At 37.4% G+C, this 57671-nt stretch carries 59 protein-coding genes, 2 pseudogenes and 1 riboswitch (1 of these 62 running past the window's edge); of the genes and pseudogenes, 19 read left to right on the top strand and 42 right to left on the bottom strand.

From position 1 onward, the window contains the following. On the top strand, positions 1-542 hold the end of the coding sequence (locus E5Z56_RS08095; RefSeq protein ID WP_138157355.1) for a hypothetical protein. 574 nt of this gene lie to the left of the window's left edge; the window shows 542 of its 1116 coding nt (coding positions 575-1116); its start codon lies off the left edge, out of view; the stop codon is at positions 540-542. Between the two features lie 55 nt (positions 543-597). Beyond that, positions 598-1353 carry an exodeoxyribonuclease III gene (locus E5Z56_RS08090; protein ID WP_138157354.1) on the top strand — a complete coding sequence of 252 codons (756 nt, stop codon included), beginning with the start codon at positions 598-600 and terminating at the stop codon, positions 1351-1353. A 109-nt stretch (positions 1354-1462) separates the two neighbouring features. On the opposite strand, the gene E5Z56_RS08085 is transcribed toward E5Z56_RS08090, so the two are convergent. The 13 genes from E5Z56_RS08085 to E5Z56_RS08025 form a co-directional block, all read right to left on the bottom strand. Continuing rightward, a complete protein-coding gene (locus tag E5Z56_RS08085) occupies positions 1463-2212 on the bottom strand; it encodes a phosphotransferase (protein WP_138157353.1) in 750 nt (249 codons plus the stop codon). A 403-nt stretch (positions 2213-2615) separates the two neighbouring features. Then, complete coding sequence (locus E5Z56_RS08080) at positions 2616-3728, bottom strand: 5-methyltetrahydropteroyltriglutamate--homocysteine S-methyltransferase (RefSeq protein WP_138157352.1); 1113 nt, start codon at positions 3726-3728, stop codon at positions 2616-2618. 121 nt (positions 3729-3849) lie between these two features. Continuing rightward, positions 3850-4755 carry a LysR family transcriptional regulator gene (locus E5Z56_RS08075; RefSeq protein WP_138157351.1) on the bottom strand — a complete coding sequence of 302 codons (906 nt, stop codon included), beginning with the start codon at positions 4753-4755 and terminating at the stop codon, positions 3850-3852. A 15-nt stretch (positions 4756-4770) separates the two neighbouring features. Further along, positions 4771-6735, bottom strand: a complete 1965-nt coding sequence (locus tag E5Z56_RS08070; protein ID WP_138157350.1) for a fructose-1,6-bisphosphatase — start codon at positions 6733-6735, stop codon at positions 4771-4773. 549 nt (positions 6736-7284) lie between these two features. Further along, complete coding sequence (gene cytX, locus E5Z56_RS08065; protein ID WP_138157349.1) at positions 7285-8463, bottom strand: putative hydroxymethylpyrimidine transporter CytX; 1179 nt, start codon at positions 8461-8463, stop codon at positions 7285-7287. 1 nt (position 8464) lies between these two features. Next, positions 8465-9274 (bottom strand): bifunctional hydroxymethylpyrimidine kinase/phosphomethylpyrimidine kinase, encoded by an 810-nt coding sequence (thiD, locus tag E5Z56_RS08060; RefSeq protein WP_138157348.1) that lies wholly within the window; start codon positions 9272-9274, stop codon positions 8465-8467. Between the two features lie 28 nt (positions 9275-9302). Then, positions 9303-9965 carry an HAD family hydrolase gene (locus E5Z56_RS08055; RefSeq protein WP_138157347.1) on the bottom strand — a complete coding sequence of 221 codons (663 nt, stop codon included), beginning with the start codon at positions 9963-9965 and terminating at the stop codon, positions 9303-9305. After that, positions 9958-10602 carry a thiamine phosphate synthase gene (gene thiE / locus E5Z56_RS08050; protein WP_138157346.1) on the bottom strand — a complete coding sequence of 215 codons (645 nt, stop codon included), beginning with the start codon at positions 10600-10602 and terminating at the stop codon, positions 9958-9960. Before thiE ends, E5Z56_RS08055 begins: the two co-directional genes overlap by 8 nt. Further along, the gene (gene thiM / locus E5Z56_RS08045) at positions 10589-11410 is read right to left on the bottom strand and encodes a hydroxyethylthiazole kinase (RefSeq protein ID WP_138157345.1); all 822 of its coding nucleotides are present in this window, start codon (positions 11408-11410) and stop codon (positions 10589-10591) included. Before thiM ends, thiE begins: the two co-directional genes overlap by 14 nt. Positions 11411-11481: 71 nt before the next feature. Beyond that, a riboswitch (TPP riboswitch) is annotated at positions 11482-11590 on the bottom strand. Positions 11591-11680: 90 nt separating this feature from the next. After that, entirely contained in the window at positions 11681-13042 is a 1362-nt protein-coding gene (locus E5Z56_RS11785) for an Ig-like domain-containing protein (protein WP_207668580.1), read from the bottom strand. A 133-nt stretch (positions 13043-13175) separates the two neighbouring features. Next, entirely contained in the window at positions 13176-15938 is a 2763-nt protein-coding gene (locus E5Z56_RS08035; protein WP_138157344.1) for an AAA family ATPase, read from the bottom strand. After that, positions 15938-17071 carry an exonuclease SbcCD subunit D gene (locus E5Z56_RS08030; RefSeq protein WP_138157343.1) on the bottom strand — a complete coding sequence of 378 codons (1134 nt, stop codon included), beginning with the start codon at positions 17069-17071 and terminating at the stop codon, positions 15938-15940. The genes E5Z56_RS08035 and E5Z56_RS08030 overlap by 1 nt, the downstream gene beginning before the upstream one ends. A 103-nt stretch (positions 17072-17174) precedes the next feature. Continuing rightward, positions 17175-17390 (bottom strand): hypothetical protein, encoded by a 216-nt coding sequence (locus E5Z56_RS08025; protein WP_138157342.1) that lies wholly within the window; start codon positions 17388-17390, stop codon positions 17175-17177. A 196-nt stretch (positions 17391-17586) separates the two neighbouring features. Here E5Z56_RS08025 and E5Z56_RS08020 point away from each other — a divergent pair, with 196 nt between their 5' ends. The 4 genes from E5Z56_RS08020 (at position 17587) to E5Z56_RS08005 (ending at position 23468) form a co-directional block, all read left to right on the top strand. Continuing rightward, entirely contained in the window at positions 17587-18834 is a 1248-nt protein-coding gene (locus E5Z56_RS08020) for a chloride channel protein (protein ID WP_138157341.1), read from the top strand. Between the two features lie 152 nt (positions 18835-18986). Then, entirely contained in the window at positions 18987-22376 is a 3390-nt protein-coding gene (locus E5Z56_RS08015) for a leucine-rich repeat protein (protein WP_138157340.1), read from the top strand. A 118-nt stretch (positions 22377-22494) separates the two neighbouring features. Then, positions 22495-22920, top strand: a complete 426-nt coding sequence (locus E5Z56_RS08010; protein ID WP_138157339.1) for a potassium channel family protein — start codon at positions 22495-22497, stop codon at positions 22918-22920. 23 nt (positions 22921-22943) lie between these two features. Further along, positions 22944-23468 (top strand): flavodoxin family protein, encoded by a 525-nt coding sequence (locus tag E5Z56_RS08005; RefSeq protein ID WP_138157338.1) that lies wholly within the window; start codon positions 22944-22946, stop codon positions 23466-23468. 128 nt (positions 23469-23596) lie between these two features. Here the strand turns inward: E5Z56_RS08005 and E5Z56_RS08000 are convergent, their stop codons facing one another. The 4 genes from E5Z56_RS08000 to E5Z56_RS07985 form a co-directional block, all read right to left on the bottom strand. Then, a complete protein-coding gene (locus tag E5Z56_RS08000) occupies positions 23597-24061 on the bottom strand; it encodes a low molecular weight protein-tyrosine-phosphatase (protein ID WP_175405428.1) in 465 nt (154 codons plus the stop codon). 176 nt (positions 24062-24237) lie between these two features. Beyond that, complete coding sequence (locus E5Z56_RS07995) at positions 24238-24777, bottom strand: hypothetical protein (RefSeq protein ID WP_138157336.1); 540 nt, start codon at positions 24775-24777, stop codon at positions 24238-24240. A 141-nt stretch (positions 24778-24918) separates the two neighbouring features. Further along, complete coding sequence (locus tag E5Z56_RS07990; RefSeq protein ID WP_138157335.1) at positions 24919-25764, bottom strand: hypothetical protein; 846 nt, start codon at positions 25762-25764, stop codon at positions 24919-24921. A 333-nt stretch (positions 25765-26097) separates the two neighbouring features. Then, positions 26098-27021 (bottom strand): EVE domain-containing protein, encoded by a 924-nt coding sequence (locus tag E5Z56_RS07985; RefSeq protein ID WP_138157334.1) that lies wholly within the window; start codon positions 27019-27021, stop codon positions 26098-26100. A gap of 241 nt (positions 27022-27262) precedes the next feature. Between E5Z56_RS07985 and E5Z56_RS07980 the strand changes: the two genes are divergently transcribed. Beyond that, positions 27263-27562, top strand: a complete 300-nt coding sequence (locus E5Z56_RS07980) for a cyclic-phosphate processing receiver domain-containing protein (protein WP_138157333.1) — start codon at positions 27263-27265, stop codon at positions 27560-27562. Between the two features lie 75 nt (positions 27563-27637). On the opposite strand, the gene E5Z56_RS07975 is transcribed toward E5Z56_RS07980, so the two are convergent. The 7 genes from E5Z56_RS07975 to E5Z56_RS07945 form a co-directional block, all read right to left on the bottom strand. Continuing rightward, entirely contained in the window at positions 27638-28153 is a 516-nt protein-coding gene (locus E5Z56_RS07975; protein WP_138157332.1) for a hypothetical protein, read from the bottom strand. A 128-nt stretch (positions 28154-28281) separates the two neighbouring features. Continuing rightward, complete coding sequence (locus E5Z56_RS07970) at positions 28282-28947, bottom strand: PIN domain-containing protein (protein WP_138157331.1); 666 nt, start codon at positions 28945-28947, stop codon at positions 28282-28284. Between the two features lie 187 nt (positions 28948-29134). Then, positions 29135-30928, bottom strand: a complete 1794-nt coding sequence (locus E5Z56_RS07965) for an oleate hydratase (RefSeq protein ID WP_138157330.1) — start codon at positions 30926-30928, stop codon at positions 29135-29137. Positions 30929-31059: 131 nt separating this feature from the next. Next, a complete protein-coding gene (locus E5Z56_RS07960) occupies positions 31060-31620 on the bottom strand; it encodes a TetR/AcrR family transcriptional regulator (RefSeq protein WP_138157329.1) in 561 nt (186 codons plus the stop codon). A 260-nt stretch (positions 31621-31880) separates the two neighbouring features. After that, positions 31881-32270, bottom strand: coding sequence for an integrase core domain-containing protein (locus E5Z56_RS07955; protein WP_138157328.1), 390 nt, complete (start codon positions 32268-32270; stop codon positions 31881-31883). A 14-nt stretch (positions 32271-32284) separates the two neighbouring features. After that, complete coding sequence (locus tag E5Z56_RS07950) at positions 32285-32707, bottom strand: hypothetical protein (RefSeq protein ID WP_138157327.1); 423 nt, start codon at positions 32705-32707, stop codon at positions 32285-32287. A 595-nt stretch (positions 32708-33302) separates the two neighbouring features. Then, positions 33303-33566 carry a hypothetical protein gene (locus tag E5Z56_RS07945; protein WP_138157326.1) on the bottom strand — a complete coding sequence of 88 codons (264 nt, stop codon included), beginning with the start codon at positions 33564-33566 and terminating at the stop codon, positions 33303-33305. 283 nt (positions 33567-33849) lie between these two features. Between E5Z56_RS07945 and E5Z56_RS07940 the strand changes: the two genes are divergently transcribed. Together E5Z56_RS07940 and E5Z56_RS07935 are read left to right on the top strand one after the other, a co-directional pair. Further along, the gene (locus tag E5Z56_RS07940) at positions 33850-34029 is read left to right on the top strand and encodes a hypothetical protein (RefSeq protein ID WP_138157325.1); all 180 of its coding nucleotides are present in this window, start codon (positions 33850-33852) and stop codon (positions 34027-34029) included. A 3-nt stretch (positions 34030-34032) separates the two neighbouring features. After that, entirely contained in the window at positions 34033-34389 is a 357-nt protein-coding gene (locus E5Z56_RS07935) for a TnpV protein (RefSeq protein WP_138157324.1), read from the top strand. A 281-nt stretch (positions 34390-34670) separates the two neighbouring features. Here the strand turns inward: E5Z56_RS07935 and E5Z56_RS07930 are convergent, their stop codons facing one another. The 17 genes and pseudogenes from E5Z56_RS07930 to E5Z56_RS07845 all read right to left on the bottom strand — a co-directional run bounded on the left by E5Z56_RS07930 (position 34671) and on the right by E5Z56_RS07845 (position 48619). Further along, a complete protein-coding gene (locus tag E5Z56_RS07930) occupies positions 34671-35456 on the bottom strand; it encodes an ABC transporter permease subunit (protein ID WP_002587446.1) in 786 nt (261 codons plus the stop codon). A gap of 12 nt (positions 35457-35468) precedes the next feature. Further along, positions 35469-36263 (bottom strand): ABC transporter permease subunit, encoded by a 795-nt coding sequence (locus E5Z56_RS07925; protein ID WP_138157323.1) that lies wholly within the window; start codon positions 36261-36263, stop codon positions 35469-35471. 13 nt (positions 36264-36276) lie between these two features. Continuing rightward, positions 36277-37164, bottom strand: a complete 888-nt coding sequence (locus E5Z56_RS07920; RefSeq protein WP_026649870.1) for an ABC transporter ATP-binding protein — start codon at positions 37162-37164, stop codon at positions 36277-36279. Beyond that, positions 37161-37778 (bottom strand): TetR/AcrR family transcriptional regulator, encoded by a 618-nt coding sequence (locus E5Z56_RS07915; protein ID WP_138157322.1) that lies wholly within the window; start codon positions 37776-37778, stop codon positions 37161-37163. The genes E5Z56_RS07920 and E5Z56_RS07915 overlap by 4 nt, the downstream gene beginning before the upstream one ends. A 104-nt stretch (positions 37779-37882) precedes the next feature. Continuing rightward, positions 37883-38266 carry a hypothetical protein gene (locus tag E5Z56_RS07910; protein ID WP_232842418.1) on the bottom strand — a complete coding sequence of 128 codons (384 nt, stop codon included), beginning with the start codon at positions 38264-38266 and terminating at the stop codon, positions 37883-37885. Between the two features lie 127 nt (positions 38267-38393). Beyond that, the gene (locus tag E5Z56_RS07905) at positions 38394-38804 is read right to left on the bottom strand and encodes a DegV family protein (protein ID WP_232842502.1); all 411 of its coding nucleotides are present in this window, start codon (positions 38802-38804) and stop codon (positions 38394-38396) included. 211 nt (positions 38805-39015) lie between these two features. Continuing rightward, complete coding sequence (locus E5Z56_RS07900) at positions 39016-39222, bottom strand: helix-turn-helix domain-containing protein (protein ID WP_138157974.1); 207 nt, start codon at positions 39220-39222, stop codon at positions 39016-39018. A 23-nt stretch (positions 39223-39245) separates the two neighbouring features. Next, complete coding sequence (locus tag E5Z56_RS12215) at positions 39246-39548, bottom strand: NBR1-Ig-like domain-containing protein (RefSeq protein WP_138157321.1); 303 nt, start codon at positions 39546-39548, stop codon at positions 39246-39248. Positions 39549-39556: 8 nt separating this feature from the next. Then, positions 39557-39754 (bottom strand): annotated as a pseudogene (locus E5Z56_RS12330) (class I SAM-dependent methyltransferase); the annotation flags it as partial. 173 nt (positions 39755-39927) lie between these two features. Then, complete coding sequence (tet(W), locus tag E5Z56_RS07885) at positions 39928-41847, bottom strand: tetracycline resistance ribosomal protection protein Tet(W) (RefSeq protein WP_002586627.1); 1920 nt, start codon at positions 41845-41847, stop codon at positions 39928-39930. Positions 41848-42499: 652 nt separating this feature from the next. Beyond that, a pseudogene (locus E5Z56_RS07875) lies at positions 42500-42628 on the bottom strand (Maff2 family mobile element protein); the annotation flags it as partial. Between the two features lie 202 nt (positions 42629-42830). Further along, entirely contained in the window at positions 42831-43685 is an 855-nt protein-coding gene (locus tag E5Z56_RS07870; protein ID WP_138157320.1) for a CPBP family intramembrane glutamic endopeptidase, read from the bottom strand. Between the two features lie 28 nt (positions 43686-43713). Further along, positions 43714-43902, bottom strand: a complete 189-nt coding sequence (locus tag E5Z56_RS07865) for a cytochrome C (protein WP_138157319.1) — start codon at positions 43900-43902, stop codon at positions 43714-43716. 57 nt (positions 43903-43959) lie between these two features. Continuing rightward, positions 43960-44655, bottom strand: a complete 696-nt coding sequence (locus E5Z56_RS07860; protein ID WP_232842417.1) for an N-6 DNA methylase — start codon at positions 44653-44655, stop codon at positions 43960-43962. Positions 44656-44670: 15 nt separating this feature from the next. Then, positions 44671-46452, bottom strand: a complete 1782-nt coding sequence (locus E5Z56_RS07855; RefSeq protein ID WP_138157318.1) for a GmrSD restriction endonuclease domain-containing protein — start codon at positions 46450-46452, stop codon at positions 44671-44673. Between the two features lie 155 nt (positions 46453-46607). Next, entirely contained in the window at positions 46608-47486 is an 879-nt protein-coding gene (locus E5Z56_RS07850; RefSeq protein WP_138157317.1) for a hypothetical protein, read from the bottom strand. Continuing rightward, on the bottom strand, positions 47483-48619 hold the full coding sequence (locus tag E5Z56_RS07845; RefSeq protein ID WP_138157316.1) for a DUF6076 domain-containing protein: 1137 nt from the start codon (positions 48617-48619) through the stop codon (positions 47483-47485). Before E5Z56_RS07845 ends, E5Z56_RS07850 begins: the two co-directional genes overlap by 4 nt. Positions 48620-48891: 272 nt before the next feature. Between E5Z56_RS07845 and E5Z56_RS07840 the strand changes: the two genes are divergently transcribed. From E5Z56_RS07840 to E5Z56_RS07800, 10 genes are all read left to right on the top strand, one after another. Continuing rightward, positions 48892-49128 (top strand): cysteine-rich VLP protein, encoded by a 237-nt coding sequence (locus tag E5Z56_RS07840; RefSeq protein ID WP_138157315.1) that lies wholly within the window; start codon positions 48892-48894, stop codon positions 49126-49128. Positions 49129-49132: 4 nt separating this feature from the next. Continuing rightward, positions 49133-50059, top strand: coding sequence for a ParM/StbA family protein (locus E5Z56_RS07835; protein ID WP_138157314.1), 927 nt, complete (start codon positions 49133-49135; stop codon positions 50057-50059). Next, the gene (locus E5Z56_RS07830; RefSeq protein WP_138157313.1) at positions 50056-50388 is read left to right on the top strand and encodes a hypothetical protein; all 333 of its coding nucleotides are present in this window, start codon (positions 50056-50058) and stop codon (positions 50386-50388) included. Before E5Z56_RS07835 ends, E5Z56_RS07830 begins: the two co-directional genes overlap by 4 nt. A 316-nt stretch (positions 50389-50704) precedes the next feature. After that, positions 50705-51061, top strand: a complete 357-nt coding sequence (locus E5Z56_RS07825; protein WP_175405427.1) for a plasmid mobilization protein — start codon at positions 50705-50707, stop codon at positions 51059-51061. Next, entirely contained in the window at positions 51022-52422 is a 1401-nt protein-coding gene (locus E5Z56_RS07820; protein ID WP_138157311.1) for a relaxase/mobilization nuclease domain-containing protein, read from the top strand. Before E5Z56_RS07825 ends, E5Z56_RS07820 begins: the two co-directional genes overlap by 40 nt. After that, positions 52419-53261: a ParB/RepB/Spo0J family partition protein gene (locus tag E5Z56_RS07815; protein WP_138157310.1), complete on the top strand. Its 843-nt coding sequence runs from the start codon at positions 52419-52421 to the stop codon at positions 53259-53261. The genes E5Z56_RS07820 and E5Z56_RS07815 overlap by 4 nt, the downstream gene beginning before the upstream one ends. After that, positions 53261-53518: a hypothetical protein gene (locus E5Z56_RS11700; protein WP_175405426.1), complete on the top strand. Its 258-nt coding sequence runs from the start codon at positions 53261-53263 to the stop codon at positions 53516-53518. The genes E5Z56_RS07815 and E5Z56_RS11700 overlap by 1 nt, the downstream gene beginning before the upstream one ends. Then, complete coding sequence (locus tag E5Z56_RS07810; RefSeq protein WP_175405425.1) at positions 53493-55199, top strand: recombinase family protein; 1707 nt, start codon at positions 53493-53495, stop codon at positions 55197-55199. The genes E5Z56_RS11700 and E5Z56_RS07810 overlap by 26 nt, the downstream gene beginning before the upstream one ends. A gap of 293 nt (positions 55200-55492) precedes the next feature. After that, positions 55493-55672 (top strand): hypothetical protein, encoded by a 180-nt coding sequence (locus E5Z56_RS07805; protein ID WP_138157308.1) that lies wholly within the window; start codon positions 55493-55495, stop codon positions 55670-55672. Positions 55673-55675: 3 nt separating this feature from the next. Further along, positions 55676-56032, top strand: a complete 357-nt coding sequence (locus E5Z56_RS07800; RefSeq protein WP_138157307.1) for a TnpV protein — start codon at positions 55676-55678, stop codon at positions 56030-56032. Between the two features lie 209 nt (positions 56033-56241). Here the strand turns inward: E5Z56_RS07800 and E5Z56_RS07795 are convergent, their stop codons facing one another. Continuing rightward, on the bottom strand, positions 56242-57465 hold the full coding sequence (locus E5Z56_RS07795) for a PhlB family protein (protein ID WP_138157306.1): 1224 nt from the start codon (positions 57463-57465) through the stop codon (positions 56242-56244). Positions 57466-57671 lie beyond the last annotated feature (206 nt).

Raw genomic sequence — 57671 nt, 5'->3', positions numbered from 1 at the left:
TTCAGCACAATATTAAAATCAAAGATATTGCACAAATTGAAAGTGATGTTAATTCTCATAAAGAAAATAGTTTTCTTAAAAAGCACAATATTTTTTCTTTTAGAGAAATTAAAAGAAGTGTAGAGCCGATTTTACAGATTGGCAATATTAATAGAAGTATTGACAGTACATTGCAACCTAAGTGGTATTTTTCTAATTTAGAAAAATACACTTGTGGTGTAAAGATTAAGCTACCTATTCTTTCTAAGGAAATTTCTCAAAATATTAATCAAGTTGAAGAAACTAAATCTAATGATACTACAGAGGAACTGCCACCTAAGGAAGAAAAGAAAGAAACTAAGGAAATCAAAAAGCCACATATCATCAAGATTTTCCCTAGCATTGACAAAAATCTTGTTGTTCGAAGTGACAAAAACAAGGTGCAACTTCCTAGTGTATCAGCCAGTATTGATAGGTCTTTACAGATTAAAATTAAAAAGGTTAATCCTCTCTTTGACAAACCAAAAAGCAAAAAGAAAGGTACTAATAACTTAATAAAATAAAAAACTTTGGTTTTTACTTGCCAAAGTTTTTTCTATATAGAAAGGAATGATTGTTATGAAAATGGTTTCATGGAATGTTAATGGACTAAGAGCCTGTGTTACTAAAGGCTTTGTTGATATTTTTAATGAGCTTGATGCAGATATTTTCTGCTTACAAGAAACAAAATTACAAGAAGGACAGATTGATTTACCACTTGATGGGTACTATCAATACTGGAATTATGCTGAGAAAAAGGGTTACTCAGGCACTGCAATTTTCACAAAAAAAGAACCATTAGCAGTTACTAATGGCATAGGAATTGATGAGCATAACACTGAGGGCAGAGTAATCACTCTTGAATATGAGGACTTTTTCTTTGTTACTTGCTATACTCCTAACTCACAAAACGAGTTAAAGAGACTTGATTATCGAATGAAATGGGAAGATGATTTTAGAGAATATTTACTGAGTCTTAACGAGAAAAAGCCTGTTATTCTCTGTGGCGACCTTAATGTTGCTCACAATGAAATTGACCTAAAGAACCCTAAGACAAACAGAAAAAATGCCGGTTTCTCTAATGAAGAAAGAGAGAAAATGACCACATTGCTTAATTCAGGTTTTACCGATTCTTTCCGTTACTTATATCCTGATAAGGAAGGAATTTACAGTTGGTGGAGTTATCGTTTTAATGCCAGAAAGAACAATGCAGGATGGCGTATTGACTACTTTATCACATCAGACTCTATCAAAGACAAAATAATTGATAGCAAAATTCACACAGACATTATGGGTAGTGACCATTGTCCTGTTGAACTTGATATTGATTTATAATTCTATTATAGAAATTACATATAATTGCAGCATAAAGGGACTACCAATGGTAGTCCCTTTACTTAGGTTAGATTTTATAAAAAGGAAATAGATTATTAACTATTATTAATTATTCGTAAGAAGCAACATCTGCCCAAGATAGAAGTAACTCTCTCTCCTCAGGGTTGCCCTTAACTGACTGAGATGCTGCAACAACAGGCATCCATTCTTGTACCAGCTGAATTGGAATATCAGCTTTCTTGCTAAATAGCTTTAGATACTTCTTAGCTAGTTCTTCGTTACCGGCTAAAGTAAAGATTAGGTAAGTTCTTGCTGCATCAGCAGATGCATTACCCTGAGTTGCGTGTGACCAGTCAAGTACATATGGAACACCATCAGGTGTAATGATAATGTTACTTGGGTTAAAATCACCATGGCAAACCTTGTGATGACGCTTCATACCGGAAACTCTGGCTTGAAGTTCAAATCTTGTTGTTGCATCAAGAGTAGTTTCATCAATCTTTCTGGACATTTTGTCCCATAGCTTAGTTAGTAGAGGAGCTTTCTTGCCAAGAACTTCAAGTTGAATATCAACAAACTGATTTAGATATTCATCTTCCTTGTCAGGGTTTTCTTCCATTAACTGAGCAAGTGTCTTGCCCTCAATAAAGTCAGTTACGATTGCCCACTTACCGTCAATCTTTGTAACTTCGTGAATCTTTGGTATGTTAAGACCGGTTTCTTCTACACGAGCCTGATTAAGAGCTTCATTCAGAATATCTGATTTTTTATAACTTTCATCAAAAACTTTGATACACTTGTCGCCGTCTTTGTAAATAACTTTGTCTTTTCTTTCAGCTAAAACTTTCTCAAATTTCATAAAATTCATCCTTTCAAATTTGATTTTAACACCTAAAGCTCTTTTGCTTTGGTTATATTATACAGCTTTATTTTTTGTGCGTATAGTGTAATAATAACAGAAGATTAAAAAATATTTTTGTATAATAACACAACGGAAATTTAAAGTTTGTTTAGGTTTGTACAAAAGATATATATTATAATTATGCAAAGTCAACAAATATTATTCTTTAGAAGAATACAGTTTTTGATAATATTTTAACAATACTTTGTGCATATTGACGAAGTTTTAACAATCTTGTGAAAGTATTAACATTCTTTTTACTTTTATTAATAGGTAAAATCACAATTTATGTATAATTATTCTTTATATATACAAAAAGGTTCAGCACACAGTACTGAACCTTAATTTATTTAAATTTAGATTAGCCCCAAACTTCTTCTGCAATTTCCTTAACAAGAGCAATCTTTGCCCACTGTTCTTCTTCAGTAAGTTTGTTACCGATTTCACATGATGCAAAACCACACTGTGGACTTAGGTATAATCTGTCAAGTGGAACATACTTTGATGCTTCCTTAATTCTGTCAATTACTACCTTCTTGTCCTCCAACTTAGGTGACTTAGAAGTAATAAGACCAAGAACAACTTTCTTGTCACCTGAAACATACTTTAATGGTTCAAATGAACCTGAGCGTTCATCATCAAATTCAAGATAATAAGCAGAAACATTTTCTCTGCCGAATAGTGGTTCTGCTACAGGGTCATAAGCACCACTGCTAAAGTAAGCTGAGTGGTAGTTGCCTCTACAAACATGAGTTGCAATAACCATATCTTCAGGCTTACCTTCAATAGCAAGGTTGTTTACTTTTAGTAGCTTTTCGCTGATTTCTTTAAAGTCAGCACCTTCACCGTAACGAGCAACACTGCCCTCTGCTACTAACACACCCCATGTACAGTCATCAAACTGAACATTTCTACAACCGGCATCATATAGGTCTTTAATAACCTTTCTATAGCCCTTTGCAATATCTTCAATTAGTTCTTCATCTGTTGGATAGAACTTTCTTGTTGTTTCAATATTTGCCGGAATAATCATCTGCTGAAAGAACTGTGCCGGTGCAGGGATAGTCTGTTTTGCAACAGTATTTTCATCTTCTAAAGCCTTAACAAATTTATAGTGTTCTACGAATGGGTGGTTGTCTACTGTGATTTTGTCACTTAGCCATGTATCGTCAATTAGTGCCGGTTCACCATGGAACTGAACGCCCTTTTCGGTTTTCTTGTGTTCAACACCATTGAAGCCCCACATAAAGTCTAAGTGCCAAGTTGCTCTACGGAATTCACCGTCTGTGATAACCTTTAGACCGGCTTTTTTCTGCTTTTCTACTAGGTCGATAATAGCCTTATCTTCTACTGCTTTTAGTTCATCAGCAGTAATTTTGCCTTGTTCAAAATCTGCTCTTGCTTCTTTTAATTTTGCAGGTCTTAGGAAACTACCTACAACATCATATCTAAAAGGAATATGTAAATTACTCATTTAAGTTACCTCGCATTTCATTTTATGTTTCAATTATACAAGGTAAAATAATTGTTGTAAAATACATAAAAATAACGGTTAGCTATAGCTTTAAACTATAACTAACCGTTATTTCATATCTTTATTCTACATTAATATATTTACTTAGTGAATTAATATAATACTGAGCCATTTCACTTTGGATAATATCATTATGAGTTAAGATACCTACACGCATAACGCCCTCTTTATCAAGAGGAATACTGACAATATTTTCACCGTTTAATGAACTGTCAATAACACCACTACAAACTGTATAACCGTTAAGACCGATTAATAGATTAAACAAAGTTGCTCTATCGGTTACTCTAATATTCTTTAGTCGTTCTTCTGTGCTGAAAATTTCTTCAGAATAGTAGAAAGAATTATGCTCACCTTGTTCGTATGACAAGTATGGATATGGTGCTAAGTCTTTCATTTTTACTGACTTTTTATTTGCTAACGGGTTACTTGTACTGACAAAAATATGAGGATTAGCAGTAAATAATTCTGTGAACTTTAGGTTATTACTTTTAAAGATTTTTCCTAATGCTTTTTCGTTAAAAGAATTAAGATATACAATTCCCAATTCACTTTTCATCTTGGCAACATCATCAATAACTTCATAAGTTTCTGTTTCTCTTAGGGAAAAATCATACTCATCTTCCCCATACTTTTTGATTAAATCAACAAATGCATTTACTGCAAAGGAATAGTGCTGAGTTGACACACAAAAGCTTTTCTTCTGCTTTACATTGCCCTTAAAAGCACTTTCAAGTAAACTTGCTTGTTCCAGCACTTGACGAGCATAACGCAAGAATTTCTCACCTTCTTGTGAAACAACAGTACCCTTATTTGTTCTATTAAAAATAGAAATATTCATTTCCTTTTCCAGTTCTCTGATAGCATTTGTAAGGCTAGGCTGAGAAACAAAAAGTTCCTTTGATGCTTTGCTGATAGTGCCTTTATCTGCTACTGCTACAACATATTTAAGTTGTTGTAAGGTCATAAAATCTACCTTTCATTAGTTCTTTTGATTTTGGCGAATTGTACCGTCTCTATATGCTTTGATAAGTTCCTTTAGGTCTTTAATATTTTCTCTCAGTCTTTTACCGTTATCGGTATCACCTACAAGAATTCTCTTTTGGCTAACTTCCTTTGCTACCTGATTTGTCTGCATATCTCTGCCACTTCTAATTGTAGCATCTACAGACTTAAAAGGTTCATGGGCAGTTAGCATTAACCCATAGGAATTATAAATTAATGTGTAACCGGCAATACCTGTTACCTTATGATAAGGCTGACTAAACCCACCATCTATCAAAATTACTTTACCGTTACACTTAACAGGACTTTCTCCCTCAGTATGATGAATAGGAACATGACCGTTAATAATATGGGCATTTTCTCCTTTTGCTCCAAATTCGGCAAAAATACTGTCAACCACTTTATCATCATTAATTAGTTTATAATAAACATCTTTCTTTTCTTTATGGGTTGATTCATCTTCAATAAAGTATCTTTCAAATGTGGTCATTTTGTCACGACCATAAAGTGGAGAATCAGGACCATTCCACAAGTACCATAGAATATCCCTACCGGTTCTTCTCTCATCTTCATTTACTGAGAAAAAAGCTTTTCTGGCACAACGCTCAATCTCATCATAAAGAGCCTTACCACACAAATCTTCACCAAAAAGATTTATCTTTCTAAAAGTACCGTCCTCATTCATTGGCACACAACCATGGAAAAGAATGTTATTGTTATAAACTCGATAAAGTCCACCTTTATTAAGTAGTAGCTTAATATGTTTCTTTAGCTTACCACAATTTATAAATGAATTTCTAAGTTTCGCAATAACAGATTGTTCTTCCTTAGTCAGTTCATAAGGATTGTCAAAATTAATAGTAGGGAAATTTTTGTCCAGAATTTCATATTCCTTACCATCTAACAAAACAGTTCCCTTTTTAATATCAATCTTATCCAGTAATCTTCTGTTATCCATCTTGTATTCAGGGTGTTTTGCAATTAGCTGACCCTCAAGTTTAAACTGAATAACAGTAATGGCTTTTTGCATTTTCATTGCAAGTTTTGTTTGGGTAGTCATACCTTGATTGTGTCTAAATCTAATGGCAAACTGCTCACAAGGGTCATCGGCATATTGCTCCATAGCAAAAAGTACAAGAGGCATCATACTGATACCGTAACCATTTTCAAGTACAGATAGGTTATCATACAAAATACTTGTACGAACAATGTTTGCAATACAAGCAGTTTGTCCTGCTGATGCACCCATCCACAATACATCGTGATTACCCCATTGAATATCAAGACTATGGTAGTTAAGCAAACTATCCATTACAAAGTGTGAGCCATAGCCTCTGTCATAAATATCACCGATAATATGTAAATGGTCAATTACAAGTTGCTGAATTAGGTTAGACATTTCAATGATAAATTCATCAGCACAACCGATTTCAATAATTGTATTGATGATTTCGTCATAGTAGGCTTTCTTGTTTAGGACTTCCTTTTTCTCTGTAATAAGTTCCTCAATAACATATCTAAAGTTATCAGGCATAGCCTTTCTAACCTTTGAACGAGTATATTTTGAAGAAACTATCTGACATACAGAAACCAATCTGTATAAAGTTGTACGATACCAACTGTCATCAGCTTTACCTTGTGACTTAACATAATCTAACTTTTCGGATGGGTAATATATTAAAGATGCTAAATCTTCCTTTTGGTCTTCAAATAGAGTATCTCCAAATACATCATCAATCTTCTTCATAACTGCACCTGAACCATTGCGAAGAACATGAGAAAAAGCTCTGTATTCACCGTGAATATCAGACAAAAAATGTTCTGTACCTTTAGGCAAGTTAAGTATAGACTGTAAGTTGATAATTTCTGTTGCTGCACTATCTATTGTAGGATATTGCTTTGACAAACATTGTAGAAATCTTATCTTTTCCATATTGACCATCCTTTCTATATACCTTTATTATATTATCACTTTATTAAATTTTCAATATTAATTATGTAAAATGTGATAGATTTTTGTGTGAAAACAACACTATATCTTAAAATTTCTTTTTGAAATAATCATATAAAAGAAAATCCCCTAGAATTCTAGGGGAAAATTTATTATTTTTCATTTTGATAGTGTCAAAAAATGAATTTACAGTAAGAATATATCACCTAAGGTCATAAGGAACTATGACTCACAGCTGTAGGGGACATCATTGATGTCCCGTTACAAACTATCCTATATAAAAGTATTATGTCCTATGTAGATATTATAAATTTATAATCTGTAAACAGGACAATAATCCCATAAATATCACATTTTTAACGGGCGAACAATTAAGTGAACATCAAAGAAAACGAGCCATAGGCGAAGTTTGATTTGCTAATGTGAACTTATGCAAAAGTTTTTGAATAAAAAACTTTTGTAGTGAAGCCCCTACTTCTGTGAGCCAAAAATTTGTTATAATTCACACTTATAAATCAAAATTCAGAACACTAATTAAAATCAATTTTTCTTCTTTACTGCATTTACAATTAGGTTAACTACTACGCATAGAATTAGGGTGATAAGCATATCCGGTAGAGTATTACCTACAATAATATCAACCTGCATTAGTAGTCTATAAACTACAAAACCAACTACCCATACAAGTAGGTTAACGATAGAAACTTGTTTATTACTTCTATCTTCTTTTAGGATAAAGAAATCGGCAATTTGAATTGCAATCATAGGTGCAAATACTGAACCGATTAAATATAGGAAATCTGTAATATCATCCATTGGGAAAATAATTGCACCAATTGTACCTATAACGGTAACTGCAACTGCCATATACTTACCCTTTAGCTTTGAGAAAATTGACTCTGCTGAAATACCGGCAGAATAAGCATCTAGGAAAGTTGTTGTAACTGTTGAGAAGATAATGATTAGTAGACCTGCAATACCAAGACCTGCTTTAATCATAATCTGGGCAATATCACTTTCACCTGTAAAGATAGCTGCACTCATACCGATTACATACATCCAACAACTGATGATACCGTATGTAATAGCACTTACTGCTGTAGCCTTAACAGGCTTTTCAGCTTCTCTTGTATAGTCAGAGATTAGTGGTAGCCAAGATAGTGGCATTGCAACAGAAAGTTCAACTGCTGCACCAAATGTCATTTCGTCACTGATTGTTGAAGTAAATGTACCGTCATTAAAAATAACAAAGCAAAGAATAATTGTTAGGATAAACAGTGCTGACATAGCAACTGTATTTACCTTACCTAAATTCTTGATGCCAATTAAAATCCATAGCACAATTAATGCACCGATAACTAAGCACCATACCCATCTGCCTGTATTGAAAATACTTGTAGCAGAAATTGCTCCGTCATAAATCATAATAGCTGTCCAACCAACAAGCTGAAGAACATTTAGTACTGAGAAAAGTAAGCCACCCTTTGAGCCAAAGCTCTGCTTAACTGTTTCCATTGAGCTTTTTCTTACTTTACCACCGATTAAACCTGCAAAGAACAACATTAAACATCCAATGATATGTCCGATAATAATTGCCCAAATGCCTTTTTGAAAACCCAGTGGTGCAAAATATGTTCCTGTTAAAATTTCTGCTAATGAAACACCTGCACCAAACCAGATTAACCCATTTTCAAATAAACTTGTACCCTTTTTATTCATCTTAATTCTCCTTCTCTAAAACATAATCACTTGAAATATCAAATCCATGGTTCATAGGTCCACTACCCTTTCCAAGGTCAAGCATTGCACCTAATGCACCTGAAATATATTCCTTTGAACGAGAAACTGATGTGTCAAGGTCGTAACCCTTAGCTAGGTTTGAGGCAATAGCACTTGATAGTGTGCAACCTGTACCGTGAGTATTAGGGTTATCAATTCTTTTACCATAGAACCACTTGTAACTGCCATTTCTATATAGCAAGTCATTTGCATCATTTACTTTGTGTCCACCTTTTAGTAGGACAGCACAGTTGTACTTTTCGCTAATAATTTTAGAAGCCTCAATCATCTCATCTTCATTAGTGATTTTCATTTCAGAGATAACCTCTGCCTCAGGGATATTTGGAGTAAGTACAGTAGCTAAAGAAAACAAATTGTTCTTTAGTGTTTCAATAGCATCATCACTAATCAGCTTTGAACCACTTGTTGCCACCATTACCGGGTCAACAACAATGTTCTTAGCTTTGTAGAAAGTTAGCTTTTCGGCAATTTTCTTAATAAGTGCTGATGAAGAAACCATACCTATCTTTACTGCATCCGGATAAATGTCTGTAAAGACTGCGTCAAGTTCTTTACCCAAAAATTCATCATCCACATCCATAATACCTGTTACGCCTAAAGTATTCTGTGCAGTTAAAGCAGTGATTGCACAAGTGGCAAAAACTCCATTTGTAATCATTGTTTTAATATCTGCTTGGATACCGGCGCCTCCACCGGAGTCACTACCGGCGATTGTTAATGCTGTTCTCATAATAATCTCCTTTTTTCGCATTAATTATTTATAGTGACAGAAGGTGGTGCCCCCAATCTGCCACTTTACTAAAGTCTTGTATGTAATATTTTACAAGGCTTTGTATACTATTTTTATTTTTCATTTCAGCAGGATCATATACTCCTACCACTTTGAAGTTGGCTTTTTCTGCCGTTTTGATGGCAAATAATGCATCTTCAAATACCAAAGTTTCTTCCGGTTTTGTACCTAAAATTTCTGCACATTTTAGGTAAATATCAGGATAAGACTTACTTTTTCCTACTGTTTCACAAGTTAGAATATCTGTGAAGAAATTACGAATCTTCAGCCTTTTAAAGGCTTTATCAATCTGATTATAGTCACTTGAAGTGGCAACAATCATTTTGATATTATTCTTTCTAAGAAATTTAAGTAAATTAACTACTCCATTCTTAGTTTGTACTTCATGAAGATAAAAGTCATTTATTATAGAAAGTACACCTTCGATTATTTCTTCTACAGAATTATCAAGGTAGTAATTGTCTATCATATACTTTGCTCCCTCAGTTAAACTCATAGAGTAAAGTATCTCCCCTAAACCTTCCTTTGGAATCTTGTTCTTTTTTCTAAGGTAGATTGCACCTACATCATTCCATATACCCATAGAATTCAGTATAGTGCCATCTACATCAAATATTGCTCCCTTAATCATTGTTTACTGTTTTTAAGGTTTCTGCTTTTAATTCTTTTGTAGCATTTTCAATATCTTTTTGACCGAAAATCGCACTAATAACTGCAATACCCACTATACCTCTACCGGCAAGTTCTTTTACATTATCATGAGTAATGCCACCGATTGCAATTACAGGAATTGAAACTGCTTTACAAATTCTTTCAAGTTCATCATGAGAAACTTCTTCAGCGTCATCCTTTGAACCTGTTTTGAAAACTGCACCAACACCTAGGTAGTCAGCACCATGCTTTTCAGCAAGTAGTGCTTGTTCTACTGTTTGAGCTGATACACCGATGATTTTGTCATCCCCTAGAATTTCTCTTACATTCTGTGCTTCCATATCACTTTGACCAACATGGACACCATCAGCATTAATTTCCTTTGCTATTTCTACATTGTCATTAATTACAAATGGTACATTGTATTCTTTACAAAGTTTCTGAATTTCCTTTGCTTCTTCTAGGAATGAACTTTCATCAAGGTTCTTTTCTCTAAGCTGAACAAATGTTGCTCCACCTTTAATAGCCTTTTCTACTTGGCTATAAAGAGTTTCACCATTTAACCAATATCTATCGGTTACTGCATATAGAAGTAAATCTTTCTTATCGCAATTCATACTTTGCTCCCTTATTTAATGTTTCACCATCCATATTATAGATAGCATCAATAATTCTGTTACGGTATGTTGAGTTACCGTCACCCTGAACCATTCTTGTTTTTGCAATTTCACCGGCAAGACCCATTGTACAAACTGCTGAAGCTACTGCTTCAAGTACATTGTCAGGATTAGCTACAATAAATGCAGTTGTCATACCTGAAAGCTGACAGCCTGTACCTGTGATTTTGCTCATATCAGCCTCACCGTTACGGATTACATAGCACTTTTCACCGTCACTAACAAGGTCAATAGCACCTGTAATTGCTACTACTGAGTTGATACTCTTCGCAAAATTCTTTACAAACTTAACTGATGAATCAAGGTTATCTTCTGTAACAGTATCTGCCACATCAGCATCAACACCCTTAGTTGTACCACTGCCTAAAGCTAAAGTTTTGATTTCTGAAATGTTACCACGAACAACATCAAACTTAATTTCTTCCATTAGCTTAACTGCAGTATTTGTACGAAGTGCAGATGCACCTGCACCTACAGGATCAAGAAGAACCTTGTGGTTAAGCTCATTAGCCTTTTTACCGGCAATAAACATACCCTCAATTGAACGCTTATTAAGTGTGCCGATATTAATATTTAGACCACCACAGATTGATGTAATATCTGCTACATCATCAGGTTCATCAGACATAATGGGACTGCCACCACAAGCAAGAAGTACATTTGCAACATCATTTACTGTTACATAGTTAGTAATGTTGTGTACAAGTGGAACACTTTTTCTAACATTATCAAGGCAATTACCTAGCATAATTGTTACCTCCAAACATATAAATTAAAATATTTTACATACAAAAACGGGTACACCAAAGGCATACCCGTCAAATAAGTCAATTATTTCCCTACGCTGGCATTATCCAAATCAGGTACTAGGTCGAAGTTGTCAACTTCCTCTCAGATTGCTAATTTGCAAACTCCCTATCTACTAATATACTACTAAATGTAGAATTTTGTCAACTGTAAAATAAAGAAACATACCCTAATACTAATTAAGGTATGTTTCTATAAATCACTTAAAATTTTACTTTACTTTAACTTTTAGTCTTAGCACATTTACACCGTTAACTCTAATCTTTAGAGTAGTTGTGCCTTTCTTTAGTGCTTTAACTTTGATAGAAGTTGCATTAGCCTTTGAAACAATCTTTGCAACCTTAGTGTTGTAATACTTATTGTTTATATTTGCAACTTTACCGGTTAATTTTACTGTAGCAGTTTTGCCTTTCTTCAAGTTCAAAGTAGTTCTGCTTAACTTAGGAGAAGTAGTAACTGTTACATAACAATAAAGTTTCTTACCATTTGTAAGTGTTGCAGTAATTCTTACTCTACCTTTAGTTAGTGCAACAACCTTTCCCTTTGACACAGTAGCAATCTTTTTGCTAGAAGTTGACCAAGTCTTTACTGTTCCGTTAGTAACCTTTAAAGTTCTGGTTTGAGCAGACTTTAGAGTAACTTTTGTAGCAGAAATCTTAGGTGTCTTTACTACAGGCTTAGTTGGTTGTGGTTTAGTTGGTTCTTCAATTTTAGTTGTGTTTGGAATAGCTTTTGCTAAAGTTTCAACATCAATAATCTTGCTATCTACTGCAGATTTAATTGAATAAACTTTGCCATCCTTATAAACACAGTAACCACAAGGATTGTAAGCACTATACATATTATTATGATTAAATTCATAATTACCGATAAGTTCTTTTGACTCAGCATCCATTACACCGTCAATGCCAAAAACAATATATTCAGCAGTTTCATTATAAATAGTTACAGTATTGCCGTAATGAATATCACTTACATTAAAGCCTACTTCACCACTTGGAAAATAATATGATGTTAAACCACTATCATCAATATATTTATTTACTGCATCACAAAATTCTTTTGAATAAGAAAGACCACTTGTATCAACCTTAGTTGAGTTAGGTAACTTCTCAACAAGAGTTGTTACATCAATCATACCCTTATCTACTGCATCACTTATGCTATAGATTTTGCCATCTTTATAAAGGCAATAACCGGTTTTGTTAGTATGATGGAAATAATACTCGGTAGTGAAACTATAATCACCTAAAAGAATAGTTTTGCTACTTTGGTTTTTACCTTTTATGTTGAAAAGAACATAATCGGCATTTTCATCATAAACCTTTACTTCTGAATTTTCACTGTTAATGTAATCAACAGTAAATAGGTTTACATACTTGCCATCTCTGTCAAAAGTAAAACCATAATCAGCACCAATACCAAGACTAATTATGTAATTATTAATAGCATCACAAAATTCTTGACTCTGTGTATATGGCTTTGATTGATTTTCTGTTTCTGTTGCAAATACTACTGATTGCATACCGAAAGCAAGTAACACAACAAGAAACAATGAACATAATTTTTTCATACCTTTGCCTCCTTAATATTTAGCATATTTAATATATTATTTTAAAAACTGATAAAAATAATATATATTTCATCTAAATATTACCATATGCACATTAAAAAAGTCAACTAGTATATATATATATATATATAATTTAACAAATAATTTCAATTTTACTACCTTTATTAGGGGTTTTGGTAACAACAATCTGTTTATCAATTCTATCCTTTAGTTCTGTTACATGGGAGATAATACCTACAAGTCGGTTACTACCGGAAAGTTTAATAAGTACATTCATTGCTTGTCTTAATGATTCATCATCAAGTGAACCAAAGCCTTCATCAACAAACATTGTGTCTATCTTGATACCACCTGCTGAGGACTGAATTTCATCAGAAAGTCCCAAAGCCAATGAAAGTGCTGCCTTAAAGGACTCACCACCTGAAAGTGAACTAATTGCTCTCTCTCCACCACAATGATGGTCATATACATTAAGGTCAAGTCCGAATTTTGTTCTGCCATCACTTGACTCTGTCTGACGAACTAACTCATACTGACCACTTGTCATTTCCATTAATCGTTTATTTGCTTTAGCAAGAATTCGGTCAAAGTAATTTAACTGTACAAATGTTTCAAGCTCCATCTTGTTAACACCAATACCACCATTGGCAGTACTTGCAAGTGGTGAAATCAGCTTAAATTCTCTTTCGGCTTTGATAAGATTTTCATTTTCTCTCTTTATATTAGCCAAAACATTTGTGTTAGCAGAATATCTGTAGTTAATGGCTTTAGTTTCATTAGATAAATCACCGATAGCCTTTTCAGTTTCATCTCTCTTTACTTTCACCTTGTCTATATCTTGTACTTTATCTATCTTTTCAAGCTGACCTTTTAATGCTTTGATTGATGCATCGGTTGCTGAAATCATTTTTTCATACTGATTATATTTTTCTAATACAGAATTATAATCGGATTTTTCAGCACTGACAACTGCATTAATACTGTTAATCTTCTTAACTGCTTCACTTTCACTACCAAACTGTAATTCTTCTTTTAAAGAATTATACTGCTTTTCATAAGAAGTAATAGCTGTTTCACAAGACACTACTGCCATCTTTACTACAGTGATTCGCTTATTCAGTTCATTGATTTCATTATTCTTTTCAGGAATAATTCTTTCAAGTTCCTGCTTTCTGTTACTCTTTATTTGTAATGCTTTTAAGGTTTTGTCTAACTTAACATAATTATCTGCTAAATTAGAAACCTGTTTCTTGATAATTTCAAGGGCATCAAGCAACTTGTAATCACCTAATATTTCTTGAACCTTTGTTTCAAGGGCATTTGCCTTTTCCTTTAATTCACCATGTTTGCTAAAAACATTTTGTCTTTCAGCATCAACAACTTTTTGATACCTATCATAATTGTTCTTTGCTGACTCAACCATTTCTTTAGTTGGTGCATTAGGCAACTTAACTGCTTTATGAGGATGGACTGTTGAACCACATACAGGACAAGGCTTATTTTCTTCCAAACTATCAGCCAAAACACCGGCTTGGTCATTAAGATAGGCTATACTTAAATTGTCATATTCATCTTTGTAACCGTTGGCAACTTGCAACTTCTTTTCAAAATCAGTTTTGACAGTAAGGTATGAGCTTTGAAGTTTTTGGAGGTTTTTAATTTCCACTTCTATACCTCTAAGTGTATTACCTTTTTCCTTAATGCTTTCCATTTGGTTAGAAATTTTCTCTATCTCAACTTGAACATTACCAATTGTTTCAAGTTCTTTAGAATTCTTTTCAACCTCTAGAGAAAGGCTTTCAGCTTTACCTGATAATTCTTTTACAGAATTTTCATTTCTCTTTTTCTCAATACTTTTATTCTGTAACTGACTGCTTAGAGAGTCAAGTTCCTTATACTTAGGCAAAGTATTTTGGATTTTGCCAATCTCTTGTCCCAGTTCAGTCCATCGCTTTTCTTTGTTCTTTTCTTGTAGTTCATCCTTTGAACTTTTCAAACTATTATTTAGATTAACCAAGTTTTCGGAATTAGTTTTAATCTTATGAGATAATTCTACATAAGAATTATAATTTTCTATACTTTTATCCAGAAAAGTCTTTTGACTTTCTAATTTCTCTTTCTTTTCTTCTAATGATTTCAATTCTTTTTCATCATTAGAAATAAGGTTAGTTAAAAAGTTCTCAATCTCTTCTATATTGGGAACTACACTTTTTGCCCTTTCAATTAAGGCAATATTGTCCTCTGTTTCTTCACAAATTGTACCGTCAATATACTGCTGTACACTTAACCTTTCTTGTTTCAATTTACTGTCCACAATGCTTTTTTCAGCAGATAAGGCTCTTTGTAAAGTTTCATACTTTTCTGTTTTGAAAATATGTCTAAAAATCTTCTGCTTTTCAGTTGTACCGGAAGTAAGTAACTTTTTGAATTCACCTTGTGCCAACATAACAATCTGTGAAAACTGATTTTTATCTAAACCGATAATTTCTTTTATCTTGGTATCAACTGCATTTTTGGAAGAAACCACACTACCATCGGGATAAACAAGCTCAGCATTAGTAGGTTCTTTTACAAAGCCATCTCCCCTTTTCTTAGGTCGCAAATACTCAGGGTTTCTCTTAATCTGATAAACCTTACCACCATATTCAAATTTCAGTTGAACCTCTGTTTTGGTTTCAGGATCGGCATACTTTGACCTTAGGGTTTTGTTTTCACGACCATCAGTACTGGCATCTCCATAAAGTGCAAAATGAATAGCATCAAAGATTGTGGTTTTACCTGCACCTGTGTCACCTGTAATTAGGTAAAGTCCACTTTTGCCTAGACTTTCCATATCAATAGTAACTGTATCTGCATAGGACTCAAAGGCTGATATTGTAATACTTAATGGTCGCATTAGTTTTCCTCCCAAATCTTATCAATTAAGTTTCTCATAATTTCTTCTTGTTCTTTACTCATATCTTGATTATTCTGTTGCTTAAAAAGATCGGCAAAAAGTTCAAAGGGACTTTTACTTTCAATATTTTCTATAGCATCAACAGTACCACTACCTCTTGTGCGTAAGTTATCATAATCAAGTTTCATAATATTGGGATAAATAGACCTTAGCTTACCGATTGCATCAGGAATATCCTCTTCATCAGTTAAAGTGATATGTAGGTAGTCATCTGTGTTTGTATTTTCATAATTACTTTTTAGAGTTAGTTCATAATAAGTACCACGAATTTCTCTCATATCTCTAAATGGTGTTAGTGGGATTTTGGAATACTCTATATTTCCCTTATCATTAAAATCAAGGATAGTAACTGACTTAATATGCTTAGCCTCTGAGAAAGAATACTTTAGTGGTGTACCACAATATCTAATGTTATCTTTGCCTACAGTTTGTTCTCTGTGGATATGACCAAGTGCCACATAGTCAAAGCCATCAAACACTTCACCACTAACATTATCAGTACCACCTACTATAATATCCTCAGACTCAGAAAGTTCAGCACCTGTAACAAACTGATGAGTAACAAGGATATTTCTCTCATTAAAATCTACATTCATATTGTCAATTGCAACTTTTACTGCATCGGTATAATTTTCAATATTTTCATCAGGGAAATATCTTCTAATATCAGCCGGTCTAACAAATGGCAATAGATAAAAGTTAACTTCTCCATAATCATCATTTAATGTAATAGGCTTAACATTGCCATCATAAACAGGTGAAAGAAAAATTTTATTTTCCGTCATCATTCTGCCACCATATGATATGCGTTCAGGACTGTCGTGGTTGCCACTAATAACAAATACATTTACATTTCTAGAAGATAACTGATATAAGAATTCATCAAAAAGTTCTAATGCCTCATTAGGTGGTAGTGACCTATCATATACATCACCTGCAATAATGACAGTTTCTACCTTTTCATCATCTATTATCTGTAAAATTTCTTTTAGGATATATATTTGGTCTTGTAGCATTGAATATTCATTTACTTTCTTACCAATATGTAAGTCGCTTAGGTGCATTATTTTCATAGAACTTCTCCTTTAAATAATTTTCACTTTATAATCATTGTATCATTTGTTTACCGAAAAGTGTTGTGATTTGCAATACTTTTTATAAATTATATTAAAATTATTAATGTTCATAAGGTATATTATCTCTGTATCTTATTTCTTTTAATGCCTTCATCATTTCTTGTTCATCTAGATTTTGATTAACTAAATCTAATATTTCATTTATTCTTTTTTCAGAAGATAACAAACCATCTGCTAGTTCACACATCAACTCTTCTGTATATCGTTCCATACAAACTATAATAACATGACAAAAATTTTTATCAGAACCAACCATAGCAATTCACTCTTTCTAACCTATATAAATTCATATTAATATAATACCACATTCACTGTACCAAAAATGGGACTTATCTTTCACATTGATAATTTAAATAAGAATAAATAAAATTATATACTTTTTGCACAAAAATATTGATTTTATATATAGTTTTATAGTATAATTATTTTATAGTTAGTTTGGAGGAGATGGAATGAAAAAGCACACAATAGCTAATAATTTTCTGTACTACTTATTTTGTGGATTTAGTGGTGCAGTAGTTTCACTTATAGTATGGTTATTTTTAAAGCTGATGAACTACGGTATTCATTTACTATGGAATGTTGTACCCAGCAATATTGACTTTAAGTTTTACACACTTATTGTTTGTACAGTAGGTGGTCTTGTTCTTGGAATATGGCAAAAATATACTAACGCTATTCCTGACGAACTTGATGAGGTTATGAAGAAAGTTAAGAAGGACAAATTCTATCCTTACAACAGAGTTCTTTTCTTATGTATTTCTGCTTTATTACCTTTAGTCTTTGGTGGCAGTATTGGTCCTGAAGCAGGTCTTACCGGTGTTATTGTGGGACTTTGTTACTGGGCAGGTAGTCATATGAAAGATGCAAAAAGCAAAATTCCCGAACTTATGGAAGTTGGAATCAGTGCTACCCTTAGTGCAGTTTTTTATGCACCTTTGTTTGGTCTTGCATCTGTCAGTGAAGAAAGGTTAGACAACAAAGACAAGCCTGACCTTGTACGGTCAACAAAAATCATTTCAAATATTGTTGCAGTACTTTTTGCCGGTGGTACTTTGTTGGTGCTAAACTCAATATTCGGTGGTGGTATGGGATTACCTAAACTTGGTGGTGAAAGTATCTCTACTGCTGAATATTTACTTGCAATACCTCTTTCTATTGTTGGGGTAATCTGTGGATTTATATTTGTAACGGCTGAAAAGTTCAGTGAAAAAATATTTAAAGTAATTCAAGGTAAGTGTGGCATTATAGTCAGCACAACTCTTGGTGGTATTATCCTAGGTGTTGTTGGTACATATTTTCCTTTATCAATGTTTTCAGGTGAAGAAAGTATCAATGTACTTAAAGATGACTATATAAAATTTGCACCTTGGGTTCTTATTGGTAGTGGACTGTTAAAATTATTTTTAACTAACATTTGCATAAAGTCAGGTTGGAAAGGTGGTCACTTCTTCCCTGTAATTTTCTGTGGAGTTAGTATTAGCTTTGGTATCGGTATGTTAACAGGTCTTGATGTAGCATTTTGTTCTGCTGTTGTTACTGCCGGTTTACTTGGTGTAACAATGAAAAAGCCTTTAGCAGTTACAATGCTACTGTTACTTTGTTTTGATGTTAATGTTATACCTTGGGTACTGCTTTCTGCTTTTATAGGCAGTGTAGTTCCTACAAAAATTTTCAAACTAAATAAGACTGATAAATAAGCATAATACCCTTATTACTTGTACCGTAATAAGGGTATATTTATTTTAAACTTTAATGATACTATTTTTAAATTATATTTAATTGAACACAAAAATTTCATATGATAAAATATAATAAATAATAATATATATTATAGAAAAGGAGATTTGAAATGAAACATAGTAAAAAGTTACTGTCAATATTACTTGCAATAACTGCAACTGCATCTTCATTGCCTTTTACTGCTATTTCGGCAAATATGGCTACAGTTGATAAAGAAAAAATTTCTACTATTAAAAGTCAAGTAAATGATGATGGCAGTATCAGTTACATAAAGGATAACAATAAAGAAGTATCTGCTAATTCTCTTAATGACACTAAAAGTACAAAAGCTACTTATCCGGAAAAATATGACTTAAGAGATTATAAAAGAGTTACTAAAGTAAAGAATCAAGGTGATGATGGTTACTGTTGGTCATTTGGTGCTACTGCATCCATTGAGTCTAACATTCTGTCAAACCCTAACCTATCAAAAAAAATTGGTGACAATCCATCAGAAAAGCTAGACCTTGCACAAACTGCAACACCTTTATACATTATGACAAATACTGATGATAAAAGTTCACCTTTTTACAACGACTACTTTTATGATGAACAAAAAGGTTCATCAGGTGGTTGGCCTGTTTATGTTGCACAAGGCTTAAACTGTGGTTTCGGTACTTATCCCGAAACATTGATGCCTTATGAAAATTCACTACTTGGATATTCCAATACACTAAAGAATTATTCCGATTTTAGGCTGAAAGAATACAATCAACTTAGCAATGAAGCCAATACATTAAAAGATAACATTATAAATAACGGTGCTATTGCATTATATTATTATAGTATAGGAAGTTGTTATTCTGAAGACAAAATATCCTACTGCGATAGTAGAAAAGTAACTGAGGAAGATGAAATTCAACCTCATGTTGTAGCAATTGTCGGTTGGGATGATAACTACAGTCGTGACAAATTTGACGGTAAAGTTAAACCTAAAAACAATGGTGCATGGCTATGCAAAAACAGTTGGGGAACTGAATATCAAGATAATGGTTACTTCTGGCTTTCATATGAATGTACAGACACTCAATTCTTCCAATTTATAATGCAAGATAACACAACATATGACAACGAATATCAGCTAGGTTACTACTATGAAACTGCAGTTGATGTTGATAAATCAGCAAATGTATTTACTGCAAACAGTAATGAAGAAATCACTCAGGTTAGCTTTGGTACAGGTAGTTCATACACTTATGATATTTCTGTTTATAAGCTAAACAAAAATTATAAGTCACCTACTGACGGTACAGTAATTGCTAAAACCAGTGGCAAGGTTGACAACATTGGTATTCACTACATTGACCTGCCTAGTGGTGTAAAAGTAAATGCCGGTGATAAATTTTCTGTTGTAGTCAGTAGCAAAGGTAACGGATATATTTCAGTTGATGACCTTAAAGAAAAGCCTCACAGTAGCAAAAATTCTTACTACTACTCAGACAACAAGTGGATTGACTCAACAGACCCTTCACTTGATGTTTACTACACTTCAATAAAAGCCTTTACAAAAAATCTTGACAACAATGCAAAGGTAAAGAATGAACTTTCAGAAGCTATCAAAAAAGCTGAGAATACAAAATTTCCGGAAGAAGCTATTAAGGAAGATGTAACTGCACTTAACACAGAAGTTGCAAAAGGCAAAGAACTTCTTAGCAAAGAAAATGTATGTGCTACTGACCTAAACAATTCTACAATCTTAATTAACTACAGATTAGAAACCTTAGTTAACAGTGTCTATTACATTAACAGTATGGATGACTATAATACATTAGCTAAAAAGTTACATACAGGAGAACTATCTCCTAGCAAAATTATTTTAAATACAGACCTTGACTTTGAAGGTGGCTATATAACCGAAACTTTATCCAACTACACCGGTGGATTAACTGTTCAGTTTGTGGGTAATAATCACACAATCAAGAATGGTACATTACCTATATTTTCTGATTTGCAAAAAAATATGTATCAAAGTTTCTTCGGCAAATTAAAGTCATCAAGCATTACTGACCTACACTTTGAAAATATTACTGCTACCGGTACAGGCACAACAACTATTGTTTCACCTTCAATAACTAACTCAAAGTTAGACAATGTTACATTAAATAATTGCAAAATCAATTTAGACAAAAATACAACTGAACAACATTCAGCTGGTATTGCTTATTCCTTTGATTTTTCTTCCATAGTAAATTGTTCTGTAACCAATTGTGAATTTTATGGTTATAATGTATATGAAATGATTAGCAGTCAAGAGAATTGCATCTACTCAAACAACACTGCTTCTAACAACAAGATTGCATCTTACTATGCAATAGGTGTATATGACAATAAGGATAACAAGCCAAAGGACATTTACATCACTTTTAATTCTTTTTCAGAAAATTATGTTTGTGAAAAGACCACTGATAACAAGACAAGAATTAAGGTATATGCTGATGATTACACAATAAATGATGAAGCTAACCCTAAGTGTATATCTAAAGGTGATGACGGTTACTACTATATTAATACTGATGAATTTAAGTCTACAACCATTGTTAATATAACAACCAACTACAGTAAAGAAGAATCAGCATATCTATATAGAGTTGATTTAAAAACAAGACAAGCTACACTAAAACAAATTAACCTAAAAAGTTCAACAACTAACCTTACATTACCTACAACAATTTGTGGTGAAAAAATTGTCGGTACAGAAGATGAAATTCTAAAAGACAGTGAGTTCACATATGATGTACTAAACCTTACAATCCCTGACAGTTACTTATTCATAGGTAATGACTGCTTTATTAATCTAAACAGTTTACAAACAGTAACAATAGGTAACGGTATTAAGGTGATACCTTACTCAGCTTTTTCCGATAAAGCTAATCTTCATTCAGTAGAGCTAGGCACAAGTGTTGAAGAAATCGGTGACTCTGCATTCTTAGGTGACTCAAAGTTAAAGTCAATTACATTGCCAAATACACTAAAGACAATTGGTGAAAATGCATTCCAACAAACCGGCATTACAAACTTCACCTTAGGTAAAAATGTTACTAATATCGGTACAGATGCAATTGGATATACTAACCTAAGTATTCCGTGGGAAAATTACAGAACAGTAAAACTTCCTAAAGTAATAATCAATGGATATACTGATGCAGTTAAAAATTATGCTAAGAAAAACGGTTTTACTTTTAATGATCTAAACAAGAATAAACCTGTCACAACAAAATACAACTTTAACATTACTAACCCTAAGAGAGGTGATGTTAACCTTGACGGTTATATTAATGTTAAGGATTCATCACTAATTCAAAAGTATCTACTTAAGAAAGCTAAGTTAAATGATTTACAACTTTACAACTGTTCGGTAAAGGGTTGCGAAGAAACATTGACAGTTAAAAATGCAGTTGCAATTCAAAAGTATTTAGCTAAAAAGATTTCTACAATTACACCTTTTGAACCGGCAGGATAAAAGTTAACCCAACAACCTATACAAAAAGTATGGGTTGTTTTTCTTTAGGAAAAAGTTATATTTCATTGACTAATAATTTTTCTGTTGATATAATTTTATTAGATAATGAGGTGGTTTTATGAAGAAAACTAGGTTAATGAAAATCGTTCTAAAAAGGACAGGTGCATTCAAACTACTATGTACTTATATTGTAGTTTTTGTTGCAGTAAGCATTGGCATTATGATTGTTGAACCTAACATAAACAGACTCATTGACAGTCTATGGTATTCATTTAGTGTAGCAACAACCATAGGCTTTGGCGACATAACTGCAGTTACTATAATAGGTAGAATTCTATCAATTTTTCTTTCAATATGTTCAATACTGATTATTGCAGTAGTACCGGGTATTATCACCAGTTACTACATAGAAAGCACAAAATTAAGGGAAAAAGAAAGTAGTGCAAAGTTTCTTGATGACCTAGAAAGACTACCTGAATTATCAAAGGAAGAACTTACTGCTCTATCTGAAAGAGTTAAGAATTTTAACAAGAAAAAGAAATAGTATTCATATTAAGGAGAAAAGATATGAAAATTGTAATTGTAAACGGCAGTCCAAGAAAGGGCAACACCTACTCAGCTATTAACGCATTTGTTGAAGGTGCAAAAGATAACAATGACATTGAAATTATTGACTCATACAAGATAAAGATTAGTCCTTGTGTAGCTTGTGGTACTTGTGAATGTTACAAAGGTTGTGTATCTAAAGATGACAGTAACCCTACTGTTGATAAATTAGTAAATGCTGATATGATAGTATTTGCTACACCTGTATATTGGTGGGGAATTACTGCACAGATAAAGTTAGTAATTGACAAATGCTACTGCAAAGGTGCTTTGCTGAAAAATAAGAAAGTTGGAGTTATTGCAATTGGTGGTTCACCTACAACTAATGTTCAGTATGAACTGATTGAAAAGCAGTTTCAATGTATTGGCGATTACCTTGATTGGGATATTAAATTCCACAAATCTTTCTTTGCAAATAAAAAAGATGACCTACTAAAAAATGAAGGTGCTATGGAAGAACTTAAAGCACTTGGTAAGGAAATTTAATTTTTAATTCATCCATACAAAAAGGAGCAACTGCTAAAGTTGCTCCTAATTTTTTATTGAGTAACCGAACTTAAAATCATACATAACAAAAGCTAGGCTAATTTAGAATTAACCTAGCTTTATTTTTCTTATTTAGTCAAATATTCTAGTAGTGCTTTACAACCGTTATAAATATCATTATAGCATTTTTCAAAATCTCTTGTATACCATGGGTCAGACACATCTCTGTCACTACCTGTATAACTCATTAGCTTGTGAATTTTATTATCCGGATCGCCCTTTAAAATTCTGCTCATATTTCGTACATTGTTACTATCCATTGGAATCAACAAATCATATTTTTCATAGTCGGATTTTTTAATTTGTACTGCCCTCTTCCCACTACAATCAATGTTATGTAAATTTAGAATTTCTTTTGCCGGCGGATATACAGGATTTCCAACACCATTCCATATTTCTTCTGTGCTGGTAGCTGATGAAGTAACAACAAAGTCACCTTCAAGTCCCTTCTTCTTTACCATATCTTTAAAAATAAACTCTGCCATTGGTGACCTACAAATATTACCATGGCACACAAACATTATCTTTGTCATTATATTTTCCTTTCTTATTTGGTTTGATTATTCTTAAATTCATTTTAATTGTACCACAAAAAGAAAATTCTTGCTACAAAAAGCCTACTCAACAAAATGACTCTATATCAATAAATTATGAGTAATGCAATAAAATAAGTATAGGTAAAAATTATCCAAATTTCATAAATCAATTATTACAATTTAATTATGTAATACTTCAAATTGTTATTACCTATCCAAGTAACTTTATAACAATTATTGATTAGTATTTCTTCATTCTTCTTACCGGTAGGTTTTATTATTGTTCCTTGAATTAATTTCTGTCCTCTGAAAAATGAATATATGCCATCTTTTTTCTTACCGGAATAAAAATTTTTGTCACTAACCAATGTTAAGCAATAAGTATCTTTGAAGCCTTGTTCCTTGAGTTCTTCCATAAATTTTATATCCTTTATGCAGGAAAACATTTGTTCTGGGTATTGACCGTTTTGAGGATATTTTAATTCTATGGCATACTTCTCACTTTCATTATATATAACAATATCCATCTCGTGCTTTATTGTTGTATTAATATTGAAAAACTTAGTATTTCTTTCAAATTGTATTTTGTAATTTGTTAGTTCATTACGAAGAAAAATCCCCAATTCGTGTTGTAAACTAAATTCATTATAAACTTCAATTTTTTCTTCTAATATAAGTTTCATAAAACTATTCATAAGTGTTACTAAATTCATTTCTACACACCCCACACGATATTTTTATAGTTTAACTGTTTCTTAAATTTATTTTAATTGTACCACAAAAAGAAAGTTCTTGCTACAAAAAAGCCTACTCAACAAGAGTTAAGTAGGCTTAGATTTAGGTATTAAGTTAAATTACTTCTGCACATATTCTTTGATTTGGCTATATGATAGGTTATTGTTACCACCATAGGTTTGGGAAATTGGCACAAAGTATTTAGTTTGGTTAGAGTTTTCTATTTTTATTTCAAACAATGGACAAAACACAGTAGTATCAGCACCGGTTGCATTACCGTTAATATCTACATAATAATCAAGTTGTTTACCCGGTGTGAACTTTACATTCTTTTTATAAGTATATGTAAAGTCACTACTTTCCCCTGATACTAGACCTTCAACTGTAAAAGGCTCTTTGTTATTCTCTAAGAAATAGTAGGCAATTTTGTTATTTGTAATTTCAGTATCAATGCCTTGTTGTAAATCCACAGTCTGACCCATTTTATAGGTAAAAGCAATATTTCCCATAGGGTACTTAACAGTATTGTTACCATCATCATACACTAATTCTTTGACACTATAGTTGCCATCTTTTGCAAAGCCAACTGTAAATGATACTGTATATTTTGTTAAATCATTTTCCTTTTCGGGATTATCATTAACAACAACTTTTTCAATATACACATTATCGTTATCAAATCTTAGTTTACTAATGTCATTTAAAAACTTTACATTACTATCAAAAGCATATACTTCTGTTTTAAATGTACATTTGTTATTGGTGATACCATCACCATGAATTGCACCCATAGAGCCATAGACTTTACGGAAATAAACACCCTTTACCTTGTGGGCAGTTGATACCTTTTCAGGGTTGTTGGTACTTTTCAATTGATGGTTATTGTAAGCCAACACCACTACGCAAATTGCCAGTGCTACTACCAGTACTGAAAGTACAGTAATGATGATTTCCTTCTTTTTCATAATTTTCCTCCTTTATAATTTAAGTTGTTTTAACTTTGATTACATTATAAAGTGGAAAGTTTATTTATACAAGAAACTACAGGTTTCATTAGTTTTGCAACCTATAGTTGCGTGAGTGTTTTGATTAAACTTTATACAAATAGCCTATCATATTAAAAATATTTTACATATAACTTGTTATTACAGTAGTTCACACTATCAAAAATGCACCGATAAAAATAATCGGTGCACAAAATTTACTATTTTTATAATAAACCATTCTTTCACAATATGCAAAAGGCTATCAATTCTTCATTTTTATCAATATCGTAACGATATCATTTAATAAAATTTCTATACTTTATAAGATTCTTTTAACCATTCTAATATATCTTTATCTTCACCTATAATCTGCTGAAAATTTTTATCTTCTAACATACTTTGAATTTTTTCATCTTTCAATACAATTTTCAACATTTCTTTAACATCATCAGGTTGTCCATAATGCAATCTGTTATGACAATTAGAACATAAAAACAATCCGTTTTCCGTAGAATTAACAATATCTAACAATCTATTGTCTTTTCTTCCTTCATTTTGTTGAATAAAATGGTGACATTCATAATAATCAAGTCCATTCTTTGCAACAAAAGTTTTATGTTCAATGTTACTTCCATATTTTCCACAGAAGAAACACTTTTTCTTAAAATGATCTATCAATGTTGTAAAATCATTTTTACTTAACCTTGATTTAAAACACTCCTCCAAATCATCAATAAGTTCCTTACTGAGTGTTTGTTTAATATTTCTATCGGGCCATCTTGTGCGTCCTTGTGGATACTGAAAATTTGCATACTGCTTTTTTAAATACTCCAAACTAAGGAAAACATTGTTATGTAATTGTTTTTCACACAATGTTGTAATAGAACCTATTGAAAACCCAATTATCATATCACTATCATAAGTTCTAATATAGACTTTACTTTTTTCTATTGGATAAGGTTCATCTTCAACTACGCCTCGTAACATAATTCTACTTAACTTATTTTTGCTTTCGGAAGGTAAATTAGTAACATAAAAATATATAACATCACCTTTATTTATAGATTTTGCCATACTACCATTTGGTACTTCATATCCTCGTGTTTTTGTATATTTAGGTTTTCCACCAACTTGCCACATTATTTTTTTATTTTTCTTCCATTCATCTTCCAATTGCTTATAATTACAATTATCAAAATTCATTGGTATAAGCCAATAATTAATCTCATTTAACATATTTACAAACTTCCTTAGCAATATAAATTAAATATTTAATGTAAATGTATCATAATTCTAGTGATATGTCAAGAATTAATAAAAATTATGCTGTAATCGAATAATATTATAGTATAATTTCCTGCGCAATATAAAATTTTATATTCAAAATCTTTAATTCTAACTAAAACAATGTTATACTTTAGGTGTCGAATTAAAAAATAATTAATATATAAACAACAATATTAGAAAGGAGAAATAAATGAAACTATTTGTTGATGACAAGAGGGATAAACCGGCAGGTAGTTATCAAGTTGCCAGAGATTATGAAAGTGCAATTTTTCTTTTAGAATATATGTCACCATTCGATTTTATTGACCTTGATTACAGTTTAGAGGAAGAAAAAACCGGTCTGGACATATTAAAATGGATGTACAAAAACAATGTTAATGTACCACACATTAACATTCATTCTAGCAACATTGAGGGTCGCAAGGAAATGCTGATTTATGCTGAAAATCATTTTCCTGACACCACCGTTACATACTTTATCGCAAAGTAAATACTATCTGTTAAAAACAAAACCCGATAGTAACTGTACTATCGGGCTTTTTCATATTCATATCATTATAAAATATTACAAATCATTTTTATTAATCAATTGCATTAAATTTTGATTATTAATATCAGTTTTATTTGTTTTCTTAGTTTGTTTATTATTCTTATCTAGAATAAAAACACTACCCCACCGTGCATTCTCTTTACTTAATCCAAAGAAAACATAATATTTTTCTTTTGTAGAATTATCAACAAATTTACAATAGCACATATTATCAGTAGTTACCCTAAAATCAGTAACTCCATAGTATTCATTAAACTGCTTTACGGTAAACCGTCCTGACATATCATCATAACCACTTTGTGTACACAATACATCATAAATTTTCTTTGCTAGATTGTGAGAAACAGAAACGCTATCTATACTTTCATTTTTATTTTTTATAAAATTAATTTGGTTTCTCTGAACTTCTGTTGCAACTGTTAGTTTTTGTGATGTGGTTTCTTTAATTGTTTGATTAGTATTTTTACTTTCTGAACAACCAACTAAAAGTAAAATAGAAATAATTGATAATAGGAAAATAAGTTTCTTCATAACTACCTCCAAAGGTGATTCTACTAATAATACTTTTCAAAACACAAAAGTGTTGCAAAATTTCATATTTTTATAAAAAATCAACCTACTAGTTTTTATCTACTAGTAGGTTTTGTTAGGTGGAATTGTTAATTACTTGGTAAAGCTACTACAAATGGATTTAATAATTTATAGATTTGACTTGCTTTTTTACTGTCTCTTAAAAGTTTAGATAATTTATTATTAACATCAACTTTGGTTTTGGAACTTATCATTATTTGTATAATTTCCTCTTTCCTATCATCTACAGAAAGGCTTTTCAGATTTTCATTGCAAAAATCGGTAATCAAAGTTTTTCTGTCTTTTTGGGTAGACTTTTCCACAATTTTAGTTAGAATTGTGGATGGATGGAAATACTCATTTATAGTTACTGCTCTACTAATCTTTACACCGGTTACAGAATTGAACATTTCAATTGCTTTGTCATAGTCGTTATCCTTAGACACAATGCAAATTTCAATTGGCTTTACCTTTGCAATTTCTTCTTCAATATCAAAAAGAATTTTGCAATCAATAGCATTTTTCACAGGCATTTGAATTAGCTTAAAAATCATCCTGCAATTAGAAAGACTAATATTCATATGAGCATCTAAGGTCATTGTTGCATGGTCATTTCCATAATAAACAAAAACCTTGTCGCTACTTTTCAATTCGGTTATCCCCTCAAGTCCACTACTGCCAACATTTTCATAGTCAATATAAAAAACTCTATTGGTAGTGGTTTGTGCTGAACATTCATAAATCTTCTCAATCATAATTATCACCTAAAATTTATTTACTACAATTATCTTATCATTTGTGACGGTAAAATAAAGGCTTTTTAGGTAAATTACTGATTAAAACAAGAGGTAAGTACCAATAATGGGACTTACCTCTATTATATATTTAATTTTTAGTAATAATAATCATAACTAAAGTTTAGTTACTATTACAGGCACTCCATCATTCAATCAGTCCACTTTCTTTTAAAAGAATTTCAAGGTCTGTACCCTCAATCTTCTTTAGAACTGTACTTAGCATTAATCTTTCCTTTAATGACAAATCAATTTCTTCAAGTGGTTTCTTATCAATTGCGTAGTAACATGCACGAAGTAACTCTCTTACATCATACTTACTACCCCATACTTCCGGTACACCTCTGTCAATATCAAGAAGTGTATACACACTTTCCATACCTGTTCTTATTGAATATTCTGTAGTGAAAATTGTATCCCTTGGAGTTTCTGCAAACTGACCTAGGAATGCAAAGTTAACTGCACCATCAGGTACAACCTTTGGCCTGTCTTCATACTTTCTTGGCTGGAAAAATGCATTAATATATGGCATAAAGCAAGTTGTTGTGTTGCAAGATTTTACTGCTAAGTCATAGATTTTGTCCTCATCAATACCAATGTGATATAACCACTCGGCACAAACTTCAACACCTGAACATTCTCTCATAGGTTTCTTAACATAGTTACCTTCTGTATTTGTGTTAAGTGCATATAGCCAAACAAGTACAGTGTCCTTATTCTGTGACTTAAACTGTGGCTGACGGTTAATTGTCCAAGACAAATACCAATTGTCTGTACTGTCCTTTACTGTAACAATGCCACCTGTAGTTACTTTACCCTTTCTTGGGTCACGCTTACAAACATGAATAATGTGTCTGATGATTTCTTCATTAGAAGTTTCAACTGTTGCACTCATCCAGTTTGTTGCATCAATATCACTACAAAAAGCATCCGGATTACCGAACTCACCGTGAGTAGCTTGTTGCGCAATGTTCTTCCACATATCCCATGATTCACCGTAACCATTCTTAAGTTTTGAAAGGTCAGGTGCTGTATTTTGGTCACCGTAACAAGAAGTATCTGTACAACAACCATTTGTAATAAACACAAGGTCATCTTCAATAAGGTCAATAGTTTGTTCCATATCGTCCTTAATATATACAATCTGTTTTGCTACCTTTTTATGACCATGGTTTTCGATAATAACATTCTTAACATCCATACCATACTCAATCTTAACACCATGATTTTCAAGGTACTTAACCAGTGGAAGAATCATACTTTCATACTGATTATACTTTGTAAATCTTAATGCACTAAAGTCAGGTAAACCGTCAATATGGTGAACATATCTGCAAAGATACCTTTTCATTTCCAATGCACTTGACCACTTTTGAAAAGCGAACATTGTCTGCCAGTAAAGCCAGAAGTTCGTTGACCAAAAAGACTCAGGCAATACATCAGAGATTTTCTTACCCTCTAATTCCTTTTCTGATGTTATGAAAAGCTGTGAAAGAGCAAGTGCTGACTCTCTGTCAAGGTTAAACTTCTTATCTGTGTGGGCATCTTCACCTCTATTAACTGTTGCACGACATAGAGAATAGTTTGGGTCATGCTTATTTAGCCAATAATATTCATCAAGTACAGATACTTCTGGATTTTCTATTGATGGTACATCTCTGAACATATCCCACATTACTTCAAAGTGGTTGTCCATTTCTCTGCCACCACGCATATAGAAACCTTTTGTTATATCTTTTCTACCGTCACAACTACCACCGGCTAGGTCTAGCTTTTCTAATAGGTGAATATGTTCACCTTTCATTTTACCGTCACGAACAAGGTAAAATGCTGCTGATAAACCGGCAAGGCCTGTACCGATAATATATGCAGATTTTTTATCTACATCCTTAGGCTTTTCCGGATGAGCAAATGATTCATAATTTCCTGAAGAGTAATACATAATAGGCCTCCCTAAATTTATTTTGTACCTTCATTATATTGTGTCCAAAACAATTCCACAATAAACAAAAAATGCACCGTGATAAAAAAATTATCACGATGCAATTATTGTAAAATTTTTAATCATTTTTGCTATTTTGATAAATTAAATCTGGCTAAAGCTGAACCTATATCACCATCAAGAACTAAGGCTAATCTCTCTACCAAGTCTTCAGGTTTTTCTTTCATATCGTTCTTTATCCAATCAAGCATAATTCCCACAAAGCAATAAGAATAAACTTGTGCAATGAACTTTTTATCTTCTTCGCGAACATTTACATTTGCTGATTCTTCTTTAACAACACCAAGGAGCAAATCATCAGTTAGAGGCTTTAAGTATTTTTCTACCTGACCTTTATCAACACAATTATAAACATTAATGATAAATGGTTTATTTTCACGAACTGCATAAAGTAGCTGAGTTAGTCCTTGTTGCCAAGTATCGTGGGTCTTTTTATTTTCAAGAGCTTTCTTAGCATCTTCATAACACACCCATTCAACTAAATCGTAAATATCTTGAAAATGGTAGTAAAAAGTCATACGATTTATACCACAATCTTCTGTTATATCTGTAATTGTAATTTTATTCAAAGGCTTTTTTAGCAACAAATTTTTAAGTGATTGTTCCAATGCTCTCTTTGTAACTTGAGACACAAAAACCCCTCCAAAAAACTTATGATGTAAAATATTGTAGCACAATTACATAAAATTTTCAATTATTATTTCTATATTTTACCACAATTAGATCTGTGTTGTAAATAGATATGACCCATTTTAGGGTAAAAATTCTGTGTTGTAAATAGATATGACCCATTTTAGGGTAAAAATAAAATACGATTTAATATTTCGCTTGTTTTACTGACTTTTGATTATGAATATTAATTAATGAACGGATTTCAATTCTAACTTTTCACTCAATAACTGCATTGGACTTTGTAATCAAGTGTTCTCATTGTTTTGTTATTACTCCATTCCAAATGTCCTTTTAATTTTGTGTTTAATTCTTCAATATTTCTGAATGTTTCCCATTCATAGAAATATCTTTGGTCGTTTCTATGACTTCTTTCTACCTTTCCGTTGTGCCAAGGTGTTCGTTGTGGTATTAATTTATGATTTATACCTAGTTTGTTTAATTCTATTTCAAAAGGACTTTTCACTTCACTGCTTTGATATTTATATGTGAATTCTCTTCCGTTATCTGTTTGAATAGTCTGTATTTTAAACGGAAATTCTTTCAATAACATTTTCAAAAATTTGGTTGAGTTTTCCGGTGTATGTTCTTCAAACCCATATACAAATCTCATCCTTGTACATTCATCTATTGCAGTCCATTGATAAAATGCTTTCCGTCCCTTAAAGCCTTACCTCTTAAGCAATTATATGGCACTTCTTTTACATCTATCTGCACCTTTTCTCCAGGTATTAACAGTTCCGGATATCTTCTATGCTTACGGCTCTTTTTCTTGGTCTTTTTATATTTTACTAAGCCCATTCTTTTAGCTGCATATATCATTCCTGAGTAGCTTCTTGTATATCCTTTTCTCTTTAAATCACTGTATACTCCATCCCATCCATATCTTTCATAGCACTTTTTGAAAGAATTTCTAATTTGTCTTTCTTCTCTTTTTGTGTGCCTGTTAGGATGACTATGTGGTCTGTGTGATTTAGGCAATAGCGATTGCCAGGTACCGTCATATTGGTTACACCATCTCTTTACGCTTGAAAGACTTACACCGTACACTCTACTTGCTTTGCTTCTTCCTTTCTTAGTGCGTATTTTACTATGGCTTGCTTTTTCTTTGCTTCTTGTGTTATCATATTCATGAGGAGTACTTCTTTCTTAGGTTAATGTTTTTTAGCGATTCCATTATACCATATTTTGAAGTTACTCCTCTTTTTTATTGGGTCATATCATTTTAGCACATACATATTTCTATATTTTACCACAATTAGATGATAATTGTACTGTCGAAATACTTTTATGAAATTTAAATTGCCCATAATTTTATCAATATAACCGTAATTCACACCAAATTAAATATCTACTTGTTGAAGGTTATAGTTGCCTAAGGTCCTGTCCCCCTTTGCTTGTTATATAAAGAAAAAGAGAAGTACTGATGTACTTCTTATTATGGTTATGGGTGACATACTTTCTTCTTTCACTACTGCCTACCTCGCTTATTAAGCACAAATACGAAAGGATAGAGGCATCTACGCCCTCCCTAAAAACAGTCCACCGGACTGTTTTCTTAACTCCAAGTACAACATGGTCGTTTAGCGTTGTGCATAAATGCACTTCCTCAAACTCCCTGTTGTAGCTCTTCCTCGAACTCCTTTCATCTGCCACCGGCAGCAGTCGTTCTCGTCACCTTCAATTCCTGTCCCCCTTTGCTTGTTATATAAAGAAAAAGAGAAGTACTGATGTACTTCTTATTATGGTTATGGGTGACATACTTTCTTCTTGCACTACTGCCTACCTTGCTTATTAAGCACAAATACGAAAGGACAGAAGCATCTACGCCCTCCCTAAAAACAGTCCACCGGACTGTTTTCTTAACTCCAAGTACAACATGGTCGTTTAGCGTTGTGCATAAATGCACTTCCTCAAACTCCCTGTTGTAGCTCTTCCTCGAACTCCTTTCATCTGCCACCGGCAGCAGTCGTTCTCGTCACCTTCAAGTCCTGTCTCCCTTTGCTTGTTATATAAAGAAAAAGAGAAGTACTGATGTACTTCTCTTTTTCTTGGTGCGAGTGTTCATAACGGACTTATGAAAAATTCAGGTTTTATCGGCAGTTACACACATTTCTCGCTCGCACATTTGTGATTTATTCAATTTCTTCCTATAATACGAATGTAAAATTCAAGTCAAGGAGGAATCTGCAATGAAAAATCCAAAGTATCACATTTACTTAACGCCTGATGAGCGGCGCACGGTTATCAACAGCCTGATTGATTTGAGGAATGATCTCATTTCACGGGGCAAGTACACCGATCTCGTTGACGAGCTGTTAATCAAGCTCACGAAAGCCAAAGTCAAACAAATCAAGATTAAGGAGGTCTGAATTATGGCTACAAAGATTACATACACACAGCAGGGAGATTACTTGCTGCCGGATTTGAAATTGCCCGAACAGCCAAAGATTGAAATCGGGATTTGGGGCAAACGGCATTTGAGATACCTCGAAAAACATCATCCTATCATTTATACTAACCTTCTGACGAGCTGTAAGCTCACCGCCTATCTCGCCGACATTGATGAGCAGGCAGAGGATATGTTCTTTCGGTTAGTAAAACAACTTGCTAAACAAGAAGGCGTTACCGAACAGCTTAAAGCAGATAACCAAATGATGTGGGTGCAGAAAATGAATAATATTCGTAATCGGGTAACGGAGATTGTTAACAATGAATTGATTTATTCATAAATGTTATGGGCGAAGGTGATTTGTTTCATCTTCGCCCATTTTTTATATTGACTGTATATACTCCGATAGAGAATTTGCTATTTTTTCTGGATTTGAATTTGGGTATGTCTGATACACTTCACCATCGGAAGATTGCCAAATAACAATTCCGTCAATATTCAGCAGTTCTATAACATACAAGTTTTCAGATATACCCTTATAATAACATTTTTGTGCAGTAGTAATAGATACAACATTAAAGTTTTCCTGCTGACTTATAGAATATCTATGGACAATTACATTTACAACTCACGCAGTTTCCACCGCCTTGTAGAAACCATTACACACGCGCCCACAATGAGTACTGTTAAGACGATGTAGGAAAGATAGACGCCATTTAGTGCTACTTCATACACATCATAGTACCGCAGAGGGGTCAGATAATCCAAGAAACGATTCCCTGTGTACTCGGCAGTAAAGGCCAACACATAGGCGGCCAATACGAAAACCGTACCGGCGCGTACCGCGGCCTTATAAGATTTGAAAAGGCTGGCAAACAGCAGACCCAAGGCAAAAAAGAGAAGCTGGGTAAAGAACATTCCCATCGTTGTGGAAAGCACCGCTCCCGGCTGATCCAGACCGCCCAAAGGAAGAACGATCGTGAAATAATTGCACACGCCGCTGAACAGGGCGAACACCAGCAGGTTCACTGCTGAAACGATCACCTTCGCCAGAACAATGGTTTTCCGCTCCACAGGCTTTGTGAACAGGTATTCGGATGTTCCAAATTTCTTTTCCCTCGCCACACAGGACAGGCCCAGAGAGATTGCATAGGCAAAGGCCAACAGCCCCTCCCAAAAATAGATACACGCGTACCAACCAAGGGCAGTCGTGAGATCCCCTTTCACACCGAACATGATCATGATCAAGCGAGGAAATTGGCCGACTGTCCGGGCCATCTCATCCAGACTGTCCTTCAAGGATAAAAGTTCAAAATAGCAGAATCCGCACAGCAGTAACATGATCCCCAGCCAGATCAGCAGGGTCTTTCTGGTTTGGCGGAATTCGTTTTTCACCAATGTTTTCATCTTTGCACCCCCTCATGAGCGGAACTGGATGTCTTTTTTCAAAAAGACACGATAAGACAGCACCAAAAACAGGGCAAACAGCAGTACACACCATCCCAAGTAATCCAACTCATAAAAGCCAGATTTGGAAATCTCAGCCGCACTAAAGAACGAGTACGGGGACAGAAAACTAATGGCACGGTTGCTGACAATGTTGGAGAAGCTGGTGACGCAGTACTCGACAAAGACAATTAACCCGGCAGTCAAAAGTGGTCTTCGATTGCGTGAAAAAAGAATTCCTACCAAAAGCCCCATAGCTGCAAGGAACAGCGTGACCAGCATAAGGGAAAGAGCAATCAGAAAGAACTCTCCCCAGTCAATACCGGAGCGAAACAGGGCCAGCGCCAAAAAAGAGGCGAGAAGATATACCATGCTCACGACCACTACGCCGAAAAAAACCGTGAACGCCTTTGCCCAGTAAATCGTTTTTCGGGTATGGGGTTTTGTAAACAGATATTCAGAGGTTCGCTCCGAGCACTCCTTGGTGTGAATGGCGATACCGAAGTGCATCCCGAAAATACCGGACGCAATCATAAAAAAGCTGGTGAGAAACGCATAAATGCCCAACGGTGAGGTCAGATATTCCATGGACACGCCAACGCCCTTGTAAAAATCACTCGTACCCAGCGTTTCATAGAGGTCTCCGGTGGAAACATCCATAAAGCTGTAATAGGTAGGCGTCATCACAAAAACACACAGAGCCAAGGCGATGGCCCAACCCAAAATATATTTGCGGTGCCTTTTCAGTTCATATTTCAAAATGATCATGCCTGACACCTCCCTACTCGTAGTAGTGCATGAAGATCTCCTCCAGAGAGGGCTCTTCCAAAAGCACATCGTCCAAATGCAGCAGGTGAAGCTTGTCAATGATCGCCGTGATATTGCCGTTATACATAAAGGAAACAGAGGTCTTGTCCGCAGTCTCCGCATAGTTCGCAATGCCGGACAAATTAAAGAAATCGCGAGGGATAGCCTCCTTTGCACTCAGAGTGACTTTTTTATAGCCGCTCTCACGCAGTTCTTTGATGGGCTGTATGCCAATAAGATGTCCTTCTTTCAGAATGGCCACCCGGTCACACAGTTTCTGTACCTCACTCAGCACATGGGAGGAAAAAAACACGGTAGCGCCCCGGCTGTTTTCCTCCTTCAGAATATCGTAGAAAGCCTGCTGGATCAGTGGGTCTAACCCGCTGGTGGGTTCGTCCATAATGATCAGTTTGGGTGAAGTCATAATGGCAGACACGATACCCACCTTTTTCTTGTTACCCAGAGACAGGTCTTCGATTTTCCGGGTCAGATCCAGATTGAGGCGCTCAGACAGCTCATACATTTTCGTTTCGCAGTCCATGCCGTACAGGTCAGCGGTGTATTGCAGCAGTTCCCGCACCTTCATGTTTTCATAATAGCTGTTCTCGCTGGGAAGGTAGCCCACATCTCTGGCAATGACACTGGCCTTGGTCTGGCAGTCCAGACCGAAAATAGAGGCGTTGCCGCCGCTGGGATGGATCAGGCCCATCAGCGTGCGGATGGTGGTGGATTTCCCTGCACCGTTGGGGCCAATGAAGCCGAAAAACTCGCCCTCATTCACCGAGAAACTGAGGTCATTGATCCCCCGATGGGTTCCATAGTGCTTGGTCAGCTGGTTTAAGACGATTGCTTGCTCACTCATTTTTGATACTCCTCCTTATAAAAATTTTTCCGCAGAATTGCGATGTTCTCCTCAAAATCCTCCATGACAGCCTGAAAATCGAAGGCCGCCGCCCCACGGTACCGGGCCGCATAGCCCTCGGCCATCAGAAGCAGCATTTGAAAGACCGGCTGGGCATCCTCCGGGTTTTTGAATTTCAAAGCATCCTCTTCCCGCAGAACAAGATCGTTTCGGAATCCGCTGGCCTCCTCCGTCAGGATCGCTAGCGTATCTGCCACCTCGGGAGAAGTTTCCTCCCAGGCACTGGTAATAAACTGCAAGATAAAAGGCTGATTTTGGAGCCCCTCCATTTTCATGTGGCTGGATGCCAGGATTCTGTCGAACAAATCTGTTTGGGAATTGAGGGATTCCTTGTCAAATATTCCCTCTATGATTTTCTTGCAGTATTCCAGTAGGTAAATGTAGAGCTGCTTTTTACTGCCGAAATACTGAAACACAGACGCTTTGGAAATGTGTGCGGCTACCGCAATATCATTGATTGAGGCTTTTTCATAACCAAACTTGCCGAAGCACTGGAACGCCGCATTGAGAATGGTCAATCTCTTTTCTTCGGTCAGGGCCAAAAATTTGTCCAATTCATTTCCTCCTTTTTACATATTAACCGTTTCGGTTATTTAGAGTATAGCACCAATAACCGAATCGGTCAAGTATTTTGGAGTATAATTCAAAAGTTTTCTTTTTATACTGTTAGACCAACGAAGATTATTTTCAAACAATTTCTCATACTATTTTTCTCTGAAAACATTTCTACCATAGGATGATTATAGGTATGTAAATATTGAGCAGCACCAAAATGGACACATGCATACCGCTGTTCCTCCGAATATGAAGGTGGCACAACAATAATTGGTACCGCACGTTTTTGTCTCAAGATATCCAAATCGTCTTGTGGAATCACATCAGAGCAAATAGCTACGCATATATATTCTTTAAAAGACAGCATTGCGGCCGCTTGTTTAATATTATCAGCATAGTCAAATTCAATTTCAAATTCTTTCCATCGGCCAGCAGTAACCTCATATTCATTATAGGCGTATCCTACGCCCAATACATGCGGAACCATATGTTCACCTCCTACTACTTCTAGCAGACAGTTCAAAGCTGCCGAGCATAAGTTACCCGGCAGCTCTAAACAAAACTATATTTTTCTATGATGGAGAATGCTTTTTTGCGTATCTACAAATCCTCCGTCATCGATTATTTCCCCAGTAAATCAATGCCAGTGCGCCGGGACCGGTGTGTGCTCCGATGATAGGGCCAATATAAGCAATACAAATCTCAGAATCCGGGAATTGTTCCAACAACCTTTCTTTCAGCATATCTGCTGCTTCAGGGTCATCGGCATGACCTATCAGAATCGATTTACCAAGTTCAGGTTTCCAGCCCTGTTCCATTCGGGCAATCTGAGTGGTAACAGCCTTTTTTCTTCCACGAGGTTTTTCCACTGCTTGCAGCTTTCCTTCGCTGTCCACATGAAGCAACGGTTTGATCTGCAAAGCCGTTCCCATTGCGGCTGCGGCACCTGAAACCCGCCCGCCATGTTTCAAATGGGTAAAGGTATCAACCGTAAACCAATGACATACCTCTAATCGGTGTTCCATGACCCAAGAAGCCAATTCATCAATAGACAGTCCTTCCCTCTGCTTTTTCGCAGCTTGCCATCCTGTATGGCCTTACGCAAATCACCGGAATGTTCTGCCCATGTTACGGTGTTCTTGACCTGCATGAACTGTTTGATCGTATTGCGGATCTGCTTATCCAGAATTAATTGCCATAATAAGCGTATCAAATACGCTGTCCCATAAAACGGACTCAGTCCTCATTCTTATCATCATTTTTATCATCGGCAGCTCCTCCAGAGCGAATCCAGTCATCCACCTCTGATAATTTGAATTTCCAAAGCCGACCGACTTTGTATGCAGGCATATTTCGTTTGGCGATCCATGTGAGTATGGTCTCCCTACCAACCCCAAGATAAGCCTGCACCTCTTTTAATGTTGACCATTTTTCTACATTCATATCGCTCACAGTACAAACCTCCATTAACTCCCTGCTTGAAATGTAACATCAACAATAATTGTAAATTGACTGCCATGAGGGAAGCAGTTCCTTCCCTGATCATCTACCATTATCCACAGGCACTCCGATCTTTTTTCAAAACTTCGTGGATCTATGCGAACGGAAACTGTCGCAGTATGATTCGGTGGCGTGTCAGGAATGTCGATATAGTTCGTCTCTGCTCTCGGCCTGACTTCATCATGGTTTGAAAAATAGAGACGCCGCCCTGACCATGTCTGCGTACCAACGTTGTCGAATACCCATGTGTGTTCAAATACTTGATCCAAGCGGTTCGCCGTCTTTTAGCCAATTCTATCATTTTTTTGCTGTAATCAAAAGCGACAACCGAAGCGCCTCTTTGTGCAAGATACGAAGAATAATTTCCATTGCCACACGCAATATCCAAAATGTAATCCGCAGGATTAGGAGATAGAAGTTCCGTTACTTTGGGACGCACTACCTCTCTGTGAAATTCATTAGATTCGTCACCCATTGCATTATCCCAAAATTGTGCGTTCTCCTCCCAGATTTTTTTACTTTCCTCTGTTCCCATGTTCTCTCCCACTCCCCAAATTTGCTTTTTTGCTTCCATTAAATCTTCCTTACTATATTCCATTGTTACCCTCCATAACTTCTGATTGTTGCCGTCTTGACGATTATGTATCTTTACATTACCTTCTGAAACATATGGCGCACCTTGTCCAGGCGGCTGTTTGGACGGCGGGGCTGGATGACCGGCTGACCGACAGCGGCCTGATATCCTTTCAGCTCTGTAAGGCATACGCTCCGCCCGTTGGTGTAAAAGGCCAGATCAGTACGGTATGCCTGTATACAGCGGGCGGGAATCTCGCCAGTAAAGACAACTTCATCCTTTTTTACCTGGGCCGTTTCGATGGTGGCACAGTATTTCGGTGCATCATGATAAGCCCTGGAAAGGTATTCCTGGGGCGCATAGAGGATGAAGGAGAGATAAGGTTCCAGCAGCTGCGTCCCCGATTCCTTCAATGCCTGTTCCAATACAATCGGGGCCAATGAGCGGAAGTCCGCCGGCGTGCTGACCGGACTGTAATAAAGCCCGTATTCAAAGCAAATCTTACAGTCCGTTACGTTCCAGCCGAACAAGCCCTGCTCCAGCCCGTAACGGATACCATCCCTGACAGCGTTTTGAAAACTCTGGTTCAAGTATCCCAGCGAAACCCGGCTCTCGTATTGTACACCGGAGCCAAGCGAGAGTGGTGTAACAGACAGTCCTATGGATGCCCAAAACGGGTTGGGCGGCACCTCGATATGGATGGTGTGGCTGGCTGCTTTGAGCGGCCGCTCCATATAAATGACGGAGGGTTCCTTTACCACTGTTTCAAGCTTGTATTTTTCCGACAGCAAAGCGGAAACAACCTCCAACTGCACCCGGCCCAAAAAAGAAAGAATGATCTCATGGGTGATGGAATCCACTTCGCAACGCAAAAGCGGGTCAGTATCCGCAAGTTGCGTAAGAGCGTCCAGCAGCCGTTCTCTTTGCGCTGCCGTTTTCGGCGCAATCGTCGTCCGCAGCATGGGGAGGGGGTCCTCGCGCCACCTTTTACGAGGGAGCCGGGTTTGGTCCCCTAATACATCGTTTAACCTCACGCTGTCGCTGGGAAGGATAACAATTTCACCCTGATAAGCGGTGTCTGTCCGAACAATTTCCCCTTTGGATGGAATACGCATCTCTGTGATTTTCAGCTTTTCTCTCCCGGCCAGGGCCACCGTATCCCGCAGGCGCAGCGTTCCGCTGTATAACCGTAGATAGACACGCCGCTGGCCGCAATCGGTGTACTCAACCTTGAAAACGCTGCCGCATAGGGCGGCGCCCCCCTGTTCCCCAATCGGTTGGAACAGCCCTGTCACCGCATCCATCAACGGTTGAATGCCAAGGCCATTTTTGGCGCTGCCATGATAGACTGGGAACAGGGAGGCGTCTTGAACCCGCTGCTGTTCCTCCCGCGCAAGTTTTTCCCGGCTGATTGGTTCTCCTGCGATATACTTTTCCAATAATTCATCGTTATTTTCGATGACCGCATCCCATGCTTCTATGTCGGTATTTTCCTCCAGGACTATTTCCGGGGACAGCGACACCGTCTGCTTGATGATAATATCGGCGGAGAGCTTATCCCGAACAGACTGAACCACGCTCTGCAAATCAACGCCAGCCTGGTCGATCTTGTTGATAAAGATAACGGTGGGAATGTTCATTTTCCGCAGGGCATGGAACAGAATACGGGTCTGGGCCTGCACGCCATCTTTAGCGGAGATCACCAAGATGGCCCCATCTAAAACAGCCAAAGAGCGGTACACCTCCGCCAAAAAATCCATGTGGCCGGGCGTATCCACAATGTTAACTTTACATCTGTGCCACTGGAAGGAAGTGACTGCCGCTTGAATGGTAATCCCACGCTGCCGCTCCAAAAACATGGTGTCCGTCCTCGTTGTCCCTTTTTCGACGCTCCCCGGTTCTGAAATGGCTCCGCTGGCATATAGCAGGCTCTCCGTCAAGGTCGTCTTTCCAGCGTCTACATGGGCAAGAATTCCAATATTGATTATTTTCATGTGATTGTCCTCCCTTTACAGCCCCAAAGGGCATAAAAATCCCCAGCAGTAAAATACTTTTACCACTGGGGATTATAAGTTGCGGACATACACATATACAGCATACACCTGTTTGTGATTGCTGTTTTTGGGGATATGTCAAAATTGATAAGGCAAAAGTATTCTTAAATTGGGTACAAAAAACTAAGCCCCTACAAAAGGAGCTATCATAATCCTTTGTTCCCACTATTTGATTATAGTTTTATTTAAGAATACCTTGCCGCATATTTTTTACTCCTTTTCTGGATTAAATCATTGTATCACATCAGTTTTAGGAAAGCAAGTACCTAAAAGAAATTTTTCTTCCCCTTATATGTAACAATCATACCGGCTTCCTAGCGTTCAGAATGTTTTCTGCTGTCTGCTGTGGTGTTTGGTTGGAATTGTCCAACCAAAAGCCGATCCGTGGTGTTGTCTGCATTTTACTAAATACAAATTCAATGTATACAGAAAGATATAAGGAGTGGGAGGGATTCCGCCGTAGTTGGCATTGTAGGAAAATCCAAAAGTTTAGATTTTCCCACAATGCTTATCTTTTGGTCTTTGGTTCGGAATAGTGTAGTGCTGGCGGTCTATCTCTTGTTTTCGGTTGCTTGCTTCCTTACCGTACATGAGCATTGGCACCGGGGTTATCGTTGCCGTAGCCTTCGAGCAGGTTGATAGCGCCCCAGATACCGAGACCGGCACCGAGAGCGATGACGAGCGTCTGCAGTACGCCGACTGCGCTGTTGAAAAATGCCATAGACTTTTTCCTCCTTTTGGATTCCGCATTACGCGGGTGATAGGGTTGATAGAGACGAAAAAAGCCCTCCTCCCGCAGCGCATGTGCACCTATGCTGCAGGAAAAGAGCATGAAAAAAGCCGGGGACTGATTCGCGTGTCAGTTCCCGGCTATGTAATGGTCAATAATCAATTTGATGATCCCAACAAATGGGAATTTGTTATTAAATCTCACCTTTCTTCCATTTTCTCATATTCATAATTAAGACCACATCTATAATTATGAAACCGAGTCCACCGATAAAGCCCAAAAGATCTGGCCCCAAAAACATATTTGGTTTTTTAGACATAAAAAGCGTAGATGGAGCCCAACGATCCATTCCATTTATAGAGGCGTGAAACAAAACAGCAGGCCATATAGAGCGCACTTTATAGGTCAAAAATCCAGATATAATCCCCAAAACAGTACAGAAAACTGTCATTGCAAAAATACCGGCAATCGGATTATTTGTGCCGTAATTATAGCCCATTGCTATAATCGGTGCGTGCCACAGTCCCCAAATCACTCCAGTAAAAATAGATGCAGAAAGTGGAGAAAGTTTTTCTCCGATTTTTGGTAGCAGATACCCTCGCCATCCCAACTCCTCGCCAAAACATTGTATCATTCCCATAATAGGATTCACTATGATTGCAAGAGGAATCAAAATGCACAGCGTTTTCAATAATTCGCTAGTCGATATGATTGATTCCTGTATTGCAAAAGCAGATTGCAATGGCGAAAAGTCACTTCCAAAGATAAGGAAATATACCGCTGCGCCGAAATAAGCGATAAAAGGCGGAGCAAAATATGCTGTGAAATACCACTTTAAGTTTCTCCTTAAATGAGGGCGAAGCAGCATTCTTTCAAAGCCCTCATTTCTGACGACTCTGGTAATTACAGAAGCAACCGCTGGTAACAGCATCATTACCAAGAGGATAGTATCAGATTTCATAATGTAATAAATGTAGCTAAACACCCACATCGGTACGAAAGATAATATCAAAAACAAAATGATACTGTTTCTTGTCTCTTTTTCCATTATGTGTTATCACCCCGTCAATTCCGATTTAGTCAATTATACCTTCATTCCTGAACTTCGCCAGCATTTCTAACATGTGGATGCCGATCTTCTCAGGATCATTTTCATACGCCGCACAGATGAGCCGCAGGCCGTCTGGTGTAAGCACACGTCCATTGTCCCGATCCCGGCGCAGACGTTCATATTCCTCCATCTGCTTCTTTGTAATCGTTGCCATAACTACATCCCCTATATACAAAAACGCGTCGGTCTGTAAAACCGACACCCCTAACCCCTATGCGACACCCCTGAGAGGGCAATCGTTAATTTGTATCAAATTTTGCGTCTTGCTTTCATATAACGTACCGTCAAACGGTTCGATCATTGTGGCAATCAATTCAACAACATCGTGAGGTGTATAGAATTCGCCCTCTTCTTTGGTGGCATTAACGGCAAATTCTTTGAGAAAGTATTCATAACAATGACCGATAAGGTCTTTTTCCTCGCCAAATGCTTTGTGGCTGATTTTATTAACTTCATCAACAAGCTTTTTTATATCATTTGCGGCAAGATTTCTGGTTGTGAACGTTCCTTTTATAAAACATCCCTTAAGCTGCTTGTCGCTGTCAGACAAAACTTTCAGTGCGTTATCCAATACTTTGTTCAGCTGTGGAGCAGGCGTATTGATAATGGTCGCCCACTGTGCGTCTTTTGGTAGGTTATAGGTTCCGTCGGTAAATGTCGGGTCATCAAAAAATGCCGCTTTGATATCTTCATCTTCAGGATCAAGTCCCTGTGCTATTAAATCCTGTCGAAGCCTTTCAATTCCGTCCTCATACTTTTCTCCGATAAAACGCAGGAATACCAGCGTCAGCATCATATCACGCTTCTCAAAGAAAGAACCGGAGTTGCGCGCATTACGAAGAATATCACGACACTTAAACAGTATCGCATCCAAATTCAGTTTTTCTTCTGCTTTTTTTCGTGCCATAATATGACCTCCGATTTATTTACACAGTTCTTTGAAAGCACGTTTTACTACAGCTGACATAAGCTGTCTGCGCACTGCTAAAAACTCGTTATATTCCATATTTTCAAAGTTTTCCGGCAAAGCGTGCTCTTCACAAGCTTTCTTATATCCGTCTTCACCCAGTTTGTTTCTGTAATCACTCACATACTCAATCGGCGGCTTATCGGAAATATCAATGTTTGTAGCATAGTCCAGATAAGTAAAGTTTGCCAACTGGTTGCGTTCACGATCGCTGGTAAAGCCAATATTTGTAAGATAATGCTTGGGGAAAATATGGTGCTTATCTATGGCGTTTTTAGTTCCGCTTGCACCAAGAATAAAATATTTTGAAATAGGAGTATTGCTAAACAGCATATTGGAATTCAGTACAATTTGAGAGGCAATATATCCATTCCAAGAAGGAGAAATGCTTGCCGCTGTATTCAATTCATTTGGAAGAGTGTATTCAAAATAGTCATCGGTGAATCGTGTTGCAATTACTCCGTCAATATATTTGATAAACTCATCTGCATTATTAACGGTTCTCAAATCAGCAAACTGACGTTCCACTTCACTTTCGGTTGAACCTGTATAGAAATAAGTGATAGCACTCATAAAGAACCATTTACTAATTATCTTTTTCAGATTCATCGCATCCAACTTGTAATCGTACTTAGCAATAAGAAACAGAACATAGCTAAATACAACTGCGTTTGCCGATGCAATCAATTTATTGCTAATATATCCCGCTTCAGCGATAATGTTGATAAAAGCGTGCCAGTTATTTAAGTTCATAACTCGATTAAGAGCTTCCTTAAATTTGTCAAGATTCGCTTGGCGTTCTTCATCGGAAAATACACCGGTTTCTAAGTTCTTACCACGCAAAAGCATATAAGCGTATCTTAACCTTGCTCGTCTGAAACCTACACCAACAGCCATTCTAATTAAGTGAGAAGGTTCAACTGCTAAGATATTATTGTAAGATGTATTATCAGCAGGAATACGGGATTTCTCACAAAAATCATTGATTTGATCGCTGGTTTCGTTTTCGTAAACAGAGATAAGAGTTTGAATAAAATTGTTCTCTGTCAAACTTTGTCCGCCGGAGTTGACACGAACAAATATATCCGCAACATCTTCTTCATCTGCATTGTAGTTTATCTCTAATGTTGGCAAAGAATATTGCGACAGATTCAAAAGCTCATTAATGTTCTGCTCAACTGACTCTTCTTCTTCGTCCGTTAACTCAGGTAAATTCTTTTTTGTTCTGCCTTCGTTAGCTTCTTTGATGAATTTTTTGCGAAGTGAAATTACAGAATGGTTTTTATCTGCTATAAATACATCTGATATTTTAGACAACCACTCAGTATCACGCTCGTAAGCAGAAGACCATACAGCAAATTCCTTTGTCAAGGGATTATAGGAGATTTTGATTTCACGTTCTTTGAAATTCTTATCTTTTACCTTAACGCCATACATAGCGGCTACTAATGCCGTTAATCTTTGCTGCCCGTCAATAACTAATTCTTTCGGTTCGTCATAGGTTTTTTCATTAGAACCGATTCCGCTTTTCTTCGTTTCATAATTATTTGGAGATTCCCACAGCATAATATAGCCGATAGGATATCCTTTTATCATAGAGTCAAGTAACTCTCTAACTTTATTATCTCTCCAAACAAAAGGGCGTTGAAGGTCAGGCAGACCGATTCTGCCTGTCATAACATCATTTATGATGTCTCCGACTTTGCTTGGAACATTTTTGAAAAGAGTAGATGCCATAATAATTCTCCTATTTCGATACAAATGCATATAATTAGTAATATTATACCATATAAATTTTTTCAAAACAACATTTTCGTTGCTTTTTGTTGTGGTAAAAAGGTGTTTTGGCGATAATTTGTCAAAAAATGATATGGGGATTATTGCTCGCTTTTCTATATCTTCTTACGAAGCTTTATTATTGCATTACCACAAACCCTCTTCGCAGTATCCGCATCACTAAACCCGTGATCGGTGGCGATGTCGGTATAGGGCAGCGGTTTGATTGGCTTTTCTTTTGGCTTATCGTTTTCGTCCAAATCGGTTTTGTCAGCGTAGCGAGTGCTGAAACACTCCGGGCAAAAGCCGAGGTGTTGGGCGAGCATTATTTTCTCTGTATATTCCAAGCTGTCATAGGCTTCGTTAAGTTTATCATAAAGCTCCTGCTTGAAATAGATATTTTCGGGATTGAGCGAGGAATCCGGCAGAAGAAAGTCGGTCGTTCCTGTGTCGTCCTCATCGTTACTCTGAATATCTACATAGTTTTCAGTAAGAATACCGCCCTCAATGATGGACTTTGTTTTCTCATAGCTTTCACCGATTTGCGTTGCGACTTGCGAAATGGTTTCCTCCGTAAACTCACCACCTGAATGATTGAAAATATCCATCACTTTACGTAGCCGGGCGTATTCAAATTCGCTCTGCACGGAATAGCCTGTCCGCATTGTGCGGATATAGTTATGCACCTCACGCTCCATATACCTCTGAGCATATGGTAGAAACGGAGCTATGGTAATATCGTATTTCATCAGAGCCTTACATAAGCCTGTTACAAGGCTTTGCTTTATATCGGCAAAGTGTTCTTCCATTGAATATTTATTCCTAAAGGACTTCGCCTTTTCATTTAGCGTCGGCTCGTAATAGTGTAGGAACCAATAGAAATATTTGTCGTCGCCGGATTGAACATACAGCCGAATATACTCCTGCAAGTCCCGTTGAGGCGGTGGCGGAGTAATGCGGTATATTTCAAATTCTTTTTTCTCGATATGGCTCACTTTTGCTTGATTCTCCTGTCCGTTTCTTTGTACAAATTCTCACGCTTCATATCAATTTTGAATTGACCGTTAGCGTAACTGTCATCATACTTCGCCTTTTGCCAATACTCTTTCGCAATCTTCAGCGCCATTGCAGCAAACTCTGCTGTGATGGTGCTTCTTTTTTGTTCCACACGAATCGCAGAACAGCGGCTTTTGTAAATAGGATTGATAGGATTGCCTTCGGAAAGTTCCTTTTCCTTCATCCTCGCCGCATATTTTCGGCAAGTAATGGGCTTGCCTTTCAGTGTGTATGGGGCGTTTCCATTGCAATACACTTGCCGCCGTGCAGAAGTCATCAGGAAATATCGCTTGCAGATTGGACACCTTCTCGGATAATGACCGTAGCGCAAGCCCTCGAAGAAATCCGTCAGAACAAAGCTGTAGTAATTATCAAAAAACATCCTTCTCGCCGTAACCATCGTTTTGCTTTTAGCTGTCTTTCGCATTGCGACGTACTCGGATGTTACATCAAGCTTTTCGTTGCCGAATATGTCCAGCGCAATCGGTAATAGGTGTGCCTCATCGAAGCGTTCCGCTTCATCAAGCCTGTCGCAGAACTCGGTTAAGCCCTCAAATGCTTCCCTCATATCGTTGCTGATACGATCATAGAAAGTCAGCGTTGTTATCATATCATTAAGTAGGTTGTCCGCTGTTTTTTGCTGAACTTTATCTATTTCAATCGGGAGCAAATCCAAAGCAGATTCATTGATTCCCATCGCTAATATTTGAGCCTTTGCATTGAAATACTCTCGGATAAAGCTTGCGTTATCCTCTGTAAAAAGTTCAGATATTCTAATACGCTCTGCTTCAACATCCAGCTTAGTGAACGGTTGCAGCTTGGGCAAGGTTTTTAAGATTTGTTGGATCTCCCACCCGGAGCGTAAAACATCATTGTTATCAAGATAACCGACAGAGATTGTATCGTATAAATGCCAGCTGTATTGTTTGTATACAGCCAACCGAGCCGCCGTATCATCATTATAATATTGATTCAAAAGGTGTGTAGCGAACGTACCAGCAGGGTAAGTTTTGTTGCCGATCCGTATTCTTCCGTCACGAAAATCGGCGCTGAAAAAACTGATTTTTTCCATAATCAACACCTCCTCACTATCAAGTCTATCAAAACAGGTGTCCCATAAAACGCCCTTTGCTCCGATTTTGAAAATTTTTTTGAAATTTATGTTTTCCAAATTATAAAAATATCGGCTCGAATTCTGATTGTTCAGTATTCAAGCCGTTTTTTAATGTTTTCTTTTTGATTTTCACTATGTTTTCTTAAAACCCTAAGTTTTCGGATTTTCGTGTATTTAATACAGTAGAGGGACGAAAAGCCCTCAATAATACACGAAAGGAGGTACAAGCTATGGTACTGAAAATTACCGAAGAGCTGTCCGACAGAGTAAACCGCATTGTTCGTCATTCGTGCTGCAACTGCATTGATGACAACTGCCTGTTGCTCGACGACGGCGAAGAACACAGCTGTGTGCAGCTGATCAGTAAGTATGGCATATACTGCAACTATCTTTTGAAATGTGTATTGCCTGCTTTCCCAAAACTCTATGGCGACATACTCGCCTACAACGAAAAACTGAAAGGATGATTATATGAAAACACTAAACGATTTTACGATTATCGGTATCGACCACGGTTACGGCAATATCAAAACCGCTAACTGCTGTTTCCAGACAGGCGTAATCAAAAGTGATATCGAGCCGCCGTTCACCAACGACCTGCTCGTTTGGGATAACAAGTATTATTCCATCGGCGTTGGTCACAAGGAATTTACGGCGGACAAATTTACTGACGAGGATTACTATATTTTCACGCTCGCCGCTATTGCCCGTGAGCTCAACCGTGAGCGTGTTACAGACGCAAAGGTATATATAGCCGCCGGGCTTCCGCTGACTTGGGTAACACGTCAGAAGGAGGATTTCAAGAAATATCTGCTCCAACACCGGACGATTGATTTCAATTTCCGCAGGACTAATTATCATATCGAGATAATCGGCGCTGATGTGTTTCCGCAGGGCTTTGCGGCGATAGCCGAAAGACTCGGAGAATTCAAGGGAACGACAATGCTCTGCGACATCGGCAACGGTACAATGAATCTTTTAAAGATTTCCGACCGCAAGCCAGATATGCTCAATATGTTCACCGAGAAATACGGCGTGTATCAATGCACCATCGCTGTCCGTGAAGCGATGATGAGAGAGCACCACACCAACCTTGACGAGAGTATAATTACCGAAGTCCTCAAGAAAGGCACAGCGGATATCGACGGGGAATATCTTGATACGATTATTACGTCGGCAAAAGTCTATACCGCTGAGATATTCCGCAAGCTCCGTGAGCACGATTACAACCCAAAGCTGATGAAGCTGTATGTTGTCGGTGGCGGCGGTTGTTTAGTTCGTCATTTCGGAGAGTATGACAAAGACAGAGTATTCATTAATTCCGACATCTGCGCTACGGCAAAGGGCTATGAGTATATCGCCTACACAAAGCTCAATAAGAACGGCGGTGCGGTATGATCAAGAATTTAAAACTCCGCCTCAACTTGGACGTTGAAGCGGATAGGCGGGTATATGAATATCTGCAAAATTCAGAGCGCTCCATCAGTAAGGAAGCAATACGCTCTATCAATGAATATCTTGATTTGGTAGAGGAGAGAAAGACGGAAAATAGCTTTCTTGACCGAGTTACCGCTACTATCGAGGATAACCTGAAAGCTCTGACGCCGTTGCTGAATCTGCTCACGCTGACTCAGCCTGTTGCTCAACTGCAGCAGGCTGTTCCTATTTCAGAGGAAATAGACAGCGCTGCCGAGGAAAATATGCTCGAATTCCTCGAGGGCTTTTAGGCGACACTTTTGCCGTCACAAGATAGCCGAAAATCAGGCACAATGTCACCGCTTTTATTATACAGTACAAATCTCGCTGTTTCCGGCGACATTTGTCGAAAAACTGACAGCATTTTTGTCACCGAGATATTTAGGTTTATTAAGACAGCTATATACAACGTATAAGGCACAGCCGAACGGTAGAAATAGCACTCCGTGGCTGTGTCTTATACTGTAGCAAGCAGGGAATTTGTACGGCAAATTCCAAATACAACAGCCCCAAAGCTGTTGTAAATCTTTAGGGAAACCCTAACACCCGAAGAAAGAAGGTATATTATTGAACGATAAAAAAGCAAGAATCGAGCTGCGTGTTACGCAGTCCGAGAAAAAGAAGATAGCCAAGCTCGCCGAGAGCTGCGGCTTATCTCAGTCCGAATATGTCAGACAAAGGACATTGGGGTATGCGCCGAGGACGGTGCTGCCTGATGTCTTTTTTCATTTCTATCAAATGCTCTGCCGCTTATGTGATGAAGTCGCTGACAAGGTTTCGCCCGATACAGAGCGAAAGCTGATTGAAACAGTTGATGAAATCCAACAACAGTTGCTTTTGCCCGAAAAATCTACCGCCAAGCAAATCTGTAAGGAGGTAACGACGTGGCAACAACAGGCTTCTGGCCCGTCAAGGTACGGCTAAAAGATGTTATCAATTACGCTGAAAATCCTGATAAAACTATCGAGCGCAAATATCTTGATGATGACTTAGCCGCTACCCTCAATTACGTTGAGAATAGCGACAAAACCGACCAAACAATGTACGTCAGCGGTATCAACTGCTCGAAGAAACGAGCCTATGAACAGATGATGACCACAAAGCGGCGTTACGGTAAACTTGGCGGCAATGTTGCGTATCACGGTTATCAGAGCTTTCAGGCTGGAGAAGTCACACCCGAAGAAGCGCACCGTATCGGCATTGAAACCGCCAAGCGTATGTGGGGCGATGACTATGAGATAGTTGTGACGACACATTTGAATACGGCAAACCTACACAATCATATCGTCGTAAACAGTGTATCGTTCCGCACCGGACGGAAGTTTGAAAATCATATTTCCGACCATTACAAGCTGCGTGAAATTTCAGACGAGGTCTGCCGTGAGCACGGGAAATCCGTGATCGAAAACTCTCCGTTCTACGGCGGCGACAAGGCGTATTGGGTACGCAAGAGCGGACGAGTACCACACAAAGATATGCTGCGTCACGATGTTGATGAAGCATTAGCCTGTACGATCAAGCCGTTTGATTTTGAATTATATCTGCGGTCGCTCGGCTATCAGTTTGTCCGAAATTTCAAATATCAGCATCCTTCCGTAATCGCTCCCGACTGGCGGAAACCTGTCAGATTAAGCAGTCTCGGCAAGGATTACTCCAGAGAAGCGATACTCGGGCGACTGCAATCTCAGCGTGAGGATAAATACTTTGTGGATTTCTATTCCTATACTCCGAAATCGTATTATCAGCGCCAGCCGCTTATAGTGAGAATCAGAGATTTTGAGAAAAGAACAGAGCCCGATGTTATCACGGCACTTTTCGACCTGATTATCACGATAGCAAAGCTTATCACGGGCAACAACGTGCAAAAGCGTGATTACCGTCCGGTATCACCAGAGCTGCGGGCAGAAATCAGAAATCTTGACCGAACGCTTGCGGAATATCATTTCCTCCGTGACCACAATGTGGAATGCGCAGAGGATTTTGTATCTTGCAGAAAAGAAATCGCTGAGCAAATCAAAGCCTATGAAACCGAGCGGCAGCATATCCGTAACCGAATACGCAGAGCGAAAACACCCGAAGAAAATAATTCTCTAAAAGAACAATGCAGAGAAATCACAAAGAAGCTAACACCCTTGCGCAAGCAGCTCATCATCTGCGAGCGCATTGAAAACAAAGTGCCTCGACTCCGTGCTTTGATCGAACAGGAAAAGCAGCTGGAGCAAGGCAGATACAAGTACAAATATTATCACCAAAATAAAACGAAACAAAGGAGTTATGAACGATGACCAATATATCAATCAACAAATTACACGAATTCAGAGACCACCCGTATCAGGTGCTCGACAATGATGAAATGAACAATCTTATAACGAGCGTTCAGCAGCAGGGCATTATGACGCCGCTGATCGTCCGCCCGTTGGAAAACACGACCGACGAATACGAAATCATATCCGGACACCGCCGCTTCCGTGCGGCGCAGAAGGCAGGGCTTGCAGAAGTTCCTGCCTTTATTCGTCCCGTCAGCCGTGACGAAGCGGCGATTATGCTGGTGGACAGTAATCTCCACAGGGAGCATATTCTTCCGAGCGAGAAAGCCTATGCTTACAAGTTGAAAGCAGACGCGCTCAATCATCAAGGTAAGCGTACTGATCTTACTTCGGAGCAATTTGCACCGAAGTTATCGACTGAGCTGATTGCCGAACAGGAGGGAACCAGCAAAGATACAGTAAAACGCTATATCCGTCTAACTAAGCTCATCCCCGATATTCTCAAAATGGTAGATGAACAGCGCATAGCCTTTTCTGTCGGCGTGGAGCTATCCTATCTAACCGAATATGAGCAGAAGGATTTGTTTGAAGCAATAGAGTTGGAGGACAAAACGCCTTCGCTCTCACAAGCAATCCAAATGAAGAAGCTCTCTCAGGCAGGTAAACTTGACAGCGAAACCATATCAAGAATCATATCCGAGGAAAAACCGAATCAGCGTGAGAAAATCAGTTTCCAGCTCGATGAACTAAGCAAGTATTTCCCGAAGAAATACACACCACAGGATATTTACAAGCGCTTACTCAAATTAGCGCAGGACGATTATAGGCGCAGGCAGCGCAACAGGGGGGAACGATAATGAGCATTATACAGTCGCTTTACGGCGAAGAGCAAGAATACAAGGTCAACGGCGCTACCTACATTGTTTCAGCGGCGTTCAAGCATACAGGACGGAAAGAGGACAACACCTCTTTTCCAACCTGTGTAAAAAGAATCCTCACAAGTGATTTCGCACATTTGATAGTCACCGAGGAAAATGATACTATGGCAGCAGAAAATGTGTGTTCGGCTGCCGGAAAGGAGGACAACATTGCAGTCGAAGAAGAAACGGGATAAGGCTGGCATTACCGCCTTGTACTGCCGCCTGTCCCGTGATGACGGCGTAGAAGGCGACAGTAACTCGGTCGCTAATCAAAAGAAATTGTTAAAACGTTACGCAAAGGAAAATGGGCTGACCAATACCCGATACTATGTTGATGATGGCTATACCGGTACAAATTTCGAGCGTCCCGGTTTTCAGAAGATGATCGAGGACATTGACCTCGGATATATTTCAACCGTGATTGTCAAAGATCTGTCCCGTCTCGGACGGCGGTACGATATGGTCGGATATTATATGGACACCTATTTCCCCGACAGAGATGTTCGGTTCATTGCCGTTAATGACAATATAGACAGCGATGAAGGCGAAAGCGAAATTGCGCCGTTCAAGAATGTACTGAATGAGTTTTACGCAAGGGACATCAGCAAGAAATGCCGCTCATCCTATCGCATTAGAGGCAGTACAGGCGAGCCGTTAGCTCCGCCGCCATATGGATATATCAAATCTCCCGATAATCCCAAGAAGTGGATCATTGATCCCGAAGCTGCGCAGGTCGTGCGTGATATCTTCAAAATGGCGCTTGAAGGCAAAAGCAATGAAACAATCGCACGTATTTTGCAGGAGCGCAAGGTACTAATTCCTATGGCGTATTGGCGAGAAAAAGGTATCCGAAAAGGCGGTAAGGTAACGCAGCCTAACAAATACAAGTGGTGCAAAACCACTGTTACCAAAATACTAACCCAACAGGAGTATTGCGGCGATATCATCAACTTCAAGACGTATTCTAAATCCTATAAGAATAAGAAACGTTACGACAACCCAAAAGAGAATTGGGTAATCTTCAAGGACGTTCACGAGCCAATTATTAGCCGTGATGATTTTGAGTTGGTGCAGACGCTTGTCGTAAAGACAAAGCGCCGTGCTCCTAAACAAGAAAACGGCGAGAAGAATATGTTTTGTGATTTTCTCTACTGTGCCGATTGCGGCAGCAAATTATGGTATCACACGAATACTACCAACAAGGAAATCCATTATTTCAGCTGTTCCAACTATAAGAAGGATACCCGTGGGAATTGCGAAACCCGCCATTATATCCGAGCCGATGCCATTGAGCAGGTAGTGATGTTAGAACTTCGCCGTTTAGCAAAGTATTTGGAATCTCACGAGGAAGAATTTGCAAAGCTTCTTGCCGAGAAAACTAACGCCGATATGTTGGCGGAGCAGAAAACCTTGGAAACAGAGCTCAATCGGGCAACCGCTCGAAATGAAATGCTCACTTCTCTTTTCGCAAAAACCTACGAGGACAATGTATCCGGCAAGTTGAGCGATGAGATGTATATGGAGCTGTCGCACAAATATGAGGTTGAACGCCTTGAACTGAAAACAAAGATTTTTGAGTACAAGGAACGCCTTGCCAAAATCAGCGAAATGGAGCAAAACAAGGACGATTTCCTTAAAGCTGTCAGAAAGTTTATGGAGATGGATTCACTGACAGCACCAATGCTCCGTGAGCTTATTGACCACATTGATGTGTACGAAAAAGAAGGCGGCAAAAAGAACTACACTCAACGCATTGTGATCTATTATCGTTTTGTCGGCTACTTGGAGCTACCGTCATCAGAAGACGAGAACTACAAAGCCAACACCCGAAAAGGCGTAGACGTGGAGTATATCCCCACAGCTAAATCCGCATAAGAAAAAAGGTGTGCAGGCACAAAACCTGCTCACCACATACAAACCGGATGAAATTGAATAAAAAGAATGAGTGTCCATAACATAAATCCGTTATGAACACTCATACTGCTGGTATAATAAAAATAGACAACACTAATGTGTTGTCTATTTTTATGGTGCGAGTGTTCATAACGGATTTATGAAAAATTTAGATTTTATCGGCAGTTACACACATTTCTCGTTCGTACATTTGTGATTCATTCAATTTCTTCCTATAATATGACTGTAAAATTCAAATCAAGGAGGAATCGACAATGAAAAATCCAAAATACCATCTATACCTAACATCCGATGAGCGGCGCACGGTCATCAACAGCCTGATTGATTTGAGAAATGACCTCATTTCACAGGGCAGATACACCGACATCATTGACGAGCTGTTGATTAAGCTCACAAAAGCCAAAGTCAAAAAAATCAAGATTAAGGAGGTCTGAGTTATGGCTACAAAGATTACATACACACAGCAGGGCGATTATTTACTGCCCGATTTGAAACTTCCCGAACAACCGAAGGTTGAAATTGGAATTTGGGGCAAACGCCATTTGCAGTATATTAAGCAGCATCATCCAATCAGATACACCAATCTGCTGACAACCTGTAAATTGACCGCCTATCTCGTCGATATTGATGAAGAAGCCACAGAGATGTTCGATAGGCTTGTCAAGCAGATTGCGGAGCGTGAAGGAGTGACGGAACAGCTTAAAGCTAACAATCAAATGCTGTGGGTTGCGAGAATTAACAATATCCGTAGCCGTGCAATGGAGATTGTAAATACGGAGTTAATTTTCATCTGATAAGCACAGCCGCCAAGTGGGATTATTCCCTACTCGGCGGCTTTTGTTCATCGCGCAAACAGCTTCTATAACCTCTGTGTTTGAACTTCGTTTACTCCGATTTACAACTACGACAATTATATAGATATCATCTGCTCTGGCAATCGTGATACTATCTGTTAAAAACAGACTTTCTGTTTTATGTTGGGGATTGTGTTATAACCGAATCGTTATTGCTTGCGGATGACTCCTGTGATGATCCTTCCGCAGTAGCGGCAGGCGTAGTTTTCGGTGACTGCACCCACGATCGGCGCACCACAGCCGGGACAGCGATCCTTGACGATTTGCTTAGAGAGCGCGATTCTCAGCACCCCGCCGTGCTTTTCGGGGGAACATCCGCGCAGATAACCCTCTTTGATCGATTTTACGATTGTTTGATATAGCCGGTCGGGAGTAATGCTGCTTGACTGTCTCAGCGGAGAATTCGCCCTGCTTATCTGTGCCAGCTCCGGCAGTGAAATAAAAGGTGCGGGAAACTGAGCGAAACGGCGCGCGTAGCGCTGTGCGTTTTCGATGGATAACATTCGCACAAATGTGAACACAAGCGCTGAACCGACGGCTACAAGACCGAACGCGGAAAAGATGATCACATTCATCATGCTTGCCCTAATCAGTTCAAACGAAGAGTAACTGCGGCCCGAAAGCAAGGTTTCCCTCAGATATTCCTCGTTATTATAATTGGAAACAAAGGTCATAAACACGATGAAAAAGATGAAAACGAAAAACAGAGCGATACCAAATCCGACAGCATACGCGATTCGCTTTGCGTTCAACGAGGAAGCTTTATAATAATCGGGATTATTTGGCTTTCTGCCTGCATTGTCGTTGATAAAGTAAACCCGCTGTCCTGACACGACCTGCGCAGTCAGATCGGAGCTGCCGCAATACGGGCATCTGCCCTCAAAGTAAACGCGCTTTTCCATCCACCCGCCGCAGCTGCGGCAGGAACAGGTGACAGTCTTGCTGTACAGCTCGATGATTTCAGGATATTGATAATTGACGGTTTTGATGACCCTGAAATTTTTCATATACAACAGGTGCAGCAGCGCGATACGGCTTTTGATTTGTGACGTCGTTCTGCCCGTCACTTCGGCAAGCTCCGCAAAATCTACATATCCGTTCAAATCTCCCTCAAAATAACTTGAGAAAAAGCAGGCGTCGTTGATCAACCTGCGCGAGCCCCTTGAGCATACGATCATCAATACGCCGATGATAAAGAGAAATACCGAACCGAGAGTGCTGTTTGCGTGAATAATCGTGAACCAGTCACCGAAGTAATATACGATCAGCTCAATCATATTAGAGGCAGAAGCCGCCGTAAAAAATATGCCGAGAATCAGTAAAATGACATTCTTCACTTTTAAAAATGAAATAAGACCGTTTTTAAGATACATAATGAATCCTCCAAAATACGAGAGTAGTGATTTGACTGTTAAGGAAGCACTGATTCATTCGGGTGCGCAAATTGCGCCGTCAGATTTTTCGTCAGGGTGCACTAACAAATTGAGGTAAGGCTGACGCCTTGCCGAGATTTTTGGGGCAGTCTGACGGAAAAGATGCAAGCAAGTTGCGTGCCCAGCCGTCAGGCGTGAATTAATCA

Source organism: Ruminococcus bovis (genome assembly GCF_005601135.1).
GTDB lineage: Bacteria > Bacillota > Clostridia > Oscillospirales > Acutalibacteraceae > Ruminococcoides > Ruminococcoides bovis.
Note: the sequence above shows the minus strand (reverse complement) of the source record. Positions and strands in the feature narration are given on the sequence as shown.

Excerpts from the sequence above, each read along its gene's own strand:
- E5Z56_RS08010 (WP_138157339.1), top strand. The coding sequence starts at position 22,495 with ATGAAGAAAACTAGGTTAATGAAAATCGTTCTAAAAAGGACAGGTGCA.
- E5Z56_RS07795 (WP_138157306.1), bottom strand. The coding sequence starts at position 57,465 with ATGTATCTTAAAAACGGTCTTATTTCATTTTTAAAAGTGAAGAATGTC.
- E5Z56_RS07970 (WP_138157331.1), bottom strand. The coding sequence starts at position 28,947 with ATGATTGAGAAGATTTATGAATGTTCAGCACAAACCACTACCAATAGA.
- E5Z56_RS07865 (WP_138157319.1), bottom strand. The coding sequence starts at position 43,902 with ATGGCAACGATTACAAAGAAGCAGATGGAGGAATATGAACGTCTGCGC.
- E5Z56_RS07980 (WP_138157333.1), top strand. The coding sequence starts at position 27,263 with ATGAAACTATTTGTTGATGACAAGAGGGATAAACCGGCAGGTAGTTAT.
- E5Z56_RS07920 (WP_026649870.1), bottom strand. The coding sequence starts at position 37,164 with ATGAGTGAGCAAGCAATCGTCTTAAACCAGCTGACCAAGCACTATGGA.
- E5Z56_RS08085 (WP_138157353.1), bottom strand. The coding sequence starts at position 2,212 with ATGAAATTTGAGAAAGTTTTAGCTGAAAGAAAAGACAAAGTTATTTAC.
- E5Z56_RS07995 (WP_138157336.1), bottom strand. The coding sequence starts at position 24,777 with ATGAATTTAGTAACACTTATGAATAGTTTTATGAAACTTATATTAGAA.
- E5Z56_RS08055 (WP_138157347.1), bottom strand. The coding sequence starts at position 9,965 with ATGATTAAGGGAGCAATATTTGATGTAGATGGCACTATACTGAATTCT.
- E5Z56_RS07800 (WP_138157307.1), top strand. The coding sequence starts at position 55,676 with ATGGCTACAAAGATTACATACACACAGCAGGGCGATTATTTACTGCCC.
- E5Z56_RS08025 (WP_138157342.1), bottom strand. The coding sequence starts at position 17,390 with ATGGTTGGTTCTGATAAAAATTTTTGTCATGTTATTATAGTTTGTATG.
- E5Z56_RS08015 (WP_138157340.1), top strand. The coding sequence starts at position 18,987 with ATGAAACATAGTAAAAAGTTACTGTCAATATTACTTGCAATAACTGCA.
- thiE (WP_138157346.1), bottom strand. The coding sequence starts at position 10,602 with ATGAATTGCGATAAGAAAGATTTACTTCTATATGCAGTAACCGATAGA.
- E5Z56_RS07935 (WP_138157324.1), top strand. The coding sequence starts at position 34,033 with ATGGCTACAAAGATTACATACACACAGCAGGGAGATTACTTGCTGCCG.
- E5Z56_RS07835 (WP_138157314.1), top strand. The coding sequence starts at position 49,133 with ATGAAAACACTAAACGATTTTACGATTATCGGTATCGACCACGGTTAC.
- E5Z56_RS11700 (WP_175405426.1), top strand. The coding sequence starts at position 53,261 with ATGAGCATTATACAGTCGCTTTACGGCGAAGAGCAAGAATACAAGGTC.
- E5Z56_RS07845 (WP_138157316.1), bottom strand. The coding sequence starts at position 48,619 with ATGGAAAAAATCAGTTTTTTCAGCGCCGATTTTCGTGACGGAAGAATA.
- E5Z56_RS07870 (WP_138157320.1), bottom strand. The coding sequence starts at position 43,685 with ATGGAAAAAGAGACAAGAAACAGTATCATTTTGTTTTTGATATTATCT.
- E5Z56_RS08030 (WP_138157343.1), bottom strand. The coding sequence starts at position 17,071 with ATGAAAATAATGCACCTAAGCGACTTACATATTGGTAAGAAAGTAAAT.
- E5Z56_RS07860 (WP_232842417.1), bottom strand. The coding sequence starts at position 44,655 with ATGGCACGAAAAAAAGCAGAAGAAAAACTGAATTTGGATGCGATACTG.
- E5Z56_RS07955 (WP_138157328.1), bottom strand. The coding sequence starts at position 32,270 with ATGAGATTTGTATATGGGTTTGAAGAACATACACCGGAAAACTCAACC.
- E5Z56_RS08000 (WP_175405428.1), bottom strand. The coding sequence starts at position 24,061 with ATGACAAAGATAATGTTTGTGTGCCATGGTAATATTTGTAGGTCACCA.
- E5Z56_RS08075 (WP_138157351.1), bottom strand. The coding sequence starts at position 4,755 with ATGACCTTACAACAACTTAAATATGTTGTAGCAGTAGCAGATAAAGGC.
- cytX (WP_138157349.1), bottom strand. The coding sequence starts at position 8,463 with ATGAATAAAAAGGGTACAAGTTTATTTGAAAATGGGTTAATCTGGTTT.
- E5Z56_RS07925 (WP_138157323.1), bottom strand. The coding sequence starts at position 36,263 with ATGATCATTTTGAAATATGAACTGAAAAGGCACCGCAAATATATTTTG.
- E5Z56_RS08090 (WP_138157354.1), top strand. The coding sequence starts at position 598 with ATGAAAATGGTTTCATGGAATGTTAATGGACTAAGAGCCTGTGTTACT.
- E5Z56_RS08035 (WP_138157344.1), bottom strand. The coding sequence starts at position 15,938 with ATGCGACCATTAAGTATTACAATATCAGCCTTTGAGTCCTATGCAGAT.
- E5Z56_RS07940 (WP_138157325.1), top strand. The coding sequence starts at position 33,850 with ATGAAAAATCCAAAGTATCACATTTACTTAACGCCTGATGAGCGGCGC.
- E5Z56_RS07975 (WP_138157332.1), bottom strand. The coding sequence starts at position 28,153 with ATGAAGAAACTTATTTTCCTATTATCAATTATTTCTATTTTACTTTTA.
- E5Z56_RS07905 (WP_232842502.1), bottom strand. The coding sequence starts at position 38,804 with ATGGAACACCGATTAGAGGTATGTCATTGGTTTACGGTTGATACCTTT.
- E5Z56_RS08020 (WP_138157341.1), top strand. The coding sequence starts at position 17,587 with ATGAAAAAGCACACAATAGCTAATAATTTTCTGTACTACTTATTTTGT.
- E5Z56_RS08080 (WP_138157352.1), bottom strand. The coding sequence starts at position 3,728 with ATGAGTAATTTACATATTCCTTTTAGATATGATGTTGTAGGTAGTTTC.
- E5Z56_RS08005 (WP_138157338.1), top strand. The coding sequence starts at position 22,944 with ATGAAAATTGTAATTGTAAACGGCAGTCCAAGAAAGGGCAACACCTAC.
- E5Z56_RS07855 (WP_138157318.1), bottom strand. The coding sequence starts at position 46,452 with ATGGCATCTACTCTTTTCAAAAATGTTCCAAGCAAAGTCGGAGACATC.
- thiD (WP_138157348.1), bottom strand. The coding sequence starts at position 9,274 with ATGAGAACAGCATTAACAATCGCCGGTAGTGACTCCGGTGGAGGCGCC.
- E5Z56_RS07830 (WP_138157313.1), top strand. The coding sequence starts at position 50,056 with ATGATCAAGAATTTAAAACTCCGCCTCAACTTGGACGTTGAAGCGGAT.
- E5Z56_RS07985 (WP_138157334.1), bottom strand. The coding sequence starts at position 27,021 with ATGTTAAATGAGATTAATTATTGGCTTATACCAATGAATTTTGATAAT.
- E5Z56_RS07805 (WP_138157308.1), top strand. The coding sequence starts at position 55,493 with ATGAAAAATCCAAAATACCATCTATACCTAACATCCGATGAGCGGCGC.
- E5Z56_RS07990 (WP_138157335.1), bottom strand. The coding sequence starts at position 25,764 with ATGAAAAAGAAGGAAATCATCATTACTGTACTTTCAGTACTGGTAGTA.
- E5Z56_RS07930 (WP_002587446.1), bottom strand. The coding sequence starts at position 35,456 with ATGAAAACATTGGTGAAAAACGAATTCCGCCAAACCAGAAAGACCCTG.
- E5Z56_RS08070 (WP_138157350.1), bottom strand. The coding sequence starts at position 6,735 with ATGGTCAATATGGAAAAGATAAGATTTCTACAATGTTTGTCAAAGCAA.
- E5Z56_RS11785 (WP_207668580.1), bottom strand. The coding sequence starts at position 13,042 with ATGAAAAAATTATGTTCATTGTTTCTTGTTGTGTTACTTGCTTTCGGT.
- E5Z56_RS07840 (WP_138157315.1), top strand. The coding sequence starts at position 48,892 with ATGGTACTGAAAATTACCGAAGAGCTGTCCGACAGAGTAAACCGCATT.
- E5Z56_RS07815 (WP_138157310.1), top strand. The coding sequence starts at position 52,419 with ATGACCAATATATCAATCAACAAATTACACGAATTCAGAGACCACCCG.
- thiM (WP_138157345.1), bottom strand. The coding sequence starts at position 11,410 with ATGCTAGGTAATTGCCTTGATAATGTTAGAAAAAGTGTTCCACTTGTA.
- E5Z56_RS07900 (WP_138157974.1), bottom strand. The coding sequence starts at position 39,222 with ATGAATGTAGAAAAATGGTCAACATTAAAAGAGGTGCAGGCTTATCTT.
- E5Z56_RS07965 (WP_138157330.1), bottom strand. The coding sequence starts at position 30,928 with ATGTATTACTCTTCAGGAAATTATGAATCATTTGCTCATCCGGAAAAG.
- E5Z56_RS07910 (WP_232842418.1), bottom strand. The coding sequence starts at position 38,266 with ATGGTTCCGCATGTATTGGGCGTAGGATACGCCTATAATGAATATGAG.